This is a genomic window from Streptomyces sp. NPDC007901 (assembly GCF_042959465.1).
In the GTDB taxonomy this organism is placed as follows: Bacteria; Actinomycetota; Actinomycetes; order Streptomycetales; family Streptomycetaceae; genus Streptomyces.
In genome coordinates, this window is record NZ_JBIBKW010000025.1 from 57,672 (window position 1) to 112,680 (window position 55,009).

The 55,009-nt window shown below is 71.8% G+C and carries 55 protein-coding genes, 5 tRNA genes, 1 other RNA gene and 1 pseudogene (2 of these 62 only partly in view); 33 read left to right on the forward strand and 29 right to left on the reverse strand.

What is annotated here, in order from left to right; genetic code table 11:
- The 3 genes in view from purL to purS are tightly spaced (each overlapping or abutting the next) and all read right to left on the reverse strand, a layout consistent with a single transcriptional unit that may run on beyond the window.
- A protein-coding gene (purL, locus tag ACFZDK_RS47155; RefSeq protein WP_390983068.1) for a phosphoribosylformylglycinamidine synthase subunit PurL crosses the window boundary here: on the reverse strand, positions 1–1,420 show its 5' portion. It extends 839 nt beyond the left edge of the window; 1,420 of the gene's 2,259 nt are visible here — the first part of the coding sequence; its start codon is at positions 1,418–1,420; the stop codon falls past the left edge of the window.
- Positions 1,417–2,121, reverse strand: a complete 705-nt coding sequence (purQ, locus tag ACFZDK_RS47160) for a phosphoribosylformylglycinamidine synthase subunit PurQ (protein WP_390983070.1) — start codon at positions 2,119–2,121, stop codon at positions 1,417–1,419. Before purQ ends, purL begins: the two co-directional genes overlap by 4 nt.
- On the reverse strand, positions 2,118–2,381 hold the full coding sequence (gene purS / locus ACFZDK_RS47165; RefSeq protein ID WP_355713694.1) for a phosphoribosylformylglycinamidine synthase subunit PurS: 264 nt from the start codon (positions 2,379–2,381) through the stop codon (positions 2,118–2,120). Before purS ends, purQ begins: the two co-directional genes overlap by 4 nt.
- Positions 2,382–2,693: 312 nt before the next feature.
- Here purS and ACFZDK_RS47170 point away from each other — a divergent pair, with 312 nt between their 5' ends.
- The 8 genes from ACFZDK_RS47170 (at position 2,694) to ACFZDK_RS47205 (ending at position 7,257) form a co-directional block, all read left to right on the forward strand.
- Positions 2,694–3,011 carry a histone-like nucleoid-structuring protein Lsr2 gene (locus ACFZDK_RS47170; RefSeq protein WP_390983073.1) on the forward strand — a complete coding sequence of 106 codons (318 nt, stop codon included), beginning with the start codon at positions 2,694–2,696 and terminating at the stop codon, positions 3,009–3,011.
- A 136-nt stretch (positions 3,012–3,147) separates the two neighbouring features.
- Positions 3,148–3,219: transfer RNA gene (locus tag ACFZDK_RS47175), tRNA-Gly, on the forward strand.
- Positions 3,220–3,299: 80 nt separating this feature from the next.
- Positions 3,300–3,375, forward strand: a tRNA-Gly gene (locus ACFZDK_RS47180).
- A 136-nt stretch (positions 3,376–3,511) separates the two neighbouring features.
- Complete coding sequence (locus tag ACFZDK_RS47185; protein WP_390983076.1) at positions 3,512–4,456, forward strand: ATP-binding cassette domain-containing protein; 945 nt, start codon at positions 3,512–3,514, stop codon at positions 4,454–4,456.
- A gap of 17 nt (positions 4,457–4,473) precedes the next feature.
- The gene (locus ACFZDK_RS47190) at positions 4,474–5,277 is read left to right on the forward strand and encodes an ABC transporter permease (protein ID WP_390983234.1); all 804 of its coding nucleotides are present in this window, start codon (positions 4,474–4,476) and stop codon (positions 5,275–5,277) included.
- A 29-nt stretch (positions 5,278–5,306) separates the two neighbouring features.
- Entirely contained in the window at positions 5,307–6,551 is a 1,245-nt protein-coding gene (locus ACFZDK_RS47195) for a histidine kinase (protein ID WP_390983079.1), read from the forward strand.
- Positions 6,548–7,162, forward strand: a complete 615-nt coding sequence (locus ACFZDK_RS47200) for a response regulator (RefSeq protein WP_390983082.1) — start codon at positions 6,548–6,550, stop codon at positions 7,160–7,162. The genes ACFZDK_RS47195 and ACFZDK_RS47200 overlap by 4 nt, the downstream gene beginning before the upstream one ends.
- A gap of 22 nt (positions 7,163–7,184) precedes the next feature.
- A tRNA-Gly gene (locus tag ACFZDK_RS47205) sits at positions 7,185–7,257 on the forward strand.
- A 45-nt stretch (positions 7,258–7,302) separates the two neighbouring features.
- Here the strand turns inward: ACFZDK_RS47205 and ACFZDK_RS47210 are convergent.
- From ACFZDK_RS47210 to ffs, 6 genes are all read right to left on the reverse strand, one after another.
- A complete protein-coding gene (locus ACFZDK_RS47210) occupies positions 7,303–8,202 on the reverse strand; it encodes a phosphoribosylaminoimidazolesuccinocarboxamide synthase (protein ID WP_390983084.1) in 900 nt (299 codons plus the stop codon).
- 92 nt (positions 8,203–8,294) lie between these two features.
- On the reverse strand, positions 8,295–9,788 hold the full coding sequence (locus ACFZDK_RS47215) for a N,N-dimethylformamidase beta subunit family domain-containing protein (RefSeq protein WP_390983086.1): 1,494 nt from the start codon (positions 9,786–9,788) through the stop codon (positions 8,295–8,297).
- A gap of 250 nt (positions 9,789–10,038) precedes the next feature.
- Positions 10,039–11,835, reverse strand: coding sequence for a hypothetical protein (locus tag ACFZDK_RS47220; protein WP_390983089.1), 1,797 nt, complete (start codon positions 11,833–11,835; stop codon positions 10,039–10,041).
- A gap of 286 nt (positions 11,836–12,121) precedes the next feature.
- Positions 12,122–13,375, reverse strand: a complete 1,254-nt coding sequence (gene purD, locus ACFZDK_RS47225) for a phosphoribosylamine--glycine ligase (protein ID WP_390983092.1) — start codon at positions 13,373–13,375, stop codon at positions 12,122–12,124.
- Between the two features lie 97 nt (positions 13,376–13,472).
- On the reverse strand, positions 13,473–15,761 hold the full coding sequence (locus ACFZDK_RS47230) for a DNA polymerase III subunit gamma and tau (protein WP_390983094.1): 2,289 nt from the start codon (positions 15,759–15,761) through the stop codon (positions 13,473–13,475).
- A gap of 62 nt (positions 15,762–15,823) precedes the next feature.
- Positions 15,824–15,918, reverse strand: an RNA gene (ffs, locus tag ACFZDK_RS47235) — signal recognition particle sRNA small type.
- 73 nt (positions 15,919–15,991) lie between these two features.
- Between ffs and ACFZDK_RS47240 the strand changes: the two genes are divergently transcribed.
- Positions 15,992–16,076: transfer RNA gene (locus tag ACFZDK_RS47240), tRNA-Ser, on the forward strand.
- A gap of 302 nt (positions 16,077–16,378) precedes the next feature.
- Here ACFZDK_RS47240 and ACFZDK_RS47245 read toward each other — a convergent pair.
- From ACFZDK_RS47245 to ACFZDK_RS47255, 3 genes are all read right to left on the reverse strand, one after another.
- Positions 16,379–16,780, reverse strand: coding sequence for a DNA-binding protein (locus ACFZDK_RS47245; protein ID WP_390983097.1), 402 nt, complete (start codon positions 16,778–16,780; stop codon positions 16,379–16,381).
- Positions 16,777–17,025 carry a hypothetical protein gene (locus tag ACFZDK_RS47250; RefSeq protein ID WP_037678403.1) on the reverse strand — a complete coding sequence of 83 codons (249 nt, stop codon included), beginning with the start codon at positions 17,023–17,025 and terminating at the stop codon, positions 16,777–16,779. Before ACFZDK_RS47250 ends, ACFZDK_RS47245 begins: the two co-directional genes overlap by 4 nt.
- Before the next feature lie 125 nt (positions 17,026–17,150).
- The gene (locus tag ACFZDK_RS47255; RefSeq protein WP_390004653.1) at positions 17,151–17,462 is read right to left on the reverse strand and encodes a calcium-binding protein; all 312 of its coding nucleotides are present in this window, start codon (positions 17,460–17,462) and stop codon (positions 17,151–17,153) included.
- A gap of 264 nt (positions 17,463–17,726) precedes the next feature.
- On the opposite strand from ACFZDK_RS47255, the gene ACFZDK_RS47260 reads away from it, so the two are divergent.
- From ACFZDK_RS47260 to ACFZDK_RS47275, 4 genes are all read left to right on the forward strand, one after another.
- Positions 17,727–20,573, forward strand: coding sequence for an SNF2-related protein (locus ACFZDK_RS47260; RefSeq protein WP_390983101.1), 2,847 nt, complete (start codon positions 17,727–17,729; stop codon positions 20,571–20,573).
- Entirely contained in the window at positions 20,570–21,805 is a 1,236-nt protein-coding gene (locus tag ACFZDK_RS47265) for an SWIM zinc finger family protein (protein ID WP_390983104.1), read from the forward strand. Before ACFZDK_RS47260 ends, ACFZDK_RS47265 begins: the two co-directional genes overlap by 4 nt.
- Before the next feature lie 387 nt (positions 21,806–22,192).
- On the forward strand, positions 22,193–22,471 hold the full coding sequence (locus ACFZDK_RS47270; RefSeq protein WP_390983107.1) for a CopG family transcriptional regulator: 279 nt from the start codon (positions 22,193–22,195) through the stop codon (positions 22,469–22,471).
- Entirely contained in the window at positions 22,468–22,893 is a 426-nt protein-coding gene (locus tag ACFZDK_RS47275) for a hypothetical protein (RefSeq protein ID WP_390983109.1), read from the forward strand. Before ACFZDK_RS47270 ends, ACFZDK_RS47275 begins: the two co-directional genes overlap by 4 nt.
- Before the next feature lie 165 nt (positions 22,894–23,058).
- Here ACFZDK_RS47275 and ACFZDK_RS47280 read toward each other — a convergent pair whose 3' ends face one another.
- The 9 genes from ACFZDK_RS47280 to ACFZDK_RS47320 all read right to left on the reverse strand — a co-directional run bounded on the left by ACFZDK_RS47280 (position 23,059) and on the right by ACFZDK_RS47320 (position 33,006).
- Positions 23,059–23,271: a hypothetical protein gene (locus ACFZDK_RS47280; protein WP_390983112.1), complete on the reverse strand. Its 213-nt coding sequence runs from the start codon at positions 23,269–23,271 to the stop codon at positions 23,059–23,061.
- A gap of 87 nt (positions 23,272–23,358) precedes the next feature.
- Positions 23,359–23,904 carry a hypothetical protein gene (locus tag ACFZDK_RS47285; RefSeq protein ID WP_390983116.1) on the reverse strand — a complete coding sequence of 182 codons (546 nt, stop codon included), beginning with the start codon at positions 23,902–23,904 and terminating at the stop codon, positions 23,359–23,361.
- 91 nt (positions 23,905–23,995) lie between these two features.
- The gene (locus ACFZDK_RS47290; protein WP_390983119.1) at positions 23,996–26,161 is read right to left on the reverse strand and encodes a glycosyltransferase; all 2,166 of its coding nucleotides are present in this window, start codon (positions 26,159–26,161) and stop codon (positions 23,996–23,998) included.
- A gap of 14 nt (positions 26,162–26,175) precedes the next feature.
- Entirely contained in the window at positions 26,176–26,841 is a 666-nt protein-coding gene (locus ACFZDK_RS47295; protein ID WP_390983122.1) for a hypothetical protein, read from the reverse strand.
- 107 nt (positions 26,842–26,948) lie between these two features.
- Complete coding sequence (locus ACFZDK_RS47300; RefSeq protein WP_390983125.1) at positions 26,949–28,856, reverse strand: copper resistance protein CopC; 1,908 nt, start codon at positions 28,854–28,856, stop codon at positions 26,949–26,951.
- A 120-nt stretch (positions 28,857–28,976) separates the two neighbouring features.
- The gene (locus ACFZDK_RS47305) at positions 28,977–29,738 is read right to left on the reverse strand and encodes a glucose 1-dehydrogenase (protein ID WP_390983128.1); all 762 of its coding nucleotides are present in this window, start codon (positions 29,736–29,738) and stop codon (positions 28,977–28,979) included.
- Complete coding sequence (locus ACFZDK_RS47310; protein WP_390983237.1) at positions 29,735–30,208, reverse strand: cupin domain-containing protein; 474 nt, start codon at positions 30,206–30,208, stop codon at positions 29,735–29,737. Before ACFZDK_RS47310 ends, ACFZDK_RS47305 begins: the two co-directional genes overlap by 4 nt.
- Positions 30,198–30,821 carry a GNAT family N-acetyltransferase gene (locus tag ACFZDK_RS47315; protein ID WP_390983131.1) on the reverse strand — a complete coding sequence of 208 codons (624 nt, stop codon included), beginning with the start codon at positions 30,819–30,821 and terminating at the stop codon, positions 30,198–30,200. Before ACFZDK_RS47315 ends, ACFZDK_RS47310 begins: the two co-directional genes overlap by 11 nt.
- Positions 30,814–33,006 (reverse strand): penicillin acylase family protein, encoded by a 2,193-nt coding sequence (locus tag ACFZDK_RS47320; protein WP_390983134.1) that lies wholly within the window; start codon positions 33,004–33,006, stop codon positions 30,814–30,816. The genes ACFZDK_RS47315 and ACFZDK_RS47320 overlap by 8 nt, the downstream gene beginning before the upstream one ends.
- Before the next feature lie 166 nt (positions 33,007–33,172).
- Between ACFZDK_RS47320 and ACFZDK_RS47325 the strand changes: the two genes are divergently transcribed.
- The 4 genes from ACFZDK_RS47325 to ACFZDK_RS47340 all read left to right on the forward strand — a co-directional run bounded on the left by ACFZDK_RS47325 (position 33,173) and on the right by ACFZDK_RS47340 (position 35,148).
- Entirely contained in the window at positions 33,173–33,781 is a 609-nt protein-coding gene (locus tag ACFZDK_RS47325; protein WP_390983137.1) for an HhH-GPD-type base excision DNA repair protein, read from the forward strand.
- A gap of 75 nt (positions 33,782–33,856) precedes the next feature.
- The gene (locus tag ACFZDK_RS47330; RefSeq protein ID WP_390983140.1) at positions 33,857–34,504 is read left to right on the forward strand and encodes a DUF308 domain-containing protein; all 648 of its coding nucleotides are present in this window, start codon (positions 33,857–33,859) and stop codon (positions 34,502–34,504) included.
- Between the two features lie 94 nt (positions 34,505–34,598).
- Positions 34,599–34,946 (forward strand): hypothetical protein, encoded by a 348-nt coding sequence (locus ACFZDK_RS47335; RefSeq protein WP_390983143.1) that lies wholly within the window; start codon positions 34,599–34,601, stop codon positions 34,944–34,946.
- Between the two features lie 73 nt (positions 34,947–35,019).
- The gene (locus ACFZDK_RS47340; protein ID WP_390983146.1) at positions 35,020–35,148 is read left to right on the forward strand and encodes a hypothetical protein; all 129 of its coding nucleotides are present in this window, start codon (positions 35,020–35,022) and stop codon (positions 35,146–35,148) included.
- A 34-nt stretch (positions 35,149–35,182) separates the two neighbouring features.
- On the opposite strand, the gene ACFZDK_RS47345 is transcribed toward ACFZDK_RS47340, so the two are convergent.
- Positions 35,183–36,745: a helicase HerA-like domain-containing protein gene (locus tag ACFZDK_RS47345; RefSeq protein WP_390983148.1), complete on the reverse strand. Its 1,563-nt coding sequence runs from the start codon at positions 36,743–36,745 to the stop codon at positions 35,183–35,185.
- Between the two features lie 115 nt (positions 36,746–36,860).
- On the opposite strand from ACFZDK_RS47345, the gene ACFZDK_RS47350 reads away from it, so the two are divergent.
- A complete protein-coding gene (locus ACFZDK_RS47350; protein ID WP_003999914.1) occupies positions 36,861–37,157 on the forward strand; it encodes a type II toxin-antitoxin system VapB family antitoxin in 297 nt (98 codons plus the stop codon).
- 133 nt (positions 37,158–37,290) lie between these two features.
- Positions 37,291–37,941 (forward strand): LytR C-terminal domain-containing protein, encoded by a 651-nt coding sequence (locus tag ACFZDK_RS47355; RefSeq protein WP_390983151.1) that lies wholly within the window; start codon positions 37,291–37,293, stop codon positions 37,939–37,941.
- 304 nt (positions 37,942–38,245) lie between these two features.
- Here ACFZDK_RS47355 and upp read toward each other — a convergent pair whose 3' ends face one another.
- On the reverse strand, positions 38,246–38,881 hold the full coding sequence (gene upp, locus ACFZDK_RS47360; RefSeq protein WP_390983154.1) for a uracil phosphoribosyltransferase: 636 nt from the start codon (positions 38,879–38,881) through the stop codon (positions 38,246–38,248).
- Between the two features lie 133 nt (positions 38,882–39,014).
- Between upp and ACFZDK_RS47365 the strand changes: the two genes are divergently transcribed.
- The 9 genes from ACFZDK_RS47365 (at position 39,015) to ACFZDK_RS47405 (ending at position 44,672) form a co-directional block, all read left to right on the forward strand.
- Positions 39,015–39,212 (forward strand): hypothetical protein, encoded by a 198-nt coding sequence (locus ACFZDK_RS47365; RefSeq protein WP_390983239.1) that lies wholly within the window; start codon positions 39,015–39,017, stop codon positions 39,210–39,212.
- A gap of 362 nt (positions 39,213–39,574) precedes the next feature.
- Complete coding sequence (locus ACFZDK_RS47370; RefSeq protein WP_390983156.1) at positions 39,575–40,102, forward strand: hypothetical protein; 528 nt, start codon at positions 39,575–39,577, stop codon at positions 40,100–40,102.
- A 56-nt stretch (positions 40,103–40,158) separates the two neighbouring features.
- Entirely contained in the window at positions 40,159–40,590 is a 432-nt protein-coding gene (gene tadA, locus ACFZDK_RS47375) for a tRNA adenosine(34) deaminase TadA (RefSeq protein ID WP_355713610.1), read from the forward strand.
- Between the two features lie 66 nt (positions 40,591–40,656).
- Positions 40,657–40,741, forward strand: a tRNA-Ser gene (locus ACFZDK_RS47380).
- Between the two features lie 271 nt (positions 40,742–41,012).
- Positions 41,013–41,189: a hypothetical protein gene (locus tag ACFZDK_RS47385; protein WP_359211878.1), complete on the forward strand. Its 177-nt coding sequence runs from the start codon at positions 41,013–41,015 to the stop codon at positions 41,187–41,189.
- A gap of 22 nt (positions 41,190–41,211) precedes the next feature.
- The gene (locus ACFZDK_RS47390; protein WP_390983160.1) at positions 41,212–41,505 is read left to right on the forward strand and encodes a Dabb family protein; all 294 of its coding nucleotides are present in this window, start codon (positions 41,212–41,214) and stop codon (positions 41,503–41,505) included.
- Between the two features lie 193 nt (positions 41,506–41,698).
- Positions 41,699–42,580: a SigB/SigF/SigG family RNA polymerase sigma factor gene (locus ACFZDK_RS47395; protein WP_390983241.1), complete on the forward strand. Its 882-nt coding sequence runs from the start codon at positions 41,699–41,701 to the stop codon at positions 42,578–42,580.
- 341 nt (positions 42,581–42,921) lie between these two features.
- Positions 42,922–43,836, forward strand: a complete 915-nt coding sequence (locus tag ACFZDK_RS47400) for a SigB/SigF/SigG family RNA polymerase sigma factor (protein ID WP_390983163.1) — start codon at positions 42,922–42,924, stop codon at positions 43,834–43,836.
- A 143-nt stretch (positions 43,837–43,979) separates the two neighbouring features.
- The gene (locus ACFZDK_RS47405; RefSeq protein WP_390983166.1) at positions 43,980–44,672 is read left to right on the forward strand and encodes a hypothetical protein; all 693 of its coding nucleotides are present in this window, start codon (positions 43,980–43,982) and stop codon (positions 44,670–44,672) included.
- 52 nt (positions 44,673–44,724) lie between these two features.
- On the opposite strand, the pseudogene ACFZDK_RS47410 reads toward ACFZDK_RS47405, so the two are convergent.
- From ACFZDK_RS47410 to ACFZDK_RS47420, 3 genes and pseudogenes are all read right to left on the reverse strand, one after another.
- Positions 44,725–45,020 (reverse strand): annotated as a pseudogene (locus ACFZDK_RS47410) (helix-turn-helix domain-containing protein); the annotation flags it as partial.
- Positions 45,021–45,053: 33 nt separating this feature from the next.
- Positions 45,054–45,374, reverse strand: coding sequence for a hypothetical protein (locus ACFZDK_RS47415; protein ID WP_390983169.1), 321 nt, complete (start codon positions 45,372–45,374; stop codon positions 45,054–45,056).
- A 283-nt stretch (positions 45,375–45,657) separates the two neighbouring features.
- Entirely contained in the window at positions 45,658–45,864 is a 207-nt protein-coding gene (locus tag ACFZDK_RS47420; protein ID WP_390983172.1) for a hypothetical protein, read from the reverse strand.
- Positions 45,865–46,058: 194 nt separating this feature from the next.
- Between ACFZDK_RS47420 and ACFZDK_RS47425 the strand changes: the two genes are divergently transcribed.
- The 4 genes from ACFZDK_RS47425 (at position 46,059) to ACFZDK_RS47440 (ending at position 50,706) form a co-directional block, all read left to right on the forward strand.
- Positions 46,059–46,658 carry a MarR family transcriptional regulator gene (locus ACFZDK_RS47425; RefSeq protein WP_390983175.1) on the forward strand — a complete coding sequence of 200 codons (600 nt, stop codon included), beginning with the start codon at positions 46,059–46,061 and terminating at the stop codon, positions 46,656–46,658.
- Between the two features lie 20 nt (positions 46,659–46,678).
- A complete protein-coding gene (locus tag ACFZDK_RS47430; RefSeq protein WP_390983178.1) occupies positions 46,679–49,234 on the forward strand; it encodes an MFS transporter in 2,556 nt (851 codons plus the stop codon).
- Positions 49,235–49,356: 122 nt separating this feature from the next.
- Positions 49,357–50,178, forward strand: a complete 822-nt coding sequence (locus ACFZDK_RS47435; RefSeq protein ID WP_390983181.1) for a YceI family protein — start codon at positions 49,357–49,359, stop codon at positions 50,176–50,178.
- A gap of 54 nt (positions 50,179–50,232) precedes the next feature.
- Positions 50,233–50,706 (forward strand): TIGR03618 family F420-dependent PPOX class oxidoreductase, encoded by a 474-nt coding sequence (locus ACFZDK_RS47440; protein WP_390983184.1) that lies wholly within the window; start codon positions 50,233–50,235, stop codon positions 50,704–50,706.
- Positions 50,707–50,770: 64 nt separating this feature from the next.
- Here ACFZDK_RS47440 and ACFZDK_RS47445 read toward each other — a convergent pair whose 3' ends face one another.
- The 3 genes from ACFZDK_RS47445 to ACFZDK_RS47455 form a co-directional block, all read right to left on the reverse strand.
- Positions 50,771–51,502 carry a TetR/AcrR family transcriptional regulator C-terminal domain-containing protein gene (locus tag ACFZDK_RS47445; protein WP_390983187.1) on the reverse strand — a complete coding sequence of 244 codons (732 nt, stop codon included), beginning with the start codon at positions 51,500–51,502 and terminating at the stop codon, positions 50,771–50,773.
- A gap of 130 nt (positions 51,503–51,632) precedes the next feature.
- The gene (locus ACFZDK_RS47450; RefSeq protein WP_390983189.1) at positions 51,633–53,048 is read right to left on the reverse strand and encodes an MFS transporter; all 1,416 of its coding nucleotides are present in this window, start codon (positions 53,046–53,048) and stop codon (positions 51,633–51,635) included.
- A 71-nt stretch (positions 53,049–53,119) separates the two neighbouring features.
- Complete coding sequence (locus tag ACFZDK_RS47455) at positions 53,120–54,139, reverse strand: helix-turn-helix domain-containing protein (protein WP_390983192.1); 1,020 nt, start codon at positions 54,137–54,139, stop codon at positions 53,120–53,122.
- 94 nt (positions 54,140–54,233) lie between these two features.
- Here ACFZDK_RS47455 and ACFZDK_RS47460 point away from each other — a divergent pair, with 94 nt between their 5' ends.
- Positions 54,234–55,009: the 5' portion of a dienelactone hydrolase family protein gene (locus ACFZDK_RS47460; protein WP_390983195.1), read on the forward strand. The gene runs 88 nt beyond the window's last position; the window shows 776 of its 864 coding nt (coding positions 1–776); it begins with the start codon at positions 54,234–54,236; the stop codon falls past the right edge of the window.

Here is a 55,009-nt window from a genome sequence, read left to right on the forward strand (position 1 = left end):
CGATGGCGACGCCGAGGCCGGTCTCCTCGTCGATGCGGATCATGCCCGAGTCCTCGGGCTGGGCGAGGACCGTGTTGCCCTGCACGAAGTGGTCGTACTGCGAGGTGATCCACTTCTTGGAGGCCTGGTTGGGGGAGCCGACCAGCTGGAGGACCTGCTGCTTGAGCTCCTCCGCCGTCGCCGGGCGCGGCAGCTTGTTCGCGTCGTCCGCCTGGAGCTCGTCCTGCCAGGACGGGCGGGCGTACGGGCGCTCGTAGACCGGGCCGTCGTGCGCGACCGTGCGCGGGTCGACGTCCACGATCTTCTCGCCGTGCCAGAAGATCTCCAGGCGGTCGCCGTCGGTCACCTCACCGATGACGGTGGCGATGACGTCCCACTTCTCGCAGATCTCCAGGAAGCGGGCGACCTTGGCCGGCTCGACCACCGCGCACATGCGTTCCTGCGACTCGCTCATGAGGATTTCCTCGGGCGAGAGGGTCGCGTCACGGAGCGGGACGTCGTCCAGGGTGACGGTCATGCCGCCGGAGCCGTTCGAGGCCAGCTCGGAGGTGGCGCAGGACAGGCCCGCCGCGCCGAGGTCCTGGATGCCGACGACGAGCTTCTCGCGGAACGCCTCCAGGGTGCACTCGATGAGGAGCTTCTCCTGGAAGGGGTCGCCGACCTGGACGGCCGGGCGCTTGGAGGGCTTGGCGTCGTCGAAGGTCTCGGAGGCGAGGATCGACGCGCCACCGATGCCGTCGCCGCCGGTCCGGGCGCCGTACAGGATGACCTGGTTGCCCGCGCCGGAGGCCTTGGCGAGGTGGATGTCCTCGTGCCGCATGACGCCGATGGCACCGGCGTTGACCAGCGGGTTGCCCTGGTAGCAGGCGTCGAAGACGACCTCGCCGCCGATGTTGGGCAGGCCCAGGCAGTTGCCGTAGCCGCCGATGCCGGCGACGACGCCGGGCAGGACGCGCTTGGTGTCGGGGTGGTCGGCGGCGCCGAAGCGCAGCGGGTCGACCACGGCCACCGGGCGGGCGCCCATCGCGATGATGTCGCGGACGATGCCGCCGACACCGGTCGCCGCGCCCTGGTAGGGCTCGACGTAGGAGGGGTGGTTGTGCGACTCGACCTTGAAGGTCACGGCGTAGCCCTGGCCGACGTCGACCACGCCCGCGTTCTCGCCGATGCCGACGAGCATCGCGTCGGACTGCGGGGCCTTCTCGCCGAACTGGCGGAGGTGGACCTTGGAGGACTTGTACGAGCAGTGCTCGGACCACATGACCGAGTACATGGCGAGCTCGGCGCCGGTCGGGCGGCGGCCGAGGATCTCCACGACCCGCTCGTACTCGTCCTTCTTCAGACCGAGTTCGGCCCAGGGCAGCGCGACGTCGGGGGTCGCGGCCGCGTGCTCGACCGTGTCCAGAGGCGTCCGGCTCATGCGTTGACCAGCTTCTTGAGGATCGAGGTGAAGAAGGGGAGGCCGTCGGTACGGCCCGTGCCGATCAGCGGCTCGACGGCGTGCTCGGGGTGCGGCATCAGGCCGACGACGTTCCCGGCCTCGTTGGTGATGCCGGCGATGTCCCGGAGGCTGCCGTTCGGGTTGCCGCATCCATCAGCGGCTTCGCCGCGGACGACGTACCGGAAGGCGACGCGGCCCTCGGCCTCCAGCTGGTCGAGCGTGTACTCGTCGGCGACGTACCGGCCGTCCATGTTCTTCAGCGGGATGTGGATCTCCTGGCCCGCGCGGTAGTCGGCCGTCCAGGCGCTGGAGGCGTTCTCCACCCGCAGCTTCTGGTCGCGGCAGATGAAGTGGAGGTGGTTGTTGCCGAGCATCGCGCCCGGGAGCAGATGCGCCTCGGTGAGGACCTGGAAACCGTTGCAGATACCGAGGACCGGAAGACCGGCCTTCGCCTGCTCGATGACGGTCTCCATCACCGGCGAGAAGCGGGAGATCGCGCCGGCCCGCAGATAGTCGCCATAGGAGAAACCACCCGGGAGGACCACCGCGTCGACCTGGTGGAGGTCCCTGTCCTTGTGCCAGAGGGCCACCGGTTCGGCACCCGCGAGTCGGATCGCGCGCTGGGTGTCCCGGTCGTCCAGACTCCCCGGGAAAGTGACGACGCCAATACGAGCGGTCACTTCGCCGCCTCCGCGACTTCATCGACGCGAACCGTGAAGTCCTCGATCACGGTGTTGGCGAGGAAGGATTCCGCGAGCTCGTGGATGCGGGCGAGAGCGGCCTCGTCGACCGGTCCGTCAACTTCCAGTTCGAATCGCTTTCCCTGACGTACGTCGGAGATCCCTTCGAAACCCAGGCGCGGCAGCGCACGCTGGACCGCCTGGCCCTGGGGGTCGAGGATCTCCGGCTTGAGCATGACGTCGACTACGACGCGTGCCACTGGCACTCCCGGTGTGTGGTGCTGAACTGGTTCCTTCAGACTACCCGCACCAAATTTCTACGCGGGTAGAGTTGTAGGAAACTACGTGAGGCGCATCACGATCGGGTGACAGCGGAGGATCCTCACGAAAAGTTCTGGGAAAGTTCCCCGGGTTCGCCCGTGACATCTATTGCGCTGGGGACACGCGGACGGATTTAGTCGGGCTTCACTTTGTATTGCCAGGCACTGTACAAATGAATTGGCAATAGCCGATACTCGGCACGTCATCGCCGATGAGCTGTATAGACGTGCCACACGAAGGGACCGATATTCGTGGCGCAGAAGGTCGTGGTCACTCTCTTTGACGACATCGACGGCTCGGAAGCGGCGGAAACGATCGCCTTCGGACTCGACGGCAAGTCGTACGAGATCGATCTGAATCAAGCCAACGCCCAGAAACTGCGTAAGGCCCTGGAGCCGTACCTCGTGGCCGGCCGCAAGCGGTCGAAGTCGGGCAAGGCGTACAAGCAGACGGAGGTCGCCCCCGACCCGGCGGCCGTCCGCGCCTGGGCGCAGGCGAACAAGATGGATGTCCCGGCCCGCGGCCGCATCCCGAAGAAGGTGTACGAGGCGTTCAGCGCCGCGCAGTGAGACGCGGCCCCGGCTGCCCTCAGGGACCGTCACCGGCCCTCGGGGGCAGCCGACTTGCGCTACCCCCCTGCTGATCAGCTAATGTCTGGAGCACGCCGAGGGGCGCGGCCGAAAGGCCGAAACCCACGGAGTACATGCGGGTGTAGTTCAGTAGTAGAACATCCCCCTTCCAGGGGGAAGGCGCAGTGTGCAATTCCTGTCACCCGCTCTGCACCGCCGTCCTGAGCATGCTTGTGGATCAGGTAGGCTGGTGCTCGCACCGATCGGTGGGAGCCGGTCGGGAGCAGTGCGGACGTAGCTCAGTTGGTAGAGCGCAACCTTGCCAAGGTTGAGGTCGCGAGTTCGAGCCTCGTCGTCCGCTCCAGTTCACAGGAGAAACCCCAGTCATATGACTGGGGTTTTTTCGTGTCCCCGGACCCGGGCGCACCACTGACATTTGTCATGGCGACCGATGACACCGCGCACTGCTGCCGGACCCCGGACGCCGGAACGCTGATCTCATGGAAGACAACGAACACGAACACGTGATTGAGGTCACAGATCTCCGGCGTGTGTACGGGGGCGGGTTCGAAGCGGTCCGCGGAATCACCTTCTCCGTGGCACGGGCGGAGATCTTCGCGCTGCTGGGCACCAACGGCGCCGGAAAGACCTCCACGGTCGAACTGCTCGAAGGACTCGCACCGCCGGACGGCGGCCGGGTCCGGGTGCTGGGCCACGATCCGCACCGGGAGCGGTCCGCCGTACGCCCGCGCACCGGCGTGATGCTCCAGGAGGGCGGCTTCCCCTCCGAGCTGACCGTCGGCGAGACGGCACGGATGTGGGCCGGCTGTACGACGCATGCCCGCCCCACGGCCGAGGCGCTCGGCCTGGTCGGACTCGCCGGCAAGGCGGACGTACGGGTCAAGCAGCTCTCCGGCGGCGAGCGGCGCCGCCTCGACCTGGCGCTCGCCCTGCTCGGACGGCCCGAGGTGCTGTTCCTGGACGAGCCGACCACCGGGCTCGACGCCGAAGGGCGCCACAGCACCTGGGAGTTGGTGCGGGACCTGCGCGACGCCGGTACGACCGTCCTGCTCACCACCCACTACCTGGAGGAGGCCGAGGACCTCGCCGACCGGCTCGCGATCCTGCACGAGGGGCGCATCGCGGCGACCGGCACACCGGCCGAGGTGACCGCCGCCCAGCCCTCCCGGATCTCCTTCCGGCTGCCCCACGGCTACTTCCTGGGCGACCTGCCGCCGCTCGGCCCGCTCGGCGTGTCCGGACACGAGGTCGACGGGGACGTCGTACGGCTGCGCACCCGGGAGTTGCAGCGCGCGGCCACCGGACTGCTGGTCTGGGCCGAGGCGGCACGGGTGGAACTGCACGGCCTGGACATCCGGTCGGCCTCCCTGGAGGAGGCGTTCCTGGGGATCGCGCGGGAGCGGGAGAAGGAGGCGGCCGTATGAACGGGCCGGAGATCAGCATGGCGACGGCGGCCGGCGGTGGCACACGTCCACGCGCCCTCGCACCGTCCTGGCGGCGGCTGCGGGCGCTGGCGCGGGCGGAACTCACCCTGTTCGGCCGCAATCGCGGCGCCGTGCTCACCGCGCTGCTCATGCCGCTCGTCCTGCCGTTCACGGTGCGGCCCGCGACCGAGCAGATCGACCTCAAGGGGATCGGGCTGAGCATCGGCACCATGACGCTGACCGCCGCGATCGGCTTCGCCTTCCTCTTCGCCGTCTACAGCTCCCTGGTCGGCGCCTTCGTGGCGCGGCGCGAGGAACTCGTCCTCAAGCGGCTGCGCACCGGCGAACTCGACGACCTGGAGATCCTCACCGGAACCGCGCTGCCCGCCGTCTGTCTCGGCCTGGCGCAGGCACTGCTGCTGGCCGCCGCCTGCGCGGTCCTGCTCGACGCGGGCGCGCCCAGGGCGCCGTACCTGACCCTGCTCGGACTGCTGTCCGGCCTGGTGCTCAGCGCCGCGCTCGCCGCGCTCACCTCCGCCGTCACCCGGACCACCGAGAGCGCCCAGGTCACCGCGGTGCCCCTGGTCCTCCTGTCCATGATGGGCTCGGGCATCGCCGTCCCCGCCGATGTCCTGCCCGACCGGGTCGCCGCGGTCTGCGCGTTCCTCCCGCTCTCCCCGGCAATCCGCCTGGTCCGCGCGGGCTGGACCGGAGAGCTGAGCGGGTACGAGGCTCTGGGCACCGTCCTCACCGCGCTGGCCTGGACCGTGGCCGCGGTGTTTGCTGTACGGCGGTGGTTCCGCTGGGAACCCCGGCGCTGAGAACCGCTGAGAACGAGGACGGGACCGGGATGAGCGGGGCAGGGGCCTGGTGGCGGGGGAAGACCACTCCCGCCAAGGTCGAGACGTACACACGCTGGTCGTTCCACTTCTTCGCGGTGATCGAGGTCGCCGCGATCGGGCTGCCGGTGTTCGCGCAGGCCGGGGCCCGAGCCGCGGGGCTGCTCGCCGCGTTGGTGGTCGGCCACGCGCTGCTCTGCGCGCTGACCGCCTCCCGGGCGCTGGACTGGACGCGCGGCCGGCGGGCACAGCCGGTACGGCTGCTGTGGGCGCTCGGCGCGGCGACGTACGTCATCGCCGTCGTCGCCCTCGTGCTGCGCAAGCACGGCTCGGGGCCGGACATGGACGCCGCCGGCAGCAGCGTCTTCACCGGGGTGCTGGCCTTCGGCGCCGGGACCCTGGCGCTCGGCGTGCGCCACCGCAAGCGGGTGCTGTCGCTCGTCGCGGGCTTCGCGTGCGGGGCCGGGGCGGTCTCCTTCCCGCTCGGCTATCCCGGGGCGGCCGCCCTGGTCACCGGGTTCGCGGTGTTCCTCGGCGGTGCCTTCCTCGCCGGCACCTCGATCTTCTCCCTCTGGCTGCTGAACGCCGTCTACGAACTCGACGAGGCCCGCGAGACCCGCGCCCGGCTCGCCGTCGCCGAGGAACGGCTGCGGTTCGGCCGCGATCTGCACGACGTCCTCGGCCGGAACCTCGCCGTGATCGCCCTCAAGAGCGAACTGGCGGTCCAGCTGGCCCGCCGCGAACGGCCCGAGGCCGTCGAGCAGATGGTCGAGGTGCAGCGGATCGCGCAGGAGTCGCAGCGGGAGGTACGGGACGTCGTACGGGGCTACCGGGACGCCGACCTGGGGGCCGAACTCGCCGGTGCGCAGGGCGTGTTGACGGCGGCGGGCATCGACTGCGAGGTGAGCGGCTCGGCCCACGGGCTGCCCGCCGAGGTGCAGTCGGCGCTCGGCTGGGTGGTGCGGGAGGCGACCACCAACGTGCTGCGGCACGGGGACGCGGGGCGGTGCGCGGTGGGGCTGCGGATACGGGAGGGGTGCGTGGTGCTGACGGTGGAGAACGACGGGGTGGCGGGGCGGCCGAGAGACGCAGGCGGGGGCGGGGGCAACGGGCTCGCCGGGCTGCGGGAGCGGCTGGCGGTCGTGGACGGGACGCTGGAGGCCGGGCCGGTGGGGACGGACGGGTTCCGGGTGGTGGCCTCGGTGCCGCTGTCCGGCCGTACCGCCGATACGAGTGTGAGCGGAGTCACCTCATGACGTCTGCGGTACGGCTGTTGCTCGCCGACGACGAGCATCTGATCCGGGGTGCGCTGGCCGCGCTGCTCGGTCTTGAGGACGATCTGGTCGTGGTCGCGGAGGCCGCGAGCGGGTCGGAGGCGCTCGCGATGGCACGGGCCCACCGGCCCGATGTGGCGGTGCTGGATCTGCAGATGCCGGGGGCCGACGGTGTGAAGGTCGCCACATCGCTGCGGACCGAACTGCCCGACTGCCGGGTGCTGATCGTCACCGGGCACGGGCGGCCCGGGCATCTCAAGCGGGCGCTCGCGGCGGGTGTGCGGGGGTTCGTCCCGAAGACGGTCAGTGCGCAGCGGCTTGCCGAGATCATCCGGACCGTGCACGCCGGAAACCGGTACATCGACCCGGAGTTGGCCGCCGACGCGATCTCCGCCGGGGACTCGCCGCTGACCGCGCGGGAGGCCGAGGTGCTGGAGCTGGCGGCCGACGGGGCGCCGGTCGCGGAGATCGCCGAGCGGGCCGCGCTGTCGCCGGGGACCGTGCGGAACTACCTCTCCTCCGCCGTCACCAAACTCGGTGCGGAGAACCGTCATGCGGCAGTGCGTCTCGCGCGGGAGCGAGGTTGGGTATAGTTGCTCTCGCGCCACGGCGCATGCGGACGTAGCTCAGTTGGTAGAGCGCAACCTTGCCAAGGTTGAGGTCGCGAGTTCGAGCCTCGTCGTCCGCTCGGGATGAGACCCCGGTCCACTGGACCGGGGTCTTTTTCGTACCGTCAGCTCCAGCTCTGGCCCGTCAGCCGCTCGTACGCCTCGATGTACTTCGCGCGGGTCGCCTCGACCACCTGCTCCGGCAGGGCCGGCGGGGGCTGCTCGCTCTTGCGGTCCCAGCCGGACTCGGCCGAGGTCAGCCAGTCGCGTACGAACTGCTTGTCGAACGACGGCTGGGCGCGGCCCGGCTGCCACTCGTCGGCCGGCCAGAAGCGGGACGAGTCCGGGGTGAGGACCTCGTCGGCGAGCACGAGGGTGTCGTTCTCGAAGCCGAACTCGAACTTCGTGTCGGCCAGGATGATCCCCCGGTCCCGGGCGATGTCCCGGGCGCGGCCGTACACCGCGAGGGTGGCCTGGCGCAGCTGCGCGGCCGTCTCGGCGCCGACCTGACGGGCGACCTCCTCGTACGACACGTTCTCGTCGTGCTCGCCGACCTCGGCCTTGGTGGCCGGGGTGAAGATCGGGGCGGGCAGCTCGGAGCCGTCGACCAGGCCCTCGGGGAGGGCGAGGCCGCACACCGTGCGGGACTCCTGGTACTCGGCGAGGCCGGAGCCGGTGAGATAGCCGCGGGCCACGCACTCCACCGGGAGCATCTTCAGGGACTTGCAGATCAGGGTGCGGCCCGCCCAGTCGGCGGGGGCGCCCTCGGGCAGCTCGGTGCTGATGACGTGGTTGGGGGCCAGGTCGGCGAGCTTGTCGAACCACCACAGGGAGAGCTGGGTCAGCACCCGGCCCTTGTCGGGGATCTCGGTCGGCAGCACCCAGTCGTAGGCGGACAGGCGGTCGCTGGCGACCATCACGAGGTCCCCGGCCGCGTTCTGGTACAGCTCGCGCACCTTGCCGGTGTGCAGATGCACCAGACCCGGGACCTCCACGGGCTCGGGCTTTTCGACGAATCCGGACACGGTTCCTCCCCGTGGTTCTGTACAGGTGCCCTCGATTCTCCCGTATGCCGGGTTGCGCACGGACAGCGGGGCCGCGCGGACACCTGTGCGGATCAGTCGTGTTTGCAGATGCGGTCCAGGAGGTTGGCGGTGGCGCGCTGGACGCGGGGGTCGACATGGCCGGGGCGGTCCAGGGCCGGGGACCAGGCGAAGGTGCCGGAGGCGAAGACCAGGGCGCCGGAGGGGGCGCGGTAGAGGGAGGTCTCCTGGTGGCGCAGGACGCCGTCGTTGTCGGTGTAGGGGGAGTGGGCGAGCAGCATGCGTTCCTCGTGCTCGGGGAGCGCGGTGCGCGGGAAGTAGCGGTCGGCCTCGCCGGCCACCAGACCCGGCAGTTCGTCGCCGTCGTGCGCGCCGGTGGCCTCCCAGAGCCAGTGGCCCGCGTTGCGCACGATCAGCGGGGACGGCTCGGGCACCCGGCCCGCGTACTGGATGCCGACCGTCTGCTGTTCGGGCCGGTCGATCTCACGCCAGAGCACGGGTTTGCCCGGGCCCCTGCGTTTTCGGCAGGTCAGCAGGCGGTCGGCGACCCCGGACGGGGAGGGGCCCAGCTCCACCTGCCAGTACATGGTGTTGGCGGAGAGGAAGACGAGTGAGGTACCGCTGTCGCGGGCCAGTTCCACGGTCCGCCGCATCCGCGGGGACCAGTACTCGTCGTGGCCCGGGAAGACCAGGCCCCGGTAGCGGGTCGGGTCGACGCGGCCGGCGTGCAGGTCGCGGGCGTCGGCGTAGGCGATGTCGTAGCCGTAGCGCTCGGCCCAGCGGATGAAGTCGTAGGCGTGCCCCACGTGCAGAGGCAGGCCGGCGCCCGCGTACGGCCGGTCGAAGGAGACGGTGGTCGCGGCGTCGGCCTCGCCGAGCAGCCGGCCCTTCTCGTCCCAGGCGTGGTAGAGGCTGGCGCCGGTGCGGCCGTCCTCCGGGTAGAGGTTGTACGCCTGCCAGGTGATGTCCGGCAGCAGGAGCAGCAGGTCCGCCGGGTGGTTGTCGCGGATCGTGAAGGGCACGTGGGAGCGGTAGCCGTCCGCCGTGGTGAGGACGGCGACATACGCGCCGATGCTCCAGTACGACGGGATCTGCAGCCGCCAGGACAGCCACCAGTGGTGACAGGAGACCGTACGGTCGGCGGCCAGCGGCGCGGGCTGGACGATGCCGGACAGCCGGGGGCTGGTGGTGATCTTGGCGGCGCCGTCACCGCCGTAGTGGCCGATGCGGTAGATGTCGACGCTGAACTCCTGCGGCGGGTCGACCGTGATGTGGAAGTCGACGGCATCGCCGGGGCCGACCGCGCCGGTCGAGGTGAATCCTTTGATCTGGCGGTGCACGTCGTCCGCGGAGCGCGGGCCGACGGCACTGCGGGGTGCCGGGATCCGCGGGTTCTCGCCGGTGGGTTGTGGCCTGCTCGGGTCCACGTACCACGGGACGACATGACCGGTGTCGTCGAAATAGGTCTCGCTGCCGCGCAGCCAGGGGACCGGCCCCAGGCCGAAGGGGTCCGTGACGGCGTGCGCGAGTGCTCCCGACTCCCAGCGGCGGATGTGGTCCGATGCCATGGTGGCTCCCCTCCCTCGTGCCCCCGTGAGGTGTGCTGTGACGAGTCGATGTGCGTGCGGGCGGTTGATACGGCCGTGCATGTGCTGTCCGTGCGGTGGCGTGACTGTGGCGCCTGTCTTATGTCGGATGCGCTTGCCACATCCGCGAACGGTCCCAGCACATCACATAACGCACGCGTACGGTCACGGTTCGTTGCGAATTTGCCTGAAGTGGAACAGTTTGCTCCGCTAAAGCGTCGAAACGCCGAGGTCAGACCAGCCGTACCGGCTTCTCGGGACGTATCCCGGACTCGACCAGCCAGGCCCGCAGCGGGGCCGGGTCTCCCTCCTCGACGAGACTGAGGACTCTGGGCGTCAGGTCGGCGGCCCGCTCACCGTCGACCAGCAGGGACGGGCCGTCGAGCCAGTCCAGGCCGGGGGTGGCTCCGGCGGTGTCCATGGCCGCGCAGCAGACCATGGCCTTGACGTGGTCTGCGAGCAGCTCGCGGGCGGTGCGCGGGGGCTGGAGCGGGAAGAGGGGCAGCGAGCCGTCGTCCCAGAGGGCCCTGTCGGAGCCCTGGCCCGCGGGTGCCGCCGCCGAGCCGGGTCGGGAGGTGCCGCCGACGGCGGTGGCGGCGGCGTTCGCGGCGCTGGCTGTCGCGGCCTCCTCGCGGGCGAGGGCCGCGGTGAGGCCGGCGGCGAGGGCGGCGCTGCACTCGGTGCCGCTTCTCTCGTCGGCGTCCTCGTCGTAGGCCGGGGGTGCCGTGCGCCGGCTCCGGGCCGTCGGGTCGGTCAGGTGGTCCAGGACGCGGGCCAGGGTGGGGCCGCCGGGGTCGGGGGCGGCCGGGTCGACGGTGGCGCGGACGCCGAGGGAGTCGAGGACGCGGTGAAGACGGGCCGCGTCGGTACGCCAGGTCCGGTCGACGACCTCGTCCGGGTACTCCTGCCAGTCCACCGGCGACCAGTCCGGGCCCGGCCCGGCGGGGCCGCCGTGGAAGAGACGGGCGGCCAGCAGCGAGGCGGCCTCGTCCACCAGGCCCGGCTCCTCCAGCAGGTCGCAGGCGGGCCGCTCGCCCAGCCGGGAGGCGAAGCCCTCGGCCAGCCGGTCGCGCCGGGACAGTTCGGTGAGCGCCGCGACCACGCCCGCGTCCAGCCGGGAGGGCCAGCGGCCCATCCGCCAGGCGGGCAGCGCGACCCGGGTGAGGAGCCGGTCCCAGCCGGCGTAGGCGAGACCGACCTGTTCCTGGGCGACGATCCGCAGTCCGTAGTCCACAGCCTGTGCACGCTCGGCGGCCGCGGCGGCGACCCCGCGCTCCATCAGCGCCGCGTGCTCCCGGCAGCCTCGCAGCAGCACCCGGGCCACCCAGCCGATGCCCGCGCACAGCACCCGGGTCGCCCGACATCGGGCGGACGTGGAGGCGACCGCCACCGCCGCGTCGAGCCCCCGGACGAAGCGCCGGGCGGCCGCTATGTCCGGGTGTGCCGAGGGTCCCGTACCCGCGACGACCGGGGCGAGGACCGCGCGGAGTTCGCCGACCCGCATCCACCACAGGAACGGGGAGCCGATGACGAGGACGGGGGCGGCCGGGGTGCGGCGGTGCGAGCCGGGGTTGCCCAGTTCGTCGCCGGCCTTGGGCGCGGGCGGGCCGTGGGCCGGGTGGGTGCGGTCCTCCAGCCAGCTGTCGCAGTCCGGGGTGAGCGCTATGGCGGAGGGCGCCGGGACGTCCAGGCGGTCGGCGAGGTCGCGCACCATCCGGTACAGGTCCGGCGCGGACGTCTCCGCGATCGGGACCGTGGGGCTCACGGCCGGGCGGGCGCGGGCCACGACCAGGGCGACAGCGGCGGCGGCCAGCAGCACGAGCACGGCGAGAGAGCCGACGGCCCAGCGGGCCGCGTCCCAGCCCCGGCCGACGAAATGGCCGGTGGAGCCGCCGGTGAGCAGGATCACCGTGACCGCCGCGGGCAGCAGGGCCACGGCCAGGGCCCGGCCGCGGATGCGCAGCACGGCGAGGGCCCGGGTACGCGCTGCCTGCGCTCCCGCCTCCGCACCGATACCGGTACTGGTCACGTCCGGACCTCACCCCCTCCCTGCTGTCCTGGCGCCGTCCTGGCTGTTGCTCACTCCCCCACTGTGGCACCCCTCACTGACATCGCAATGCCGGTGGGCCAAGTGCCGGAACGCTTGCGCCGCACCCTAGTTGGGGCCTCGGCCCCCGTCAGCCGGATGGGGCATCGGTCACTCGATGGAATGGCTTTGGTCAGAGGTGATCGACAGACAGCAACGATCAGGCCCCGGATTTCGGATCCGGGGCCTGATCAGGAACTGAAGCAGATGAAAAGGTTCTTGCCGGCGCTCAGGCCTCGGCCGCCGCCTTCGCCGCGATGTCCGTACGGTGCTGGGAACCGTCGAGGCCGATGCGCGCCACCGCCGTGTACGCCCGCTCCCGGGCCTGGGTCAGGTCCTTGCCGGTCGCCGTGACGGAGAGGACGCGGCCGCCCGCGCTGACGACCGTGTCGCCGTCCCGCTTCGTCCCCGCGTGCAGGACGTAGGCGTGCGGGGCGTCCTCGGCCGCCACCGTGTCGAGGCCGGTGATGGGGTCGCCGGTGCGCGGGGTGTCGGGGTAGTTGTGGGAGGCGACGACCACGGTGACCGCGGCGTCCTCGCGCCAGCGCAGCGGCGGCAGGTCGTCGAGGGTGCCGTTCGCGGCGGCGAGCAGCACGCCGGCCAGCGGGGTCTTCAGCCGGGCGAGGACCACCTGGGTCTCCGGGTCGCCGAAGCGGGCGTTGAACTCGATGACCCGCACCCCGCGCGAGGTGATGGCGAGGCCGGCGTAGAGCAGTCCGGAGAACGGGGTGCCACGGCGCTGCATCTCGTCGACGGTGGGCTGGAGAACGGTCTCCAGGACCTCGTCGACGAGCTTGGGGTCGGCCCAGGGCAACGGGGAGTAGGCCCCCATGCCACCGGTGTTCGGCCCCTCGTCGCCGTCCAGGGCGCGCTTGAAGTCCTGGGCGGGCTGGAGCGGGAGGACCGTCACACCGTCGGTGATCGCGAAGAGGGAGACCTCGGGGCCGTCGAGGAACTCCTCGATGACCACGCGCTCGCACCCGGCGGCATGCGCCTTGGCGGCGTCGAGGTCGTCGGTGACGACGACTCCCTTGCCGGCCGCGAGACCGTCGTCCTTGACGACGTACGGCGCCCCGAAGGCGTCGAGGGCCTCGGCGACCTCCTCGGCGCTTGTGCAGACGTACGAACGGGCGGTGGGCACGCCGGCCCCCGCCATCACGTCCTTGGCGAACGCCTTGGACCCCTCGATCTGCGCGGCCTTCCCGGAGGGGCCGAAGACCGGGATGCCGGCGAGGCGTACGGCGTCGGAGACCCCCGCGACGAGCGGGGCCTCCGGGCCGACGACCACCAGGTCGGCGCCGAGTTCCGTGGCCAGCCCGGCCACGGCCGCGCCGTCCAGGGCGTCGACCTGGCGCAGCTCGGCCACCTCGGCGATGCCGGCGTTGCCGGGGGCGCAGTACAGCGCGGTGACGTCGGAATCGAGGGACAGAGAGCGGCACAGGGCGTGTTCGCGGGCGCCGCTGCCGATGACGAGGACCTTCACGGGGGCCAGCGTAGCCGGGCGAGCCGACTGGAGGTTCCTCCAAGGGGGCGGAGTGCCGGAGCGCCCGGTCCGCCGGGGGCGCCGCCCTCGGGTGCCGTCACTCGTTCTGGATCTCCTCGACGACCGTCGCCCCCAGCTCCTTCACGATCAGTTCGTGGCCGGAGAGGGCCGACTCGTCGAGGTCGGGGTCGTCCTCCTCGGGGATGTCGTCCTCGGGGGACACCGGGGGCGGTTCGGGGGCCGCGGGCCGCGGGGCCGGAGACGCCGGCGCCGGAGCGGGCGACGGGGGGCCCTGGGGGGACGGGGCCGCCGCCGGGGCGGGCTGCGCGGGTGCCGGGTGGGCCGGAGCCGCCGGGGCGGAGCCGCCGTAGCCGGCGGACGCCGCAGGCGCGCCGTAACCGCCGCCGGCGCCGGGCTGGCCCCCGCCGTACCCGCTACCGGCCGGGGCCGGGCCGCCGCCGCCCGTCGGGTCGACGACCGCCTCGATCCGCCACTGCACGCCGAACTGCTCGGTCAGCGCCTGCCGCAGCACGTCCTCGCTGCCGCTGCCGGAGAAGTTGTCGCGGGCGCCGGCGTTGACGAAACCGAGCTGGAGGGTGGTGCCGTCGAAGCCGGTGACCTGGGCGTTCTGGCTCAGCAGGATCCAGGTGAAGCGGCGGCGGTTCTTGACCGCCTCCAGGATGTTCGGCCAGAGCACACGGGGGTCGAGGCCACCGGTGGGGGCGACGGCGGCCGGGGCGGGGGCAGCCGGGGGCGCGGACGCCGCGGCCGGGGCCGGAGCGGGCGCCGTCGCCCCGGTCGGAGGCTGGGCCGGGGCCTGCTGGGCCGCCGGGGCGCCCGGGGCCGCGGCCGTGGGCCAACCGCCGGGACGACGGGCGGCGGCGCCACCCGCGGGCGCCGCGGTCGGCCAGGCACCGGGCGCCGGAGCGGTGGCAGCGGGCGCGGGCGGGGCGGCCGGTGCGGCGGGTGCGGGCGCCGGAGGAGGGGTCGGCGCGGGATGCACGGGGGCCGGAGCCGGCTGCTGAGGGGCCGACTGCTGAGGGGCCGCCGGAGCCTGCGAGGTGTGCGGAGCCGGTGCGGGCGCCGCTCCCCCTCGTACCGCCGCCCGGGCCGCGGCCATCCCGCCGCCCTGGGGCGCCTGGACCGGTGCCGCGGCCTGGGCGCCCATGTGGGCCTCGGGTCCGGGGACGTACCCCATCGCGGGCGCACCGCCCCCGCCCGAGAAGGTGACGCCCCGCTCCAGCCGGTCGAGGCGGGCCATCACGGACCGCTCGTCGCCGTAGGCGGCCGGCAGCAGCACGCGCGCGCAGATCAGCTCCAGCTGGAGCCGGGGAGAGGTGGCGCCGCGCATCTCGGTCAGCCCCGCGTTGACGAGGTCGGCGGCGCGGCTGAGCTCGGCGGCACCGAAGGTGCCGGCCTGGGCCCGCATCCGTTCCAGCACGTCGGCGGGTGCGTCGAACAGCCCCTTCTCCACGGCGTCCGGAACGGCGGCGAGGATCACGAGATCCCGCAGCCGCTCCAGCAGGTCGGCCACGAACCGCCGCGGGTCGTTCCCGCCCTCGATGATGCGGTCGACGACCTCGAAGGCGGCGGCGCCGTCCCCGGTCGCGAAGGCCTCGACGACGGAGTCGAGCAGGGAGCCGTCGGTGTACCCCAGCAGGGAGGTGGCCATGGCATACGTCACGCCCTCCTCGCCCGCACCGGCGAGGAGCTGGTCCATGACGGACATGGAGTCACGCACGGACCCCGCACCGGCGCGCACCACCAGCGGCAGCACGCCGTCCGCGACGGGGATCTGCTCCTTCCCGCACACCTCGCCGAGGTAGTCCCGCAGCGTGCCCGGCGGCACCAGCCGGAAGGGATAGTGATGAGTCCGTGACCGGATGGTCCCGATGACCTTCTCGGGCTCGGTCGTGGCGAAGATGAACTTGAGGTGCTCCGGGGGCTCCTCGACGACCTTGAGCAGCGCGTTGAAGCCGGCCGACGTGACCATGTGGGCCTCGTCGATGATGTAGATCTTGTAGCGGCTGCCTGCGGGGCCGAAGAAGGCCTTCTCGCGCAGCTCACGGGCGTCGTCCACACCACCGTGAGAGGCCGCGTCGATCTCGATCACGTCGATCGAGCCCGGACCGTTCCGTGCCAGGTCCTGACACGACTGGCACTCTCCGCACGGGGTCGGCGTGGGCCCCTGCTCGCAGTTCAGGCAGCGGGCCAGGATCCGCGCGCTGGTCGTCTTGCCACACCCACGCGGGCCGCTGAACAGGTACGCGTGATTGACCCGGTTGTTCCGCAGCGCCTGCTGCAGCGGGTCGGTGACATGCTCCTGCCCGATGACCTCGGCGAACGACTCCGGGCGATAGCGGCGGTACAGCGCGAGAGACGACACGCATACGAGGTTATAGGCGCCCACTGACAACCCACCCCGCCGAAGCCCCCCGCCCGGCACACGCAAGCGCCCCCCACGCACCCGCCAGAGCCAACCTACCCTTGCTGCCTTCCGGCCCTGGGGGAGTTCAGTCAGATAGCGCCGCGTGAGGGGCTCTGCACAGAGTACCCGACGTCAGGGGGTGGGAACGAGTTCGCGAGCACTCCTCTCGGTCATGTAATGTTCCCACCGGAGGATTCGCCTAGAGGCCTAGGGCGCACGCTTGGAAAGCGTGTTGGGGGCAACCCCTCACGAGTTCGAATCTCGTATCCTCCGCTCCCGCCTGACCAGGCGAAACGAAGAGCCGGACCGCTCATTGCGGTCCGGCTCTTCGGCATGCCCTGGTTGCAGTTTCGGTTGCATTTATAGGCGACATTTAGGACACATCCTCGAGCGGGAAAGGCGCACGCTCATGTCCTACAGGGCGACCGGCGCAGGCCCTGAGGAGCTTTGACGCCGAATGCAGTCATGCCCCCGCGTCCGTCGGTGCCTCATTCACCCATCGCGGGCCGACCTGCGGCGGCTCTGGTCTCCGCGGATCCACGCGGTCTGTCCGTGGCCCCGGGACGATGTCGCGGTCATAGCCCGATCGTCCGGACCTTGCTGCCGCACAGCCGAGTCAGGTCATCGACATCCGACGTGAGGATGGCGACCGGGCCAGGCTGACGCAAGGCCGCTTCCGCGACGGTGGCGTCGATCGCGTACTTGTGTCCGCGCAGACCGGCACCCTTGAGCAGTTGCGCCGCCGCCTTGGCCGCTGCCTCCGTGACCGGCTCCACCTTGACCCGGGAGAGCGCCCATTGCAGTCGGGCCAGGTTCACCCTGGCGTGACTCACCTCCACGATGGTGTTGGCGCTGACGACAAGGTCCGCTCCCATGTCGTGGAACACCTGGAACATCGCCAGAACCTTCCGGTCCTGCGCCACCCAGGCCGACAGCCCCTCGCTGTCCAGGACGACGGTCTCCATGCGCTCGCTCACGCGGCGCTCGCGCCGCCGGCGGCCTGCGTCGTGCCGAAGATCCGCGCCCGCGCCTCGGCCAGCTCTTCCTCGCTGAAGGCCCCGTGCTCGTCTGTGTGGCTGCGCAGGTCGGCCCCCAGGAGCTGGTGCCGGATCTGTCTGGCGACGGCTTCGGCCACGTAGCCGGAGATGTTGTCCGTGATCTTCTTCAGCTCCGCCACCTGCTCGGTGGGGAGTGTCACGGTGATGCGCGTGGTGTCAGCCATAGCCGTAAGCATACTGCGGTATGCGCGCTACGCGCTGTCTGTTCCCCGCATTCGGTCCGAGCCGGCGGCAGTCGAGGCGACTGTCCGTTCCGGGGCCCGGCTGGGAAGTTGTGCGACGCGCCAGTTCAGCGGGCCCAGTAGCGGTATGCCTCGATCCATTGCGAGCCCTCGGGGGCGGGTTCCGGCAGCGGCAGGTCCAGAATTCCGATGTCCTGTCGGACCGCCCCTCGGGCGCAGCGTGCGACCACGCGCCCGTCCTCGGCCAGATCGACACCGACCACGCTCACCTCGACGCCGAGAACGGTCGTGGTGAACGGCACGGCAAGGCTCTCCTCGATCATCGTGAAGAAGCCGGTGAGCTGCTCATCCTCGCCGTAGGCGTCGACGGTGGCCTCTTCGACCAACGCCTCCAGCGCGGCTGGGTCCAAGGTGCTCATGGCCGCACCCTAGCGCCGCACCGTACGGTTGAGGACCGGTGTGTTCAGCAGCGGCATATCCGTCGTGGCGCCGTCGCCGGCAGTCAAGGCAAGGCCCGTGGTTGCCAGCGTGTGACGTTGCCTGGTGGGGTTCCGTAGTGAGCGGCTCAGGGGAAGGTCCGGCGAGCGACAGGGCAGGAGAGAGTGGCACGAGACGTCGTACGAGAGCCGAGTACGGGAGCGAGGAGCGCACCGCCGCTGGCCGGGCAGGAAACGTCCGCCTTCGTGAGGGAGTTGCTCGGCGCCGGCTGGGCGGCGGTTTTCCTGCCCGGTGAGCCCGCCCGCCTTGGGCGGCTGCTGCTGTGGAAGCCGACCGGGGCAGCAGCAGGAAACGGTATGGCGTCCACCGGCCTTGAGACCGAGGCGGTGGAGCTGGTCCTGCCGCACGGCCGCTCGGTGCGGCGGCGCAGGGTCGAGGGTTACGCGCTGCCTGTCGCCGTCGCTGTCTCTGCCCTGGTCAATGCGGAGCCGACGCATCCCTCCGGCGCCGCCTGGCAGGCCGCCACTCGCTTCGCGCTGCGGCTGCTCGCCGACGGCCGCCTCCACCCGGCCATCACCCCCGCCGGTTACGACACCTGGCAGGCGGGCCCTTTCACCGCCGCCCAGCGCCAGACGCTGGATGCCCTGGCCGCCGCCTTCCCGCCCCACGCCCACTGCCTGCCCGAGTCGGGCCCTGCGCCGGTACGGATCGCCGAACCGGCTGCGCTGATACGCCAGTTCTGCGACGCGGTCGCCGATGATCTGGTCCGTACCCCGGCCGCGCCGCTCGCCATGGGAGCGCTGCCGTACGCCTGGCGCGAGGCCCGCGCATTGCCCGCCTTGCGTGAATGGGCCGAGGAAACCCAGGCGGCGCTCACCGCCGAGGTCGGTGTCTCCCTGCGCGTCGACGTACCCGGAGGACGCCGACGACAGTTCCGGGCCGTCCTGCAACTGCACACCGCGGCGGACCCGGCGCTCGTCATCGAGGCCGCACGGCTGTGGAGCGAGCCGACCGAAGTGGAGCGGCTGCTCGGCCCGCGCGCCGAGACCGAGACGCTGCTCGCCCTGCGCCGCGGCGCCCGCGCCTGGCCCCCGCTGCGGAGGCTACTCGACGTTGCCGCTCCCGATCAGCTCCGGTTGACCGACGACGAAGCCTTCGATCTCCTCGGGGACGCCACGGACGCGCTGCGCGCGGCCGGTGTCGACGTGCACTGGCCGCGCGAACTGGTCAAGGCGCTCACCGCGACCGCGGAGATCGGGCAGCGCACCGCCCCCGGTTCCACCGCGGGCGGCCTGCTGGACACCGAGGCCCTCCTCGACTTCCGCTGGCAGGTCTCCCTCGGCGGCGAGCCGCTCACCGAGGCCGAGATGGATGCCCTCGCGGAGTCACGCCGTCCCCTCGTCCGGCTTCGCGACCAGTGGGTGGTCGCCGACCCGAAGCTGGTGGCCCGCGCCAAGCGCCGCCGGATGGAACCGCTCACCCCCATGGAGGCGTTGAGCGCCGCGCTGACCGGCGAGGCCGAGCGAAGCGAGATGGGGGTCCCCCCGGCCGGAGGCTGGGGGAGGGACGGTGACCGGGTCCCCTGTGCGGCGGTCGGTGCGCTCGGCGACCTGGTCGCTCGTATCCGCGATCCCGAGTCCCGCGCCCCCGTGCCCCAGCCCGCCGCCCTCAAGGCCACGTTGCGCGAGTACCAGAAGCGGGGCCTGGCCTGGCTGGCCGAGATGTGCGCACTCGGCCTCGGCGGCTGTCTCGCCGACGACATGGGCCTGGGCAAGACCATCACCTTGCTCGCTCTGCACCTGCACCGCCAGAGCGACCACGCCACCGCGGGCCCCACCCTTGTCGTCTGCCCGGCCTCCCTGCTCGGCAACTGGCAGCGCGAGGCCGCCAGATTCGCACCGCTCACCCCCGTACGCCGTTACCACGGCGGCGACCGCCACCTGGGAGACCTGGCCGGCGACGAGATCGTCCTGGTCACCTACGGGGTACTGCGCCGCGACCGCGAAGTGCTCGCCGAGACAGCCTGGTCGCTGGTGGCCGCCGACGAGGCCCAGCACGTCAAGAACCCCTACGCCGTCACCGCCCGCGAACTGCGCGCCCTGCCCGCCCGCGCCCGCGTCGCTCTCACCGGCACCCCCGTGGAGAACAACCTCTCGGAGCTGTGGGCACTGCTCGACTGGACCACCCCCGGGCTGCTCGGCACACTCGCCGCCTTCCGTGACCGGCATGCCCGCGCCATCGAGGCGGGCGAGGATCCCGAGGCAGCCGAGCGCCTGTCCCGTCTCGTACGTCCCTTCCTGTTGCGCCGCAAGAAGTCCGACCCCGGCATCGCACCCGAACTGCCGCCCAAGACCGAGACCGACCACGTCGTCCCGCTGACGGCCGAGCAGACCAGCCTCTACGAGGCACAGGTCCGCGAGACCATGGCGAAGATCGCGGAGTCGGAGGGCATCGCCCGACGCGGTCTGGTACTCAAGCTGCTCACCGCGCTGAAGCAGATCTGCAACCACCCCGCCCAGTATCTGAAAGAGCACGGCCTGCGCCGGTCCACTCCCCTGCGGGGCCGCTCCGGCAAGCTCGACCTGCTCGACGAACTTCTCGACACCATCACCGCCGAAGGCGAATCCGTGCTGGTCTTCACGCAGTACAAACAGATGGCGGCTCTGCTGGAGAAACATCTCGCCGAACGCGGCGTCCCCGCTCTCTTCCTGCACGGCGGCACCCCCGTCGCGCGGCGCGAGGAGATGGTGGACCGCTTCCAGCGCGGCGAAGTGCCGGTGTTCCTGCTGTCGTTGAAGGCGGCGGGCACCGGACTCAACCTCACCCGCGCCAGCCACGTCGTGCACTACGACCGCTGGTGGAACCCGGCCGTCGAGGACCAGGCCACCGACCGCGCCTACCGCATCGGCCAGGACAAACCCGTCCAGGTGCACAAGCTCCTCGCGGAGGGAACCGTGGAGGACAAGGTGGCGAAGCTGCTCGAAGCCAAGCGCGCCCTCGCCGACGCCGTCGTCGGCTCCGGCGAGGCAGCCCTGACCGAACTGTCCGACGCCGACCTCGCCGAACTCGTCGCCCTGGGACGGCAGTCATGAGCCCCGCCGTCCCCGGCCCGCGCCGTGCGCCCGCCCGCGGCAAGCGGGCCTTCGCCGCGACCTGGTGGGGCCAGGCATGGGTGGCCGCCCTGGAGGACTCCACCCTGGACGCCGGACGGCTCTCGCGCGGACGCACCTACGCCCGCAAAGGCATGGTCGGCCCGGTCACCGTCGCTCCGGGCAAGGTCAATGCCGCTGTCCAGGGCAGCCGCCCGCGCCCGTACCGCTCCTCGGTCCACCTGCCCGTCCTCACCGCCCCTCAGTGGGACACCCTGCTCGACACGATCGCGGCCCGCGCCGGACATCTCGCGGCACTTCTCGACGACGAGGTGCCCGCCGAACTCGTGGACGACGCCCGGCACGCAGGCGTCCCACTGCTCCCGCTGCCCACCGAGCTCGATCCGGAGTGTTCCTGCCCCGACTGGGGACACCCGTGCAAGCACGCCGCCGCGCTCTGCTACGCCATCGCCACCACCATCGACACCGACCCGTTCGTGCTCTTCGCACTGCGCGGCCGCGGTCGCGAGGAGGTCCTCGCCCAGCTGCGCGCACTCCGTACGGCAGCACAGGACACCGCCGCCCCACCGGCACCGGCCGGCATCCCGGCCGCCGCCGCGTACGCCCACTGGGCCGAAGAGCCCCCCGAACTGCCCGAACTCCCGGAGCCCGCCGCCCACACCACAGCACTGCCCGTCGCCCCGCCCCCCGGCAGCGGCCTGGCCGCCGCGGACCTGGAACACCTCATGGCCGACGCCACCGCGCGCGCCGCCCGGCTCCTCGCGGGCGACACCGCCGACCTGCACCTGACCGAGCACCAGGACACCGTCCGCATCGCCGCAGGCAACCCCGGACCCGAGTGGTTCCACCACCTGGTCCAGAACACCGGCACCAACCCCACTGCCTTCGCACGCCTCACCCGCGCCTGGCGTCACGGCGGCCCCACGGGCATCGCCGTCGCCGAACAGCCCTACGCCCCCGACCCGGCGGTGATGAAGGCCGCCCGCACCGCCCTGAACGCGGCCCTCGCCGAGATGACCGACTCCCCCGCACACCTCAGAACCTGGCGCAACCGCCTCACCCTCACCCACCACGGCATCCAGCTGCGTCTGGGTCCCGACGCCCGCTGGTACCCCTACCTCCAGGACGACGACGGCGAATGGTGGCCCGCGGCACCAGCCGACAGTGAGCCGGTCACCGCGCTCACCGCAGCCTGGTCGCAGAACGGGGAGTAAGGAGGCGGCCCCCCGCTGACCAGGAACCACGAGCAGAAGTCGGACACACTCACGCTGCTCCACTTCCGTGGTTGCAGTTCTGGTTGCATTCACCGGCGTACGGCACCGTTCAGAACCCCCGCCCGGACCAGCTGCACCGCAGGTCAGGACGTTGCCGTACGCTCAAGAACCCCCAGACGAACATTTGGAAAGCGTGTTGGGGGCAACCCCTCACGAGTTCGAATCTCGTATCCTCCGCAGCCGCCTGAACAGGCGAGACGAAGGGCCCCGCTGATCATCAGCGGGGCCCTTCGTCGTCCACGCCGGCAGATCAACCATTCGCATCCTGCGCACGACTGGTTCAAAACTCCTGGTAAGGGCGCTTACACCAGGAGTATGGTCTCTTGTATGGCGACGAAAAAGGTCACGGTAACGATCCCTGAGGATCTCCTCGACGAGATCCGCGCCGACGCGGCGGAGAGGGGGCTTTCGGCGTATGTAGCCGAAGCACTGCGATTCAAGCGCGATCGGGACCGACTGCTGGAGCTGGTCGACTGGTTGCAGGAGGAACACGGGCCGGTCACCGAGGACGAGCGTGCGACAGCCTTCGCGGAACTGGACGATCTCGACGCCGAGCACGAGCGCCGCCGCACGGCCGGAGGACACGATGCCGGAGAGGCCGCGTGAAGAAGCGCGCCGGCGAGCACAGGCAGCGGCCACTGCGCGTCTTCGTACTTGACTGCGAGGCCCTGTCCCTGGCCGTGCGCGGCGACCGCAAGATGATCGCCTGGCTCGACCTCGCGGCCGGGGGTGAGGCCGAGGTGGTGACGTCTCCCATGACGCTGGTCGAGGCGTTCGACGGCAGAACCACCGAGCAGCGCTGGGACTGGGTGCTTTCCCGGCTCAAGGTCGCAGACATCGGCAAGGACGAAGCCCGCCAGGCCCGGCGTCTCCTGGCCGACGCCAAGCTGTACGGTCACAAGTACGCCATCGATGCCGTGCTCGCTGTCATCGCACGCCAGCAGAAGGGGCAGGTCACCGTCTTCACCTCGGACGTAAACGACCTGGAGAAGCTCCTCCCGCAGACCATCGTCGTCAAGCAGGTATGACCCGGCGCCCGGATCCGCCGCAGGTCAGGGTGCCCTCGATCGCCACCGAACCCCAGACGAACATGTGGAAAGCATGTTGGGGGCAACCCCTCACGAGTCGAATCTCGTATCTTCCGCCGGCGCGCTGGCGTTCGTCCGCCTCGGGCTCGACTGGAGCGGTCGCGGCTACGCCTCCTGCACACCCCGGCTCAGCAGCTCGTCATCGACGGCACGCAGCCGCGCACGCCACTCACGCCCGGCCTTGGGGTTACGGCCCATGCCACGCCCCACGGCATGCGCTGCCCGCTCAGCGGCGAAGGCCCGGCGCTCCCGCAGCTGCTCGACGGTGAGGCCGGCCAACTCGGCGTACCAGTTGTCGTAGAGCTTCCACTGACTCATGGCCCCAGGATGACGACCACCACGCTCCGAGCGCTCACGGTTTTCCGCCTATGGCCCTCCCGGGCGGACCTCGGGATCAGTTACCGGCTACGAGGGAGGGGCGTAGGGGTTCCCGTCGGGGGTCACCGGGCCTTGCCACCACATGGCCGGGGGCGGGACGGGGACCCAGTCCGGGCCGCGGTGGTCCAGCCACCAGCGGCCGATGGTGTGAAACTTCTCCCCGAAGCCGCGGTCCCAGTTGAGGAACCCGGTGATCGGTGCCCGCAGGCGGGTGGCGCGGCCGCCCGCTTCGTAGATGACGACGGTGCGGCTGCCGAGAAGGGACTCGACCCGGACGGCCTGGACGTTCGACCAGGGGATGGTCCTGCGGCGGAGGTTGCGCACGACGGCCGCCGACGGGGTGAGCGTGACTCCGAAGGGTCGCGGGACGATCAGCGCCACGGGCAGCAGGACGGCCCACATGGCCAGGGTGAAGAGCACAGGACCGGATGATCCCCCGCTCAACCACAACAGGACCTGGAAGGCGGTGACGATGACGCTGGGCAGCGCGGACAGCAGGCGTTGGAGGCGCGTCAGCCGATAACGGACACACTCCGCCGACGACATGGCCTCGACCTGCGAGCGTTCCCTCATCCCCCGCCCCTCACGTGCCGCGGCCGACGTTGATCGACCACCGCCAAGGCAGCATGGCGGACCATGGGTGCGCCGTCCATCCACCTGCTCGTCACTTCTCCGCGACCGCCGGGGTCGGGAGGCTGCCGTAGCGCTCCATGCGTTGCCAGCGCAGTCGGGAGCCCGAGACGGCGGTGAAGACGGACTGGATGACGACCAGGTACATCAGCTGGCGGTAGACGAACTGCTGCAGCGGCAGGCTCCAGAGCGGGCCGGGGCGTTCTCCGTCGAGGCGGAACGCGTACAGGCCCATGAGCAGTTGCAGGAGCAGGAAGGCGAGCCACAGGGCGGTGATCCGGAGCGGGTCGAGGAAGAGCAGGCCGTAGACGGCGAAGACGTCGACGACGGGGGCGAGCAGGGGCAGCAGGACCTGGAAGAGGAGGAGATAGCCCAGGCCGCGGCGGCCGAGCTTGCCGGCCGCGCCGCGTTGGATCAGGGCGCCGCGGTGTTTCCACATCGCCTGCAGGGTGCCGTAGCACCAGCGGTACCGCTGCCGCCACAGGGCGTCCAGGGAGGCGGGTGCCTCGGTCCAGGCCACGGCGCGCTCCTCGTAGACCACGCGCCAGCCGGCCCGGCACAGGGCCATGGTGAGGTCGGTGTCCTCGGCGAGGGTGACGTCGCTGACGCCGCCGAGGGCGAGCAGCGCCCGGCGGCGGAAGGCGCCGACCGCGCCGGGCACGGTCGGCATGCACTCGGCGAGGTCGAACAGGCGGCGGTCGAGGTTGAAGCCGACCACGTACTCGATGTGCTGCCAACGGCCCAGCAGGCCACCGCGGTTGACGACCTTGGCGTTGCCCGAGACGGCTCCCACGTTCGGGTCGGCGAAGGGCTGCACGATCGTGCGGACGGCGTCGGGTTCGAAGACCGTGTCGCCGTCGACCATGACCACCAGGTCGCAGGTGGCCGCGGCGAGCCCGGTGTTGAGCGCGGCGGGCTTGCCCGCGTTCTCCTGCCGGATCACCCGCACCCCCGGCAGCCGGAGGGACTCCACGAGGTCGGCGGTGCCGTCGGTGGAGCCGTCGTCCACCACGATGATCTCGACCGGGTGGTCCGAGGCGAGCAGGGAGCGTACGGCCGCCTCGATGCCGGCGCTCTCGTTGTACGCCGGGACGATCACGCTGACCGGTTCGGTCACCGGCGGCCCCCAGGACCTGCTCCGGCGCCCCTTGCGCTGCCGCCGGTGCCGGCGGGCGGCGACGAGCACGACCGCCGCGCGCAGGACGCTGACCGCTCCGGCCGCGTACATCAGCCAGCCCAGCACGCGCACGGCCCGGTCGCCGCCCTGCAGCAGCCCGATGAGGGCCAGCCCCTGGAGGTGGTCACCCAGCCCCGCAGGCCGGACCGGGCCGGCCATGCCGACGGCGGCGCCGACCGTCGCGAACCGGAAGCCGCGGGCCTTCAGCCGGGGGATCAGGGTGTTCAGGGCGGCGACGGTCTGGGCGCGGTCGCCGCCGGCGTCGTGCATCAGCAGGATCTGCCCGGCGGTGCCGTGCGGGGTCGCGTTCGCGAGGACGCGGTCCGTACCGGGCCGCTGCCAGTCCTGGGCGTCCTGCGTGGAGAGCACCGTGACGTACCCGGCCGCGCCCGCCTGCTTCAGGACGGACCAGTCGGCGTCGTCCAGCGCGTCGTTCTCCGAGGAGTACGGCGGCCTCAGCAGCGCGGTGGTGACCCCGGCCGCACCGGCCACCGCGAGCTGGGTCTCGCGCAGTTCCAGCGAGCGCTGCCACGGGGCGAGGCGGGACAGGTCGGGGTGGGTGAAGGTGTGGATGCCGATCTGGTGGCCGTCGGCGACGATCCGGCGGACCAGCTCCGGGTGGTCCACCACCTCGGTGCCGACGACGAAGAAGGTCGCGTGGACGTGGTTGCGGCGCAGCACGTCGAGGATGCGCGGCGTCCAGGTGGGGTCCGGGCCGTCGTCGAAGGTGAGGGCGATCGTGCGGGCCTTCGGGCGGGCGGTGTGCGGGGCGGTGGCTGCGTTCGCGATCACCGGGCCGCCGTCGGCCACCTGCGTGGGCACGGCATCGCTCCGGCCCCGGGGGCCGGTCTCGTCGTCCGAGGTGATCCCGAACATGTGGTGGGTGTAGCCCTGCAGCAGCAGGGCCGCCGACAGGGTCACCACGAGCACGCAGAGCAGCAGCCAGTGGGTGCGGGGGGTGATCTGGCCGGTACGGCCACGCAGGCGGAACGGAGCAGCGGTACGGCTTCGGCGGTCGGTCACGTCAGGGCCCTGGATCACTTCACGGGCCGGTGGGACGAGCCGACGGCGCGCCCCTTGGAGGAGTGGGTGGAGGTGGGGGTGGAGGTGGGGGTGGAGGTGGGGGTGGAGGTGGAAGCAGGCGTGGTGGTGGGGGTGGCGCCGGGAGCCGTGGTGGCGGGCGTGGTCGGGGAGGCGGTGGCGGCCGGTGTCGTGGTGGGCCCGGCGGTCGCCGTGGCGGCGGTCGCGGCGGAGGCGGCCGCCCGGCGCGCAGCCGGACGGGAGCCGGCGGGGCGGGAACTGTCGTACGCCTCCCCGGAACTCGCGCTCCCCGCGGCCTGGCCGTCGCCGCCGGACGGGGCGTCGGGGGCGGTCGCGTGGGGCGTGGCCGTGTGCGGGGTCTCCGGCAGCGGGACGAACGGAGCGCTGATGGTGGGGCCGCCCAGGACCGAGCTGATGAGCAGGGCGACATAGCAGGCGGCGGGGATCACCAGCAGTTGGGCGGCGCGCCGGACGCGGTGCTGGCGGCGGCCCGAGGCGTCCACGAAGACGGGCCGTGCCGGACCGTTCTCCGCCGGGTCCTGGTCCGCGTGATCCGGGTGGTCCGTGTGATCCGGGGGCAGCACGGTGATGACGTCACCGTGCGGGGAGTCGCCGTATGACTCCTCGCCGTACGCTCTGTCGCTCTCGTCCGTCCGTTGCACGCGCCCCGCCCCTGTCCATGCGGACGACCGACATGGTCGTCCGCATGGACAGAGCGCGGGAGGCCGAAACTGTTACACCCCCGGCCTCGGGAGCGGGCTTGCCTGGGTCAGGGGGCGATCCGGATCTTCCGCGCCACCGTCACCTGGTCCAGGTCCGACACCCGTACCGTCACGTTCATCGTCCACTCGCCCGCGATGGGGAGGTTGACGGAGTTGGTGGCCCAGTAGCCGCCGCGGTCGGTCAGGTTGGCGGGGAGGGGGCCGATCTTCTGGGCGTCGAGGGTGAAGGAGAGGCGGAGTTCGGGGACGGTGGAGATGCCGTTGTCGGGGCCGAAGACGACCGCCTGCACGGAGTTCTTGCCGACCCGGCCCGGGTCGAGGGTGATCTGCACCTTGCCGTGGCCGTTCGGGGTGCCGACGTCGAACGGGACCATGGCGATGGCGGTCGCCGGGATGCCGGTCGCGTCCGTCGCCGCCCCCGACTCGGCCGCCTCGGCCGCCGCGCGGCCGGGCAGGGTGCCGGTGAGGATCGTCGTGATGACCAGGACGGCCACGCCGATGGCGACTTCGGCGAGGACCGAGCGGCGCAGGGCCCGGTGGGGGGACGGGGTGAGGGGTTGCGCCGGGAGGTCAGGGGTCGGGGCCTCCCCGGTGTCCGGGGTGTCCGGGGTGTCCGGGGTGTGGGTGTCCGGGGTGTGGGTGTCCAGGGGTGGGGCTCCGACCGTCTCCGGGACACGGTCGCGGGATGCCGTGGCCGGGGCCGTCGCCAGTTTCGCCGTCCAGCGGCGGGACTGGGAGGCCGCCGCCAGCAGCAGGGTCACCGCGCCGAGCTTGACGAGCAGGAGCCTGCCGTACGAGGTGTCGGTGAGCGCCTGCCAGGAGCCGAGGCCGCGCCAGGACTGGTAGACGCCGGTCACGACGAGGACCGTCACCGAGACGAAGGCCACCCGGGAGAAGCGGGCTACGACGGCGGCCGGGAGGGGGGTGGCGGTGGTCTGGCGGAGCGTGATGAGGAGGGCCGTGAGGCCGCCCAGCCAGAGCGCCATCGCCAGCAGGTGGAGCACCGAGGACGTCATCGCCAGCGGGACCTGGATGCCCGCCGAGGCGTGCTCCGCCGCCGCCCAGGTCAGGGCCAGGGCGATGGAGAGGGCGGCGGCCGTCGCCAGCAGGGGCCGGGACCAGTGCCTGCGGCTCCGGAAGCGGAGGTAGAGGGCCGCCGTGACCGCCAGCAGCGCGACCCTGGCCAGCAGCGCCAGACCCGGGCGGCCGGTCGCGGCCTTGGCGAGCGCCGAGAGGTCGAAGGCCGTCGCCGGGGACGTGCCCTCCTCGTACGGGGAGCGGAGGACGAAGAGGAAGAGGGTGGCGGCCAGGAGCACCCACCAGGCCGTCCGGAGCGGCCCGCGCAGGGGGCCGGCGTCCGGGGGGCGGCAGACGGTGATGAAGGCGACGGCGCCGACCAGCAGGGCCACGGCGAGGTAGGCGACGTAGCGGCCCATGTTGTAGAGGCTGTCGGTCGCCGGGTTCTCGACCGGGCCGGCGGGGACGGTCGCCGTGGTGGCCGACGGCTTGCCCACGGAGAAGGTGAGGGCGCCGGAGACGGGGTGGCTGTCCGCCGACACGACCCGCCACGCCACGGTGAACGTGCCGGTGCCGAGCTTCTTCGGGAAGGTGATCCGGGCGGTGTCCGAGCCGGCGGGGCCGTGTTCGGCGTCGCTCGTGGTCACCCGGTGGTTGGTGGGGTCGTACACCCGGAACGAGTCGTCGAGCAGGCCGACGGACTCGGTGAAGGTGAGGGTGACCGATGCGGGCGACGTCTTGAGTACGGCGCCGTCGGCGGGGTCGCTGTCGCGGAGGGCCGCGTGTGCGGAGGCGGGTGCGGCGGACGCGAGGAGGAGGGCGGCGAGGAGGGTGCCGATGAGAGTGAGGGCGCGGAGCGCCCTGTGCTTCGTCGCCGTCGGCTGCCGGTCGTGTTCTTCGCCCACGTCACCGTCCTGAGTTCGGAAACACGCGTTCATGGGTCATACGGATGGGAGGCGATGGGCACTCATTTCGTCTGCGGGTTGGTGGGGGCTGGGTCGCGCCCACGCGGCGGAGCCGCAGTGTCGACACAGCCCCGCGCCCCTGACGGGGCGCTGTCACCACGTCGGCCGAGCGGACACCCCGCCGTCCACCACCAAATTGTGACCGCTGATCCAGGACGCGAGCGGCGATGCCAGGAAGACCACCGCGTTCGCCACGTCCTGGGGGGTGCCCAACCGGCCTGTCGGTACTGCCTCCTGCCATCTCCGCACCCCCTCCGGCCAGGACTCGCTCAGCCCCTCCCGGTCGATCAGGCCGGGGGAGACGGTGTTCACGCGGATGCCGAAGGGGCCGTACTCCAGGGCCGCCGCTCTCGCGTGCATGACCACCGCCGCCTTCGCCGCGCTGTAGTGGGCGTGGCCGGGGGCCGGGTGGGTGGCCTCAATGGAGGCGATGTGGGTGATCGTGCCGCCGTCGGGCTGGGTGCGCATGAGCTCGGCGGCGGCCTGGGTACAGGCGAAGACGCTGGTGAGGTCGGTGTCGACGACCGCGCGCCAGTCGGCCGCGGTCATGCCGGGCAGGGGCTGTACGGGCTGTACGGCCGCGTTGTTGACGAGGGCCGTCAGGCGGCCGCCGCCCCACTCCGCGGCCTCGCGGACGATGCGGTGGCAGGTCTGCTCGTCGCCGAGGTCGCCCTGGACGACGATCGCCCGGTCGTCGCCGATGGCCGCGGCGGTCTCGCGCGCCGCCGCCACCGCCGTGCGGCAGTGCAGGACCACCGCCGCGCCCTCCGCCGCCAGGCGCCGGGCGATGGTCCGGCCGATGCCGCCGCTCGCGCCCGTGACCAGGGCGGTCTGTCCGTCCAGCAGGTGGGTCATGGGCGGCAGAGTTCCGTGATCCGGGCGGCCTCGGCGGGGTAACGCGCCGTGAGATGGGCCGCGTTCCCGTGTTCGTACCCCTCGTAGGTGAATCCGGGGGCCATGGTGCAGCCGAAGAGGGTCCAGGCGCCGGCGGCTGCCACCCGGGCGCCCACCCAGGTACCGGCCGGGACGGTGAGCTGGAGGTGCTGGCCGTGCCGTATGTCCGGGCCGAGGACGGGGCTGCGGGTGGTGCCGTCGGGGTCGAGGAGCAGGAGGCGGAGCGGGTCGCCGAGGTAGAAGTGCCAGATCTCGTCGGAGGGGAGGCGGTGCAGGGCCGAGTAGTCGTCGGTGGTGAGGAGGGCGACGATCGCGGTGCCCTCGGGGCGGCCGTCGGCGCGTTCGGGACCGGCCCAGGTGCGCCGGAACAGGCCGCCCTCGCGGGGGATCGGCTCCAGGTCGTAATGGGCGACGATGTCCTCAGGCGTCATCATCCGGGAAGGCTACCGCCCGGGTGAGAAAGGCCAGTTGAGCGTGCTTTTCCGGCAGGTGGACGTCCGGGATGTCGATCTCGGGGAGGACGACGGCCGGGCCGGGCGTGAAGCCCTGGCGCCGGAAGCGGGCGATCGCCTTCTCGTTGCGCACGTCCGGGTCCACGACGATGCGACGGCGGCCGAGGGTACGCAGCGCGTACGCCGTGAAGGTGCCGAGAAGTGCCTCCGACCAGCCCGGGCGGGGGCCTTCGGCGCCGGGCGGGGCGAGGAGGACATGGATGCCGATGTCGCCGGGGCGGACGTCGTAGCAATCGCTCACGCGGTCGGCCGTCGGCTCGTACGTCTGGAGGAGCGCGACCGGGGTGCCGTCCTGCTCGGCGAGGTAGGCGTGGTGGGTGTCGAGGGTGGCCATGTGGGCGTAGACCTCGGCGACCTGGGGGCGGGTGAGGCCGGTCATGCCCCAGAAGACGGCGCGTTCCTCGCTGACCCAGGTGTGGACGACGGCGGAGTCGTGCGCCGGGTCGAGGGGCCGGAGCCGGACGGTGCCGAAGCCGTCCACCGCTTCCTCGTGGACGGAGGTGTGAAGGTGCGGCTGCGTCTGCTCAGGCATCGGTGTTCTCCACGAGTTCCAGGTGGTCCCAGTCGGTGCTGACGGGGGCGAGTTCTCCCTTGAGCCACAAGGGGAGTTGGTCGGTGTGGTGCGGTGTGCCGGGGACGCCGTCGGAGCCGAGCGGGACCACCCAGAGGCTGTGGTCGCGGTCGGCCAGGTCCCAGACGTAGCGGGCGGCCGGGCCACGCGCGGAGAGGTCGGTGAGACCGGGGACGGCGGAGGTGCACAGCACACAGTCGTGGTCGCCGGACAGGGCCGGTCCTTCGTACGACGGCTCGGGCAGCGCCTGCCAGGGGGCGAGGCGGTGGGTGTCGCCCCAGGTGCCGGTGGGCCCGTCGGCCGCGACGTCCTCCAGGGCGGCGCGGACGGCGCTGGGGCGGTCGATGCCGTACAACTCCTCGGCCCGCAGCAGGTGTTCGAGGGCGAAGGCGATACGGGGGGTGAGGGCCAGCCAGGGGAGCAGGACCTCGGGGTACGCGGGGGGTTCGGTGAGGGCGGCGAAGGCGGGGTGCGCGGCGAGGTGTCGTACGACCGCGGTGCGTACGGCCGCGTAGACCGCGGCGTCGGTGCTGTCGGCGTCCATCCGGCGGTCCCAGGCGAGGAGGCGGTCGCGGAGCCGGGTGGCCTCGGGGGTGAGGTCGTCCAGGGCGGCCAGGTGGTCCAGGAGGGGGGCGGCGGAGGCGAGATGGGTGTCCATGTGGATCGCGGGCAGGTCGGCGGCGGACCAGGTACGGCGCTCGTCGAGGAGGGCGCGGATGCGGTCGGCGCGGTGCGGCGGGGCGAACTCGACGCCGAGGGGGGTGGCCGGGCCGCGCTGGTTCGCCATCACGGCGGCGCCGTCCGTGAGTTCGCCGTACGGCGTCTCGTGCCAGCCGTGCCATGCGTGGCCGGGGAGCCAGGCGGGGGCGAGACGGGTGCGGTTGGTGCGGGAGCGGACGGGGACGCGGCCGGCGACGCGGTGCAGGGTGCCTCCGGCGGTGTCGGCGGCGTGGACGACGTTGACGGGCTCGGCCCAGGCGTCGAAGGCCCGGTCGACGTCGGTGACGTGGCGGGCGCGGAGGAGGGGGAGGAGGGCGCTGAAGCCGAGGTCGTGGGTGACGCGGGGTGGGTAGCGCAACGCCAGCGCCTCGGCTTCGCCTTCGGTGGATGTTCTCCCACCCGCACCGCCGGTGCGGCTTTCGTTGTCGGGTGCGGGTGGCCCCTGCGGGGGTGCGGCGCCGTCGGCGGCTGCCGGTGCGTGGGCAGCCGGTGCGTGGGCAGTCGCAGCCGCTTCGGTGATCACCGGCCCCCGGGGCGTTTCCAGGAGTTCGATCCGCAGGGCGGGCCGCCCCGCTATCTCCACCGTCTCCGTGTGGCGTTCGGTCTCGGTCCACACGCCGTCCGGGCCCAGCGCGGCCACCGCTCCCGTCTCCGTGCGGCGCAGCCGTTCCCGGTAGAGGTCCTGATAGTCGGCCATGGCGTTGGTGATGGACCAGGCGACCGTGCCCGTGTGGGCGAAGTGGGCGATGCCGGGGACGCCCGGGACCGCGAGGCCGAGCACGTCGAACTCCGGGCAGGAGAGACGGATCTGCTGGTAGACGCCGGGGGACTCGATGAAGCGGTGGGGGTCGCCGGCGAGCAGGGCGTGGCCGGTGGTGGTTCGGGAGCCCGCGAGCAGCCAGCCGTTGCTGCCCACGGTGGTGGGACCGTCCGTGGCGAAGAGGGGGACCGCCTCCTCGCCTAGGTGCCGGATCGCCTCCTCGCGCCACAGCTTGGCCGGGAAGCCGGCGAACAGGATGTGGGTGGCCAGCCAGATGCCGAGGGGGTGCCAGGGCTCCCAGGTGCCGGGGGTCAGGCCGGTGCGGGCGAACTCGGGCGTGCGGGCGGCACCGGCCGCCAGTGCCTCGTTGACGCCGGCCACGTACGCCCGTACCCAGTCCGCCGTCTCGGGGTCCTGTCTCTCCAGCGCCTCGAAGCAGCGCCTCGCGGTGTCCGCCAGGCGGGCCCGGCGGGCGAAGACGTCCCAGGCGACGGCCGGGGAGCCGAGGAAGGAGGCCGAGGTGCCCTGCGCCCTGTGCCGTTCCACCTCCAGCTGCCAGGCCCGGTCGTGGGCCGTGACCCGGCCCTGCGCGCGGGCGAGTTCGCTCGCGTCGGCCGCCCGGAGGTGCGGGATGCCCCAGGCGTCGCGGTACGTCTCGATGGTCACCCGGTGACCCCCCTTGTCTGAGGTTAGGCTTGCCTAAGCTGAATCGTGCAGGAATCGTACGTGAGGGGTGAGAGAGCGGAGGAGGGCGGGCCTTGGCGAGTGCGCGAGGCCGGGCCAGGCCGCGCGGGACCGCGCGGGACCGGTCCGGGCGCGGGATCATCGGTCCATGGACGCCAATGCCGACACCCCCGCCCTGCATCTCGCCCAGGATCCCGAGGCCGACGAACTCCTCAGCCGCAGCAGGCTCGCCGCGCTCACCGGCATGCTGCTCGACCAGCAGGTGCCGATGGAGTGGGCGTTCAAGGGGCCCGCCACCATCGCGCACCGCATGGGCACGGACGATCTGGACGCGCACGAGATCGCCGCCCAGGATCCGGAGGCCTTCGCCGCGCTGCTCTCCGAGAAGCCGGCGGTGCACCGCTACCCCGGTTCCATGGCCAAGAGGATCCAGCAGCTGTGCCAGTACCTCGTCGAGCACTACGACGGTGACGCCGAAAACGTCTGGCGCGGTGTCGGGACCGGGGCGGAGCTGCTGAAGCGGCTCCAGGAACTGCCCGGATTCGGGAAGCAGAAGGCGCAGATCTTCCTGGCGCTGCTGGGCAAGCAGCTGGGGGTGACGCCGCAGGGGTGGCGGGAGGCCGCGGGGGCGTACGGGGAGGCGGAGTCGTTCCGTTCGGTGGCCGACATCACCGGGCCCGAGTCGCTGGCGAAGGTGCGGGCGCACAAGCAGGAGATGAAGGCGGCGGCGAAGGCGGCGAAGGCCGGGGGGAAGTGACCCCGAGGCTCATCCCTTCACCCGGTCGGCCTCTCCCTGCTGGCACGCCCGACCCCGCCGGTCTCAGCTGGAGACATGACCGAGCCTCCCAGCACCGGGCCCGCCGACGACGACCGCAAGGTGCACGCCGGCGGTGTCCGGCATGAGTCCGAACCGCCCTTCGAAGGGCCGTTGCACGCCCTCGCGCAAGCCGCCTGGCAGACCGTTCTGCTCACCGGGATCGCCTCGCTGATCCTCGGCGTCCTGGTGCTCGTCTGGCCGGGTGCCTCGCTGCTCGCGGCCGGTGTGCTCTTCGGCATCTACCTGGTGGTCAGCGGCATCTTCCAGCTGGTGGCCGCCTTCGGCACCCACAAGGCGACCTCGCTGCGCGTGCTGGCCTTCATCAGCGGCGCGCTGTCGATCCTGCTGGGCCTGTTCTGCTTCCGCGGCCCGCTGGAGTCGATCCTGCTGCTCGCCCTGTGGATCGGGATCGGCTGGCTGATCCGCGGGATCACCCAGACCATCGCCGCCGTGCACGACCCCGCGATGCCCGCCCGGGGATGGATGATCTTCCTCGGCATCGTCACGTTCATCGCCGGCGTCGTGCTGATCGTCTCGCCGTTCAAGTCGGTCGCCGTGCTGACACTGGTCGCCGGTATCTGGCTGGTCGTCGTCGGCATCGTGGAGATCATCGCCTCGTTCGGCATCCGCGGCCGGGCCCAGCACATCCCGCGGGCCGTGTGAACGGCGTCAACCCGGCGCCTCACCGGTACGCCGAGCGAGCGGATCTCGCGCCCGGCGCGCTGAACACCGGCCGCCGCGCGGGGAGATGACCGTCATGAGCAGCAGCCCCGCAGCCAGGCGTCGCCCGCAGCCGGGTCACGCCTGGCTGCGGGCGCTCGTGCTGCTGCTCGCCCTGCTGCTGGCCGCCGTCCCGACGGCCGCCGAGGCGCTGACCGCGACCGCCCCGGCCGTCTCGGCCGAGACCGTCGAGCACGACGTCCTCCACACTCCGCTACGACCGCCCGCCCGCGCCGTCCACCGCGCCGACGTACCCCAGCGCCTCGCGCCTCTCCCCGGTCCGGCGCCCGCCGGCCCGGCCGATCGCGGCCTGCGGCTCCACGCGACGGCACCGTGTCCGCCGTACGCCATGCCCTTCCTGCGCACCGTGGTCCTGCGCTGCTGACCGACCGTCCGGCCCCGCACTCCCCCAGGCCAGTCGGCTCTCCCTCCGTCAGCTCTACGCAAGGAACACAGTCATGTCCTCAGACCCGTACGCGGTCCTGCGCGCCCTGTTGCGTGCCGAAGCCGTCCGCAGCACGCCCAAGCCGGAGGTGAAGGCGGCTCAGCCGCCACGGCCGCGGCCCCAGGACCAGAAGCACGGTTGACCCCTGAGGCGGAGGTGGGCCGGGGTCGTCCGGCTCACCTCCGCCGGCGCGCCGTACCGAACAGGGACCGGGTGATCTCACGGCCGAGCTGTGTGCCCACCGACCGGGCGAGCGACTTGAACATCCCGCTGCCGACCACCTGTTCGACCAGCGACGGCTCTTCCCTCCGGGCCTTCTGGGCCTTCCGGCTCGGGGCCTCGGCGGCGGCCTCGGGTTCGGCGGCCGGGGTCCGCTGGAGCCTCTCGTACGCCGACTCGCGGTCCACAGCCTGTGCATAACGCCCGTAGAGCGCGGAGGCCCGGACCGCCGCGTCGAGTTCCGCCGCGTCGACCGGCCCCATCAGCGACTCGGGGGCGCGCAGCCGTGTCGCCGCGACCGGTGTCGGGGCGCCGTCCTCGCTGAGCACGGTGACCACGGCCTCGCCGGTGCCGAGCCCGGTGAGCAGCTCCTCGAGGTCGTACGACGACTTCGGGAAGGTCTGCACGGTAGCCCGGAGCGCCTTCTGGTCCTCGGGGGTGAAGGCCCGGAGCGCGTGCTGGACACGGTTGCCGAGCTGGCCGAGGACGTCGGACGGTACGTCCTTCGGGGTCTGCGTCACGAAGAAGACGCCGACTCCTTTCGAGCGAATCAGGCGCACGGTCTGCGTGATCGATTCGAGGAACGCCTTCGACGCGTCGTTGAAGAGCAGGTGCGCCTCGTCGAAGAAGAAGACCAGCTTCGGCTTGTCGGCGTCGCCGATCTCGGGGAGGTCGTGGAAGAGGTCGGCGAGCAGCCACATCAGGAAGGTGGAGAAGAGGAGGGGCTTGTCCTGGACGGCGGGGAGTTCCAGGACCGAGACGACACCGCGCCCGTCCGGTGCCGTACGCAGGAGGTCGGCCGTGTCGAACTCCGGCTCGCCGAAGAAGTCCGCCATGCCCTGCGCCTCGAAGGCGGTGAGGGAGCGGAGGATGACGCCGGCGGTGGCCGTGGACAGCCCGCCGATGTTCCTCAGCTCGGGCCGGCCCTCGTCGGAGGTGAGGAAGGCGACCACCGCCCGCAGGTCCTTGAGGTCGATCAGCTCCAGGCCCTTGGTGTCGGCGTAGTGGAAGATCAGGCCGAGGGACTGCTCCTGGGTCTGGTTGAGCCCGAGGACCTTCGACAGCAGCACCGGTCCGAAGCTGGTGATCGTGGCGCGGACGGGAACGCCGTGGCCGAGGCCGCCGAGCGCGAGGAACTCGGCCGGGAAGCCGGTCGCCGTCCAGTCCTGCCCGACCTCGCCCGCCCTCCCCCGGACCCGTTCGCCCGCCTGCCCGGGGCGGGCGATCCCGGACAGGTCGCCCTTGACGTCCGCCAGGAACACCGGGACGCCCTGCGCCGAGAGCTGCTCGGCGATCAGCTGGAGCGTCTTGGTCTTGCCGGTGCCGGTGGCGCCGGCGACCAGGCCGTGGCGGTTGAGCATGGGGAGGGGGATGCGGACCTGGGCGTCGGAACGGCACCGCCCGTCCCGGAGCAGGGCACCGAGGTCCAGCGCCTGACCGGTGAAGGCGTACCCGGCGGCGATCGCGGCGACCTCGGCGTCCGCTTCGGGGGGCTTGTCACCGGCATCCCCGGCACTCATCATCGGACCCCTTGTTCCCGTTCCGCCTCTTTGTCTATCTTTACGGCGTCTTTTCCAGCGTCGCACTCGGTCGCCATGGCTGCGCCCGGAACGTCAGGACCGGTAGGCTTTCCGTGTGATCTTCAAGCGCATCGGAAACGGCCGGCCGTACCCCGACCACGGCCGGGAGAGCACCCGGCAGTGGGCGGACGTCGCACCGCGCCCGGTCCGCCTCGATCAGCTCGTGACGACCAAGGGGCAGCTCGACCTGGAGACCCTGCTCGCCGAGGACTCGACGTTCTACGGCGACCTCTTCGCGCACGTCGTGAAGTGGCAGGGCGACCTGTACCTGGAGGACGGGCTGCACCGCGCGGTCCGCGCCGCCCTCCAGCAGCGCCAGGTGCTGCACGCACGCGTGCTCGAACTCGACTGAGCCGCCCGGGGATCCACCCGGACACCCTGTCGCCACCCGCCGTTCCGCGCCGGTTGCCCCTTTCGGGTTGGACCGCGCACCGTCGGATGATCATCTATTAGTCAACGCACCCGTGGCGCACTACGCTGCGCTCATGAGCATGCTGACTCCCCCCGGCATGGGCGGCCAGTACCGGATCACAGGGGACAAATACCCTCGCATGCGCCCGCGCCGGCGGCGTGCCCGGCTGGCCCTCTCCGTGGTCGCCTCCGTCACCGCGCTCGGCCTGGTCGGCTGGGGCACCCTGCAGCTCATCGACGTCTTCACGGGCGGCGGCGGGACGGCCTCGGCGGCCGGCTCGGCGGGCGACTGTGTGAAGCACGCCGTCGCGAGCGCGAGTCCCGCGGCCGGGGCGACGGCGGCGGCGCTGCCGAAACCGGCCCAGATCACGGTGAACGTCTACAACGCCACGACCCGCGCGGGCCTGGCCAAGGACACCGCGGACGAGCTGAAGAAGCGCGGCTTCAAGATCGGCGACGTCGGCAACGCGCCGGCCAGGTTCGACCAGAAGATCAAGGGCACGGCGATACTGCTCGGCCCGGCCACCGCGCTGAAGACCTCGCTCCCGGTACTGGCCACCCAGCTGACAGCGGCCGACCAGCGCACGGAGGCGGGCCGCAAGGGCGCCGCCGTGGACCTCATCATCGGCAACGCGTTCAAGACCCTGACGCCACAGGCGACCGCCGCGAAGGCGATCACGGCCCTGTCCGACCCCCAGCCGAAGGCGTCGAAGAAGACCTGCTGAGGGCTGGGCACCGCCGAACACCGCCGCCGTGGCCGGCCGCCGTGGCGGCGGTCAAGGACTCAGAGACGGTCACAACTGCAGCGCCCTGCGGTGCGGCGCCCCCCAAGGGGCGCGGGGCCGCATTCGCCATGCGGCCACCGCCGCGTGGGCGCGACCAGCCACGACGAACCCGCAGCCGCCACCCGACCGCCCCCCTACGGCGCCACGGCGAACGACCGCCGGGCACCATCGCGGCGGACCGAGGGTTCGCGACTCGCCCCGGAGACTCGCCCCGGAGAACGGAGAACGGAGAACGAGAAGTCCGTTACTCCGCCGCGCCGTAAAGCCGGTCGCCCGCGTCGCCCAGCCCCGGCACGATGTACCCGTGCTCGTTCAGGTGGTCGTCCACCGCCGCCGTCACGACCGTGACCGGCGTGCCCGCGAGCTCGCGCTCCATGACCTCGACGCCCTCCGGCGCGGCCAGCAGGACCACCGCCGTCACGTCGTCCGCGCCGCGCCGGATGAGCTCGCGGATCGCCGCGACCAGGGTGCCGCCCGTGGCCAGCATCGGGTCCAGGACGTACACCTGGCGCCCGGAGAGGTCCTCCGGCATCCGTGAGGCGTACGTGGACGCCTGCAGCGTCTCCTCGTTGCGGATCATGCCCAGGAAGCCCACCTCGGCGGTCGGCAGCAGCCGGACCATGCCGTCCAGCATGCCGAGCCCGGCCCGCAGGATCGGCACCACCAGCGGGCGCGGGCGGGCGAGCTTGACGCCGGTCGTGGCGGCGACCGGGGTCTGGATGTCGACGGCCTCGGTCCGCACGTCCCGGGTCGCCTCGTAGGCGAGCAGGGTGACCAGTTCGTCGGCGAGCCGCCGGAACGTCGCGGAGTCGGTGCGCTGGTCGCGCAGCGTGGTGAGCTTGTGGGCGACCAGAGGGTGGTCGACGACGTGGAGACGCATGTCCACAACAGTAACCGTGCCCGGCCGCCCTTCGCGCTGGCCCGCGCTGGCCCGTCCTGGCATCAAACCCCCCGTCCGGGGGAAAGTGGGAGTGACGGACGGGGGTGGTGGGACCGTGCCAGAGCCGCCTGAGGTGCCCGAGCCGCCCGAGCGGCCTGATCGCGCGTACGGCGCGCCCGAGGGCGAGACGGACGCCGAGCGGCGCCGCCGCCGGGCCCTGTTCCTGCGCGAGCTCGCCGAGGCGCGGGCGCTGCGCGACCGGGTCCAGCCCCGCCGCGCCAAGACCGCCCGGCTGCGGCACGCCCTGCGTATGCGGACCTTCCGCTGGTAAGAGCCGGTAACGCGGTAAGACACGGTAAGAGTCGTAAAGCTGATCCTTCGGCAAAGATCCACTGCTTGTGGCGCGTTGCGGTCCGTCACGGGGAAGGCCGTGCGTGGGCCGCGGGAAAATCCGCGTACGATCCGCAGGTGGCGGCGACGAGTGCGCTGGTGAGTCCGTTCGCGGACACATGAACGCCTCTTTGCATACGTGCGATCAAAACTGCCAGACACAGGGAGCCGAAGACGTCCCCTGAACGCCTTGTTTCTGCCACGATTCCGAGTGGGTGGGGCTCGGAGCACAGCTCTCCCCGCCCAGAACCTCCGCCGGGGGGACCCCCAACCGGCACGCCTAAGACCAGTGGGAGAGTCACGGTGTACTTCGCCGCACTGCTCGCGCGCACCGAAGACGGGTGGGAAGCGAGCGACACAGAGCTCGACGATGTGGAGACCCTGTCGGACCTGGCCGACCTGGCCCGGGAATCGGCCTCGGAGGCCGACGACACGGTGCTCGTCTTCATCGAGCAGGAAGACGCTTGGTTCGGCGTCGTGCGCGTCGACGGCGAGGAGGACCCCCGGGTCTTCGTCTCCAACGCCGCAGCCGCCGCCCGCAGCTCGTACGGCGAGCTCCTGCTCACCGACGAAATGCTCGGAAGGGAGCCCAAGGACGACGCCGACGACCTGGACGCCCTCGACCTCGACGGCACCGAGGACGGTGAGCCGGAGACGGAAGTGGACGACGACCCGGACAACTCCGCCGTGCCGGCCGGCCCGGTCGGCGACGCCGCGATCCTGGACGACCTGGGCGTGAGCGCCAAGGAGCTGCTCACCCTGGACGAGGACGCGCTCGGCGAGATCGCCGAGGCCCTGGGCGCCTCGGACGTCCTGGAGACCGTCCGCTGACCCTCCACGAGGCACCTGGGTCCCCCGACCCGGTACGCGACCGCTGGCGGGCCGCGATGCGGCTCGCCCTGGACGAGGCCGGACAGGCCGTCCGGGGCGGGGACGTCCCCGTCGGCGCCGTCGTACTGTCCCGGGACGGTACGACGGTCCTCGCGACCGGTCACAACGAACGCGAGGCCACCGCCGACCCCACCGCGCACGCCGAGGTGCTCGCCCTGCGCCGGGCGGCCGCGGCCCTCGGGGAGTGGCGGCTCACCGGCTGCACCCTCGTGGTCACACTGGAGCCCTGCACGATGTGCGCGGGTGCCCTGGTCCAGTCCAGGGTGGACCGGGTCGTCTACGGCGCCCGGGACGACAAGGCCGGAGCCGCCGGCTCGCTCTGGGACGTCGTACGGGACCGGCGCCTGAACCACCGCCCCGAGGTCGTCGAGGGCGTCCTGGCGGAGGAGTCCGCCCGCCTCCTCACGGATTTCTTCCGCGACCGCTGAGGCGTGCCTCCGAGCCCCCGAATACCGATTTCAGAGCACGGCCCCCCGTGCTGTAAGGTCTCCCTCGGTAGCGTGTCCGAGCGGCCGAAGGAGCTCGCCTCGAAAGCGAGTGTGGCGCAAGTCACCGAGGGTTCAAATCCCTCCGCTACCGCTTCGAGAAAGGGCCCCGTCGAAAGACGGGGCCCTTTCCGCGTTCCGGTATTCGGGAGAACGGTGGTGATCTCCGGGACGACGGCGATCTCCGGAAAACGGGGGCTTTCGATCCGGCCACGCGCCCCCGAACGCGCCCCGGTGGGCGGCAAAGGGCTTCGACCAGCGGGGCGTTGGCCCTCAAGGGGGGCGTGAAGGTTACACTCGCGCCCGGCAGAGAGCGCAGAGGGTACGCAGACACGCCGGCTGAGGCGGGCACAGGGGAGGCCGCGGTGGCGGTGAATGCCAAGAAGATCGCCACGTACGTGCTCGTGGTCTTCGCGCTGTACGTGATCATCACGGATCCGGCCAAGGCGGCCGACTACGTCCAGATAGGCTTCGAGGGCATATCGGACGCGGCCAAGGCCATCGGGCAGTTCATGACCTGGCTCGTGAACGGAGCCAAGTAGCGCACCCCCATCAGGAGCATCGATGATCCGCCATCTGGTTCTTTTCAAGCTCAACGACGGCGTCGGGCGCGACGATCCGCGCGTCGTCGCGGGTGCCGAGGCGTTCTTCGCGCTCGGCGACCAGATCGAGGAGCTGCGCTCCTGGGAGTGCGCCTGGAACATCACCGACCGGCCCATCGCGTACGACTTCGCGATCAACTCGGCGGTCGAGGACACGGACGCGCTGAAGCGGTACGTGGAGCACCCGGCCCACCAGGCCGCCGCGGGGCAGTGGCGGGAGTTCGCCACGTGGGTGATCGCCGACTACGAGTTCTGAGCGGCCCGCCCGCTTCGGAGCACGGCCCCCCGCCGGGAACGGCGGGGGGCTTTTGCGCGCCTTATGCCTCAACTTGCCCGCATTTATTCCGACTCGCGCTCAACACGACGTTATGGGGTGCTTGCACACAGTGCACATGTCTTGTGATGCTATGACCGCTTTTGACGGATGATTGACCGATGAAGAGGTGGCGTTGACCGTGTCGGCCAGTTCTGCGCCGCCCCAGGAAGAGGCGCCCGCCCCCACCCAGACCGCCGTCCAGACCGCCGTCCAAGCGCCCGCTCAGGGCCCCGCACCGGCCCCCGAGAAGCGGCGGGGCGCCGACACCCGGGCACTGACCCAGGTGCTCTTCGGCCAGCTCAAGGAGCTCAAGCCGGGCACGCCGGAGCACAACCGGGTGCGCGCGGCGCTCATCGAGGCGAACCTCCCGCTCGTGCGCTACGCGGCCGCCCGTTTCCGCTCCCGCAACGAGCCGATGGAGGACGTCGTCCAGGTCGGCACCATCGGTCTGATCAACGCCATCGACCGCTTCGACCCGGACCGGGGCGTGCAGTTCCCGACCTTCGCGATGCCGACCGTCGTCGGCGAGATCAAGCGCTACTTCCGGGACAACGTCCGCACCGTGCACGTACCGCGCCGGCTGCACGAGCTGTGGGTCCAGGTCAACAGCGCGACCGAGGACCTGACCACCGCCTTCGGCCGCTCCCCCTCCACCGCCGAGATCGCCGAGCGGCTGCGCATCAGCGAGGAGGAGGTGCTATCCTGCATCGAGGCCGGCCGGTCGTACCACGCGACCTCCCTGGAGGCCGCCCAGGAGGGCGACGGCCTGCCGGGGCTGCTGGACCGCATCGGCTACGAGGACCCGGCCCTGGACGGCGTGGAACACCGCGACCTGGTCCGCCACCTCCTGGTCCAACTCCCCGAACGGGAACAGCGGATCCTGCTGCTGCGCTACTACAGCAACCTCACCCAGTCCCAGATCAGCGCGGAGCTCGGCGTCTCCCAGATGCACGTCTCCCGCCTCCTCGCCCGCAGCTTCCAGCGCCTGCGCTCGGCGAACCGCATCGAGGCCTGACCCCGCGCCCGCACCGCGCCCGAAGGGCCCGTTACCGGTCCGAGACCCGCCCCGGGCGACTTGGTACGACCGTAACCGCGCACAGGATCGAGCCATCACCGGCGCGAGCGAATCGCTCACCAGCGCACTTCCCGACAGTTGAGGGTCGAAAAAGCGACAGACCCCCTGCATCCAGGGCGGATTCACTTCTTACGTGTCGACATGTCACTACAGCGTGTTGCCGACATGTGACATTCTGCCGGAAGCGCGTTTGCCGGGGCCCCGGCTCCGGTATTCAGGTGAAGGCGCGGTTCCTCCCAGGGAACGCCGCCGCGACCGTCCCGCGACCCAAAGGGGGTGGCATGTCCGCAGACCAGGGCAGCTCGAAGGTGCTCACGCCCACGCCCAGCGAGGCAGCGCCCAAGGAGCTCGACGCCATCGACGTGCTCGACAGCATCGACGGCGCTCCGGCGCTGGAGGCTCCGCCGGCCCAGGAAGTTCCGGCCGTCTCGGAGAGCCTCGACACCCGCACCCTGTCCCGCTCCCTGTTCCTGCGCCTTGCCGCACTCGAAGAGGACAGCCCCGAGCGTGCCTACGTCCGGGACACCCTGATCGAACTCAACCTCCCCCTCGTGCGCTACGCGGCGGCCCGCTTCCGCAGCCGCAACGAGCCGATGGAGGACATCGTCCAGGTCGGCACCATCGGCCTGATCAAGGCGATCGACCGCTTCGACTGCGAACGGGGCGTGGAGTTCCCGACGTTCGCGATGCCGACCGTCGTCGGCGAGATCAAGCGGTTCTTCCGGGACACCTCCTGGTCGGTGCGCGTCCCGCGCCGCCTCCAGGAGCTGCGGCTGGCCCTCACCAAGGCCAGCGACGAGCTCTCCCAGAAGCTGGACCGCTCTCCGACGGTTCCCGAACTCGCCGCCGTCCTCGGCGTCTCCGAGGAGGACGTCGTCGACGGCCTCGCCGTCGGCAACGCGTACACCGCCTCCTCCCTCGACTCCCCGGCCCCCGAGGACGACGGCGGCGAGGGCTCCCTGGCCGACCGCCTCGGCTACGAGGACACGGCCCTGGAGGGCGTCGAGTACCGCGAGTCGCTGAAGCCGCTCCTGGCCAAGCTCCCGCCGCGCGAGCGCCGGATCATCATGCTGCGCTTCTTCGCGAACATGACCCAGTCCCAGATCGGCGAGGAGGTCGGCATCTCCCAGATGCACGTCTCCCGCCTGCTGACCCGCACCCTGGCCCAGCTCCGCGAGGGCCTGATCTCGGACTGAACCGCTCCCGCTCCTCCGGGTTCCGCACCGGACCGGTCCTACGGGTTCCTTACTGACGGAGTGTCAGCCACACTGGCGCGATGCTTCCCCGTAGGACTCCGAGCGGAACTCCGAGCAGGGCACCGGGCGGCCGGTGGGGCACCGTGACGTCGGCGTCGGCGGTGTCGGCGGCGGTCGTCTGCCTGGCCTCGGCACTCACGGCGTGCGGCGGGGCCGGTGGCGGCGGCTATACGGCGGTGGGGGCGGCGGGCGGTACGACACCGACGCCGGCCCGGCCGACGGGCTCGGTGACCCTGGTCCCGCTGGACGGAGCGGCCAAGGGGACGGGCGAGGGAACGGGCAACGGTACGGGGGACACGTCCACCGCGGCACAGGGGCCGGCGGTGACGGGCCCTGGCTCCAACCCGCCGTCCACCCCTTCTGGTTCGGCCTCCCCTCCCTCCCGCCGCGACAGCGCTCAGCCACGACCGGGCGACCCCACCACGCCGAACTCACCACACCCCAGCACCACTTCACCCACCACCGCGTCCCCCGCCGCCCTCACCTGGAGCGCCCCCACCCGCGAGGCCACGGACAAGAGATGGTGCGAGAAGGTGACCGTCGCCTTCCGGAACTCCGGTGGCACCGCGGTCCGTTCGGGCTCGGTCACCCTCGGCACGCACATCATCGACCTCCTCGGCATCGACTGGGCGACGATCAGGACGACCGAGTCCCTGCCGGCCCCGATCGCCGCCGACTCCCGCAAGAACGCGACCTGGACGGTCTGTGTGGACGACTGGCGGGTCCCGCTGGGCATGCACATCGAGACCCGGGTCGTGACGGTCGACTGGAGCTGAGCGGGCTTCCGGAACGGTCAGCCGCCGTGGAAGAAGGCCGAGAGCCCCTGGGCCGCTTGTCCGTGCGGGACTTGAAGCGGGGCGGCCCGGTCCTGGGGCCTTTGCGGGTGCCCTTGAGGGAGGCGAAGAAGTTGCGGTACGCCCTCTCCGTGTCCCTGTCCGCTTCGCTTCGGTGACCAGCTTCCGGGACAGTTCCCCTGCTGTCGGGAACGGCCGCCCGGCCTGTCGGGCGTCCTCGCGGGCGCGGACCGCGTCGTTGAACACCATCCGGGCGCACCCGAAAGCCCTGGCCAGCGCGGTGCGCTTTCCGGCATCCGGGTAGAGCCTGAACGCGTACCGGAGCTGCATGCCGATCGCACCAGGCAAGTCGAACCCACGTCGTCACTGGGAACGTGTGAGCGACCCGTCACCGTCACGAAGCAGGGTCCGGCTCCGCCGCAACGCCACCGCAGGATTCGCTTCGCCCCCGGCCTGAAGGCAGGAGCACTGCGAATGACTCCCGGTAGCCGACCACCCCGTCCAGGTCCGGCGGGTAGGCCCGGTCGCCGGACCCCAGTACTCGACGAACACGTCCCGGACGGTGCCGGCGAGGGTGTCCTGGTCGGCGAAGCCGTCCTGTGCCCCGCGCGCCGCCAGCAGGTGCGGGGCGAGGAAGAGAGCGGGGAGCAGGGCCGCGGCGAGGGCGGTGAGCACGGCGAGCATGACAGGTGTACGGCCCGGGACGCGGGCGGCACTGCACGCGGGGCTGTGGGACCGGACAAGGGGCGACCTTCACGGTGAGGCGGGCGTCGGCCCCTCACCCTGCCCCGGCGGCCGGTGCCGGATCACTGGGGCGGACCGGCCTCTTGGGGTGGGGTTCGCGCTACCGCCCCGACCCAGCCATCGTGCCCACGGACACGACGAAAACCCGGGGCGCACAACCCCGGGTTCTTCGTCGGGCACCGGCCCGGACGCCGTAGCAGGCGCCGTATCGCCGGACGCCGTCCTACATGAACGCCAGCCAGGCCACCGCCGCCACCACGACCACCGCGGCGACGACGCCGAGGATCAGGCCGACGCGGGGGCCGGAGGAGGAAGAGTAGGTGGACGTCGTCTGCTGGGAGGTCTGCGGGGCCTCGTCGACGAACGCGCGGAACATCTGGGTGCTGCCTGCGGGGTCGTAGTTGCCCTGGGGGCCCTGGGTGTTAGCCATGGCCCGAGACACTAGCGAATCCGGGGGTGCGGCCCAAGTGGGGGGCCACCCGGGCGGGCAAGCCGCCCCACCTGCGTGTTTACGTTCGCAATACTTGCCTTTGCCAAGTTTTTGTCCCCCAGGCCACCCGCTTGTTTGCCTGCAGCAACCAAACAGTCCTATGGTTGCCCCAAGCAACGAATACGGGAGGTGTGATGGCGGAGCAGGCGCAGTTCGAGGAGCTGGCGCGTCAGCTCAGCGCCGTCGGAGCCGTGAAACGGGACCTCGCGCGGATCCTGCCGCACGAGTGCCCGGCCGGTTCAGCGGCCGTGCTGACACTGCTCGGCCGCCACGGTTCCATGCGCATGAGCAAGCTCGCCGAGCTGCTCGCCGTGGACATGTCCGTGACCAGCCGGCACGTGGCGCACGTCGCCGAGCGCGGCTGGATCGACCGGTCCCCCGACCCCGCGGACAAGCGGTCCCGCATCCTGCACCTCACCCCCGCGGGCGAGGCCACCCTCGAGGACCTGTCCCGGCGCAGCACCGAGCTGCTCACCGAGCGGCTGAGCGACTGGAGCGACGAGGAGGTCGAGCAGCTGATCCGGCTGATGACCCGGCTCCGGGACAGCTTCGGCGGCTGCCGGGCCACGGCACCGCATCCCCGGTCCACCGCCACCGCCAGGACAACGGCATCGGCCACGCCCCCGGGACCGACCCCCGGGACCGCGCAGGCCGCCGTCCCGGCCACGGCCGGCTCCGTCGCCCGCGCCCCCACCCCCGTACTCGAATCCACGACCACCCGTACACCCGCTTGAGACGTAAGAGAAGGAAGCCCATGGCAACAACCACACCAGCCGGTGTGCGGGCCCATGCCAAGCACGGGGGAGGCTCCGTCGAGCAGGCCCCGATGACGCACCGGCAGATCATGGAAGCCATATCCGGGCTGCTGCTCGGTATGTTCGTGGCGATCCTGTCGTCCACCATCGTCACCAACGCCCTGCCGCACATCATCACCGACCTGGGCGGCGGCCAGTCCGCCTACACCTGGGTCGTGACCGCCTCGCTGCTGGCCATGACCGCGACCACCCCGCTGTGGGGCAAGCTCGCCGACCTGTACAGCAAGAAGGCGCTCGTCCAGATCGCCCTCGTCATCTACGTGCTGGGCTCGGCGGCGGCCGGTCTGTCGCAGAACGCCGGCATGCTGATCGCCTGCCGTGTCGTGCAGGGCGTCGGCGTCGGCGGTCTGTCGGCACTCGCCCAGATCGTCATGGCCGCGATGATCTCGCCGCGCGAGCGCGGCCGTTACTCCGGCTATCTCGGCGCCACCTTCGCGGTCGCGACCGTCGGCGGCCCGCTGCTCGGCGGTGTCATCACCGACACGTCGTGGCTGGGCTGGCGCTGGTGCTTCTACGTCGGTGTCCCCTTCGCCGTCATCGCGCTGATCGTGCTGCAGAAGACCCTGCACCTGCCGGTCGTGAAGCGGGACGTCAAGGTCGACTGGGCCGGCGCGTTCTTCGTCGCCGCGGCCGTCTCGCTGCTGCTGGTCTGGGTCACCTTCGCCGGTGACAAGTACGACTGGATCTCGTGGCAGACGTACGCGATGATCGGCGGTTCGATCGTCCTCGCGCTGATCTTCGTGCTCGTCGAGTCGAAGGCCAAGGAACCGATCATCCCGCTGCGGCTCTTCAAGAACCGCACCATCACCCTGGCCTCGCTGGCCTCCCTGTTCGTCGGTGTCGCGATGTTCACCGGCACGGTGTTCTTCAGCCAGTACTTCCAGCTGGCCCGTGACAAGTCCCCGACGATGTCCGGTGTGATGACGATCCCGATGATCGGCGGTCTGTTCATCTCCTCCACCGTCTCCGGCCAGTTCATCACCCGCACAGGGCGCTGGAAGGCCTGGCTGGTCAGCGGTGGCGTGCTGGTGACGGCGGGGCTCGGCCTGCTCGGGACCATCCGGTACGACACGGCGTACTGGAAGATGTCGATCTTCATGGCGCTGCTGGGTCTCGGCATCGGCATGATGATGCAGAACCTGGTGCTCTGCACCCAGAACCAGGTCGCCCCGAGCGACCTCGGCTCGGCCAGCTCCACGGTCACCTTCTTCCGCTCCCTGGGCGGTGCGGTCGGTGTCTCGGCGCTCGGCGCGGTGATGGCCCGCCGGATCACGCACTACGTGACCGAGGGCGCCGCTGCCCTCCCGCACAAGTACCAGGCCGCCCTGGCCGGTTCCGGCTCGTCCGACGACAGCCTCCCGGACCTGGCCAAGCTGCCCGCCCCGCTGCGCACCCTCATGGAGAGCGCCTACGGCCACGCCATCGCCGACGTCTTCCTGATCGCCGGCGGCCTCGCCGCCCTCGCGTTCCTGATCAGCCTGTTCATCAAGGAGGTCCCGCTGAAGACCAAGGGTGGGCTCGCCCAGGCCGCCGAGGCGGAGAACGCCGAGAACACGGAGAGCGCCGAGAACGCCCCGGCCGCCGTCGCCGCCCCGGCCGCCGCTCCCGTCGAGGAGCAGGTCCCCAGCTGGGCCGCCCCCGTCGTGGACAGCGCCACGGAGACCGGCACGGAGGCCACCCGGCAGCTCGCCGCCGTGGCCACCATCGCCGTCCCCGAGCAGTCCACGGGTCCTGGCTCCACCCCGGTGCACGGCTTCGTGCGCGGTGCCGAGAGCGCCCCGGTCGCGCAGGCCGCGGTCACCCTGATCTCGCTCTCCGGCCGCCAGCTGGGTCGCTCGGTCGCGGGCTTCGACGGCGCGTACCGGCTGGACGCGCCCGGCGCGGGCTCGTACGTGCTGATCGCCTCCGCCGACGGCTACCAGCCGCAGGCCTCCACCGTCCTGGTGGGCGAGGACCCGCTGTCGTACGACATCCTGCTCAGCGGCACCAGCGGGCTGAGCGGTGTGGTGCGGGGCGCGGGCAGCGCGCTGCCGGTCAAGGACGCGATGGTGATCGTCACCGACGTGCGCGGTGACCTGCTGGCCACCTCGGTCACCGGTGAGCAGGGCCAGTTCGTCTTCGGCGACCTGGTGCCCGGTGTGGTGACCGTCGCGGTGAACGCGGCCGGGTACCGGCCCCGCGCCCTGCCGGTCGAGATCGGCACCGCCGGGGTCACCCGGATCGAGGTCGACCTGGACGCCGGCGCCCAGCTGCAGGGTGTCGTACGGGCTCCGCACGGTCCGCTGGCCGACGCCCGCGTGACCCTCGTGGACGCGGCGGGCAACGTGGTCGGCACGGCCACCACCGGCGTGGACGGCGCGTACGCCTTCGCCGACCTGGACGGCGGCGACTACACCGTGATCGCGACGGGCTACCCGCCGGTCGCCACGGCCCTGAACGTCACCGGCCCCGGTGTCGACGGCCACGACATCGAACTCGCGCACCCGGGCGAGTAGTTCACACTCCGGCCCGTGGCGGGCGCGCCCACAAGGAGGCGCTCGCCGCGGGCCGGTTCCATACGACCAATTTGTAAGCGTGTGAGTGCATTGTCACTCAAGTGTTCGCAGGGAGAAACGGGATGGGACTGACCGCGAGGATCCGCACCCGGGACGGATGGGCCGTGTCGCACGGGGTCGTCACAGTGACCGACATGACCGGTACGCAGGTGCTGCGCGCCGAGGCCGACGACGAGGGCGCGGTCCGGGACCCGAACCCGCTGACGCCGGGGGCCTACACCGTCATCGTCACGGCCGTGGGCTACGCGCCCGCCGCCTCCAGCGCCATCGTCACCGCGAGCGGCCGTGCCGAGATCGGCACGGTCACGCTGGCGCGGCAGGGCGGTACGGAGCTGCCCCCGCCAGGGCCCTGGACGGTGGACCCGGCGCACTCGACGGTCGGGGCCGTCGCCCAGCACCTGGGCATCTCCAGCGTGCGCGGCCGTTTCACGGACTTCGGCGCCTGGATCGAGATCGCCCCCGACGACGTCACCAAGTCCCGCGTCCAGGCCGTCATCCGGGCCGCCTCCATCGACACGGGCAACGGCATGCGCGACACCCACCTGCGCTCCGCCGACTTCCTGGACGTGGAGAAGCACCCCGAGATCACCTACACCTCCACCGGGCTGACGGTGGCGGGCTCGGACCGCTGGACGGTCCACGGCGAGCTCTCCCTGCACGGGGTGGTACGACCGGTCGACCTCGACCTCGCCTACCTCGGCACCGGCGCCGACCCCTGGGGCGGCACGCGCGCCGCGTTCCGCGCGACGACCGAGCTGCACCGCGAGGACTTCGCGATGAACTACAACCAGGTCGTCCAGGCGGGCATCGCCGCGATCGGCACGACACTGAAGATCGAGCTGGAGGTCCAGGCGGTGCAGGGGGACTCGCTGCCGCAGGCGTGATCGTAGGCCCAGCAGGAACAGGCTGAGCGGGCCGCCCGGCCCTAGGCTGGCGGTATGGCACCGAACATCGCGACGAACACGTCCGTCTCCCTCGACGAGCTGCTGGACTTCGTACGGCCCCGGCACCGCGCGATCCTGCTCACGCGCCGCGCCGACGGGAGCCCGCAGGGGTCGCCGCTGACCTGCGGGGTCGACGACTCCGGGCGGATCGTGGCCTCCACGTACCCCGAGCGGGCGAAGACGCGGAACGCGAAGCGGGACGAGCGGGTGAGCGTGATCGTCCTGAGCGACGACTGGGACGGGCCGTGGGTCCAGATCGACGGGCGGGCGGAGGTGATCGACTCGCCGGAGTCGGTGGAGCCGCTGGTGGAGTACTTCCGGAACATCTCCGGGGAGCATCCCGACTGGGACGAGTACCGGGCGGCGATGGTGAAGCAGGGGAAGTCGATCATCCGGGTCACGCCGGAGCGGTGGGGGCCGGTGGCCACCGGGGGGTTTCCGGCGCGGTTGGCTTCGCCGGGCGCCTAATGGGGTGGGGTGGTGATCGCGCCCACTCGGCGGAGCCGCATATTGATACAGCCCCGCGCCCCTTTCAGGGGCGCTGCACCTTGGCCTCGATTCCAGCGATCAGCAGGTCCAGGGCGAAGGTGAAGTCTCTGTCGAGCATTTCGGCGACGGTGTCGCCGCCGCGGGCCGCCATGAGGTCCCTGGACTCTTCGATGATCTTCGCGGTGTCGGGGGCCTCGGTCACGGCGTCCATCGTGGAATTGAAGTACTCGTCGGGGGTCATGCCGGCCGCGGCCACTCGGGCGGCGAAGTGGCTCTCGATGGTGCCGTAGCCGTACACGAACTGGAAGACGGCCGAGATCGCGCCGGTCACGCCGTGGGCGGGCAGGCCGGCGCGGCGGACGACCTGCTGGACCACGCGCGAGAAGGCCAGCGAGTGCGGGCCGACGTTGAGGTAGCGGCCGGCCAGCGGGGAGAACCAGGGGTGGCGGACCAGCAGGGCCCGGTACTCCGTGGCCAGCGCCCGCAGTTGCTCGCGCCAGTCGCCGGCGACGGCATCGGGCAGGGCCAGTTCGCCGAAGGCCGCGTCGAGGGCGAGTTCGAGCAGGTCGTCCTTGGTGTCGACGTACCAGTACACGGACATGGCCGTCACGTTGAGCTCGGCCGCCAGCCGGCGCATGGAGAACTTGTCGAGCCCGTCGGAGTCGAGGAGCCGGACGGTGGCGGAGGTGATCCGGGCCCGGTCGAGACCGGACGGCTGACCGCCGCGACCGCCCCGGCGCGTCTTCTCCTCAAGCCACACACTGGCCCGCACCATCGCGACCCCTCCTCACCCAACGATCACTTCTCACGATGCTAAAGCTCCAACGCCCCGTCAGGGGCGCGAGGAACTGCGCGACCGGCCACGACGAACCCGCGGTCGCGAACGGACGCATACCCCCACCCCACTAGGCGACATACTTCTCCGCCTTCCTGAGAAGCCCCGCCGCCACGAACCCCCCGGCCACCACCGCGACCGCGCCCACCAGCTGCCCGGCCCCCAGCCCCGCCGACAACGACTTCCCCGAGGCCACCGAGGAGCTCAGGACGGCTCCCAGTACAGCCACGCCCAGCCCGTTTCCGAACTCGGCCAGCGTGCCGTTGATCCCGGCGCCCACCCCCGCCTTCTCCGGAGGAATCGCGCTCATGATGGCGTGCGCCATCGCCGGGTTGGCGATCGCGCACCCCGCGCCGATCAGCAGCAGACCGAGCAGCGTGCCGCCGTAACCGTTCGAGTCCAGTACGGCGATGGACACCAGGCCCAGCGACATCAGCAGCATGCCCAGGGCTATCGCCACCGGCGTGCCGAGGCGTGTCGCCCACTTGGCCGAGAGGCCGGAGAAGTTGAGGACGACGACCGACAGCGCGAGCGGCGCCGTGCGCAGGCCGGCCTCCAACGGGCCGTAGCCGAGGACGAGTTGCAGGTGCTGGGTGAGGAGGAAGAGCGCTCCGCCCATGCCGAAGGTGATGAGGACCGCGCCGGCGACGGCGCCCGTGAAGCGGCGGTCGCGGAAGAAGTGGGGGTCGAGCATGGGGAACGGGATCCGGCTCTCCCAGTACGCGAACGCGCCCAGCGCCAGCACCGCCACCGCCGCCGTGACCAGCACCCGTGCCGACGTCCAGCCGTGTCCCGGGCCCGAGATGATCGCGAAGACCAGCGCGGCCATGCCGATCGTGGAGAGCAGCGCGCCGAGCAGGTCGGGGCGGTCGCCCTGGCCCGGGGGTCCGGGGGTCGTCCCCCGGAAGGGCACAGCCTTGGACTCGGGGACCAGGACCACGACGGCCGCCAGGGCCAGCGCCGCGACCGGGAGGTTGATCAGGAAGATCGCGCCCCACCAGAAGTGGTTGAGCATGAACCCGCCGATCAGCGGACCGGCGGCGAAGCCCAGCGCGTTGACGGCGCTCCAGATGCCGATGGCCTTGGGCTGCTCGTCAGGGGTGAAGATCTGCATCGCCACGGCGAGGGTGGTGGTGAGCAGGAGTGCGCCGCCGACGCCCATGCCGGCCCGTGCCGCGACCAGTTGGCCGGTGGAGTCGGCCAGGCCCGCGGCCAGCGAACCGGCGCCGAACAGGACCAGGCCGGTGATCAGCATCTTCTTGCGGCCGTAGCGGTCGGCCGCGCTGCCCGCCGTGAGCAGCAGACCGGACTGGACGAGCGAGTACGCGTTGATCATCCACTGGATGTCGGCGGTGGCCGCGTGCAGTTCCCGGGTGAGGGAGGGGATGGCCACGTTCAGAACGGTGTTGTCGAGCAGCACGGTGAGCTGCGCGAGACAGACGACGCCGAGGATCAGCCAGCGCTGGGGGTGGCCCTGAGAAGTCATGTTGTACACCGTAGAACATGGATTATACGGTGTACAACGCGGTTTCCGATGGCGTGCGGACTCCGGGGTCGTCAGCGGGTGCCGGGCTCGTGCGGGAGGTCGCCGAGCGGCGCTGCGGGCGAGCGGCGGAACATCGCGCGGTAGTCCCGCGGTCGCCGGCCCGTGTGCCGGGCGAAGACGGCGCTGAACGTGCTCGCGTCGGCGTACCCGAGGTCGGCCGCGATGTGTGCGACCGTGCTGTCGGTCGTCTCCAGCAGATGCCGGGCCCGGCGGACCCGGGCGGACTGCAGGTACGCGAGGGGGCTCTGGCCCGCCTCCTCGCCGAAGCGACGGAGCATCGTCCGCGTGCTCACGTGGAACGCCGCGGCAAGGGCGGAGAGGTCGTAGCGGGACCCCAGATTCCGGTCGAGCCACCGCTTCACACCGCGGGAGAACTCACGGCCCGCGACGGGCAGCAGCGCCGGGTCGACGTACGGGGCCTGGGTGGTACGGGCGTCGTCGACGAGCGCCACACGCGCGGTGCCGCGGGCGACGCCGGGGCCGTCCTGCTCGCGGATGAGCTGGAGCGCGAAGTCGTACATGGCGCTGAAGGCGGCCGTGGTCGTCACCCCGCGGTCGGTGACGACCAGGCGCTCGGGGCACACCTTCACGTCGGGGTACCGGCGGGCGAGGCGGTCCGCGAACAACCAGGCGGTCGTCGCCTCACGTCCGTCGAGCAGGCCGGCCTCGGCAACGAGGAAGGCGCCGACGCAGATCGACACGACGGCGGCTCCGGAGGCGGCCTGCGAGCGGATCGCCGCCACCTCGGGCCGCAGGTCCGCCAGTGCCGCGTCGAGATCGAGCGCGGGCAAGAGTTCGAAGCCCGGCACGACCAGCACGTCCACCGGACGCATGGCCGAGACGCCGACCGTCAGGCCACCGGACATGATCACCCGCCGCCTGGGCGAGACCACGGACACTTCGCACGACGGTCGTGCCACCCCCTGCGCCGCGGCGACGTGACGGGCCATCACCAGCAGGTCCGGGACTCCGAACACCTCCGAGCCGAAACACCCGGGGTAGGCCAGCACTCCCAGTCGCAGTGAACTCATGTGTCCCCCCGGCACGAGCGGGTGGCGATTTCGCCGCAGTATCTGGCGATGCCGCCGTTTCCGGGGGAGACAGTCTCCTGCCACGCTGCGCCTCATGACAACCACGCACCCGCGACACGACGACTCCATGGACGATTCCCTGGACGACTTCTCGCACCGCGTCGTCGACATCGACACGGTCGGAAAGACCGTGCACGTCACCGGGTCGGGGCCGGCCGTCGTCCTGCTGCCCGAGATGCCGGGGATCAGCCCTGACGTCGCCCGCCTGGCGCGCTGGCTGCGCGATGCCGGCTTCCGCGTCTATCTGCCCTCCCTGTTCGGCGTGGACGGCGCCTACCCGACCGCCGACGCGGGCCAGGCCGTCGTGCGGCGCGCCTGCGTCAGCGCCGAGTTCCGCGCGTTCGCCGGCGGCGGCACCAGCCCCGTCGTGGCGTGGCTGCGCGGGCTCGCACGCCTGGCGCACGCGGAGTGCGGCGGCCCGGGCGTCGGCGCGGTCGGGCTGTGCTTCACCGGGAACTTCGCCCTGACCATGACGCTCGAACCCGCCGTCATCGCCCCCGTCGTCAACCATCCCTCACTCCCCCTCGACGACCCGGCAGGCCTGGAGATCGCAGCCGATGACGCCGCCCGCGTGGCCGAGCGCGTCCGACGCGACGGCCTCAAGGTGCTCGCCTACCGCTTCGAGAACGACAGGTGGTGCACCGGCCGACGGTTCGCGGCCTACCGGGCTCTGCTCGGCGACGCGTTCGACGGCCGCGTGCTCGCGGACGAAGCGGCGAACACCGACCCGCCGCCCTTCTTCCGCGACGTCGTCGGCTGCGCCCACAGCGTCACCACGGCCCATCTCGTCGACGAGCAGGGTCACCCGAC

What these genes read in the sequence shown, in the direction of transcription:
- ACFZDK_RS47435 (WP_390983181.1), top strand. Translation starts at nt 49,357, where the DNA reads ATGGGACTGACCGCGAGGATCCGCACCCGGGACGGATGGGCCGTGTCG.
- ACFZDK_RS47355 (WP_390983151.1), top strand. Translation starts at nt 37,291, where the DNA reads ATGAGCATGCTGACTCCCCCCGGCATGGGCGGCCAGTACCGGATCACA.
- upp (WP_390983154.1), bottom strand. Translation starts at nt 38,881, where the DNA reads ATGCGTCTCCACGTCGTCGACCACCCTCTGGTCGCCCACAAGCTCACC.
- ACFZDK_RS47420 (WP_390983172.1), bottom strand. Translation starts at nt 45,864, where the DNA reads ATGGCTAACACCCAGGGCCCCCAGGGCAACTACGACCCCGCAGGCAGC.
- ACFZDK_RS47300 (WP_390983125.1), bottom strand. Translation starts at nt 28,856, where the DNA reads ATGAACGCGTGTTTCCGAACTCAGGACGGTGACGTGGGCGAAGAACAC.
- ACFZDK_RS47340 (WP_390983146.1), top strand. Translation starts at nt 35,020, where the DNA reads ATGTCCTCAGACCCGTACGCGGTCCTGCGCGCCCTGTTGCGTGCCGAA.
- ACFZDK_RS47250 (WP_037678403.1), bottom strand. Translation starts at nt 17,025, where the DNA reads ATGGCTGACACCACGCGCATCACCGTGACACTCCCCACCGAGCAGGTG.
- ACFZDK_RS47415 (WP_390983169.1), bottom strand. Translation starts at nt 45,374, where the DNA reads ATGCTCGCCGTGCTCACCGCCCTCGCCGCGGCCCTGCTCCCCGCTCTC.
- ACFZDK_RS47315 (WP_390983131.1), bottom strand. Translation starts at nt 30,821, where the DNA reads ATGCCTGAGCAGACGCAGCCGCACCTTCACACCTCCGTCCACGAGGAA.
- ACFZDK_RS47425 (WP_390983175.1), top strand. Translation starts at nt 46,059, where the DNA reads ATGGCGGAGCAGGCGCAGTTCGAGGAGCTGGCGCGTCAGCTCAGCGCC.
- ACFZDK_RS47440 (WP_390983184.1), top strand. Translation starts at nt 50,233, where the DNA reads ATGGCACCGAACATCGCGACGAACACGTCCGTCTCCCTCGACGAGCTG.
- ACFZDK_RS47200 (WP_390983082.1), top strand. Translation starts at nt 6,548, where the DNA reads ATGACGTCTGCGGTACGGCTGTTGCTCGCCGACGACGAGCATCTGATC.
- ACFZDK_RS47305 (WP_390983128.1), bottom strand. Translation starts at nt 29,738, where the DNA reads ATGACCCACCTGCTGGACGGACAGACCGCCCTGGTCACGGGCGCGAGC.
- ACFZDK_RS47325 (WP_390983137.1), top strand. Translation starts at nt 33,173, where the DNA reads ATGGACGCCAATGCCGACACCCCCGCCCTGCATCTCGCCCAGGATCCC.
- ACFZDK_RS47335 (WP_390983143.1), top strand. Translation starts at nt 34,599, where the DNA reads ATGAGCAGCAGCCCCGCAGCCAGGCGTCGCCCGCAGCCGGGTCACGCC.
- ACFZDK_RS47195 (WP_390983079.1), top strand. Translation starts at nt 5,307, where the DNA reads ATGAGCGGGGCAGGGGCCTGGTGGCGGGGGAAGACCACTCCCGCCAAG.
- ACFZDK_RS47310 (WP_390983237.1), bottom strand. Translation starts at nt 30,208, where the DNA reads ATGACGCCTGAGGACATCGTCGCCCATTACGACCTGGAGCCGATCCCC.
- ACFZDK_RS47190 (WP_390983234.1), top strand. Translation starts at nt 4,474, where the DNA reads ATGGCGACGGCGGCCGGCGGTGGCACACGTCCACGCGCCCTCGCACCG.
- ACFZDK_RS47400 (WP_390983163.1), top strand. Translation starts at nt 42,922, where the DNA reads ATGTCCGCAGACCAGGGCAGCTCGAAGGTGCTCACGCCCACGCCCAGC.
- ACFZDK_RS47450 (WP_390983189.1), bottom strand. Translation starts at nt 53,048, where the DNA reads ATGACTTCTCAGGGCCACCCCCAGCGCTGGCTGATCCTCGGCGTCGTC.
- ACFZDK_RS47330 (WP_390983140.1), top strand. Translation starts at nt 33,857, where the DNA reads ATGACCGAGCCTCCCAGCACCGGGCCCGCCGACGACGACCGCAAGGTG.
- ACFZDK_RS47455 (WP_390983192.1), bottom strand. Translation starts at nt 54,139, where the DNA reads ATGAGTTCACTGCGACTGGGAGTGCTGGCCTACCCCGGGTGTTTCGGC.
- ACFZDK_RS47185 (WP_390983076.1), top strand. Translation starts at nt 3,512, where the DNA reads ATGGAAGACAACGAACACGAACACGTGATTGAGGTCACAGATCTCCGG.
- ACFZDK_RS47285 (WP_390983116.1), bottom strand. Translation starts at nt 23,904, where the DNA reads ATGAGGGAACGCTCGCAGGTCGAGGCCATGTCGTCGGCGGAGTGTGTC.
- ACFZDK_RS47390 (WP_390983160.1), top strand. Translation starts at nt 41,212, where the DNA reads ATGATCCGCCATCTGGTTCTTTTCAAGCTCAACGACGGCGTCGGGCGC.
- ACFZDK_RS47270 (WP_390983107.1), top strand. Translation starts at nt 22,193, where the DNA reads ATGGCGACGAAAAAGGTCACGGTAACGATCCCTGAGGATCTCCTCGAC.
- ACFZDK_RS47255 (WP_390004653.1), bottom strand. Translation starts at nt 17,462, where the DNA reads ATGAGCACCTTGGACCCAGCCGCGCTGGAGGCGTTGGTCGAAGAGGCC.
- ACFZDK_RS47445 (WP_390983187.1), bottom strand. Translation starts at nt 51,502, where the DNA reads ATGGTGCGGGCCAGTGTGTGGCTTGAGGAGAAGACGCGCCGGGGCGGT.
- ACFZDK_RS47430 (WP_390983178.1), top strand. Translation starts at nt 46,679, where the DNA reads ATGGCAACAACCACACCAGCCGGTGTGCGGGCCCATGCCAAGCACGGG.
- tadA (WP_355713610.1), top strand. Translation starts at nt 40,159, where the DNA reads ATGCGGCTCGCCCTGGACGAGGCCGGACAGGCCGTCCGGGGCGGGGAC.
- ACFZDK_RS47345 (WP_390983148.1), bottom strand. Translation starts at nt 36,745, where the DNA reads ATGAGTGCCGGGGATGCCGGTGACAAGCCCCCCGAAGCGGACGCCGAG.
- ACFZDK_RS47215 (WP_390983086.1), bottom strand. Translation starts at nt 9,788, where the DNA reads ATGGCATCGGACCACATCCGCCGCTGGGAGTCGGGAGCACTCGCGCAC.
- ACFZDK_RS47265 (WP_390983104.1), top strand. Translation starts at nt 20,570, where the DNA reads ATGAGCCCCGCCGTCCCCGGCCCGCGCCGTGCGCCCGCCCGCGGCAAG.
- ACFZDK_RS47280 (WP_390983112.1), bottom strand. Translation starts at nt 23,271, where the DNA reads ATGAGTCAGTGGAAGCTCTACGACAACTGGTACGCCGAGTTGGCCGGC.